Origin of the sequence: Actinoplanes sp. NPDC048988 (assembly GCF_043197815.1) — a bacterium.
Taxonomy (GTDB): Bacteria; Actinomycetota; Actinomycetes; order Mycobacteriales; family Micromonosporaceae; genus Actinoplanes.
In genome coordinates, this window is sequence record NZ_JBICTW010000003.1 from 220,779 (window position 1) to 276,712 (window position 55,934).

Sequence of the window (55,934 nt, forward strand, 5' to 3'; positions counted from 1 at the left end):
CTGGTGCATCTGTCACCGGAAAGACGCTACTCCCACGGTGTGACAAGTTCATGTGACGAAGATCCAGTCATCAGGTACGCCGGCTCCCCGCACCGCCGAATCCGGGCCCACCCGCGGCCCGGGCGCGACCGCCGGGTGGGTCACGGCCATAGGGCGACTCTCGCGTGGGGCGGTGGGTGACGCCAAAAAGCCGGACCCATACTTTTGGCTCTGGCGCCCCCCGCAGGCCCACCGGGAAGCTTGCCCCCATGACGGAAATCGAACGGTGGGTGGCCTTCAGCGACGACCCGAAAGGCGGCAACCCCGCGGGAGTGGTGCTCGACGCCGCGGCCCTGGACGACGCCGCGATGCTGAGCATCGCGGCCGAGATCGGCTATTCGGAGACGGCGTTCGTGACGTCCGACCTGGGCGCCGGCCGAAAACGCGTGCGCTACTTCAGCCCCTTGGCCGAGGTCCCGTTCTGCGGCCACGCGACGGTCGCGACAGCGGTGGCCCTGGGCCCCGGCGAGCACCTCTTCGTGACGAACGCCGGCGAGGTCCCCGTCACGGTCACCGACGGCGTGGCCACCCTGACCAGCGTGGCCACGTCGGTGACCCCGCTGGAGCCGGAGGACGTCGAGGCGCTGCTGGCCGCCCTGGGCTGGTCGATCGACGAGCTGGACACCCTGCTCCCGCCGAAGCTCGCCTACGCCGGCGCCTATCACCCGATCGTGGCCGCCGCGACCCGCCGCCGCCTGGCCGAGCTCGACTACGACGTGCCCACCCTCAAGGCCCTGATGGAGTCCAAGGGCTGGACCACCATCCAGCTGATCCACCGCACCGCCCCCAACGCCTTCGACGTCCGCAACCCGTTCCCGATCGGCGGCGTCTACGAGGACCCGGCCACAGGCGCCGCCGCGGCAGCCTTGGGCGGCTACCTACGAGCCCAGGGCCTGGCCCACGACGGCGCCACCATCGCCCTGAGCCAGGGCGACGACATGGGCCGCCCCAGCCGCCTCACCGTCGAACTGCACGCGGGCGAGCCCGGAGTCCGCGTCCGCGGAACAGCAGTCCCCCTGACCCCCTGACCCCCTGACCCCACCACCCGGCCGCCCTGTGCTGCCGGCACGGCCCGGCCTCGCCCACCGACGACGGCGGACAGCTTCTGATCCACAGCGTTCGCGCACTCGGCGGATGGATGGCCGCGCTCCCTCGCTTGCTGTCAACCCGGGCGGACCCGAGGGGCTCGGGGATCCCGGCGCCTACTTCTCATGCGCCGGGATCCCGAGCCAGTGGCCGGGGTTCGTACCGACGCGGCGGCCCTCGTCGACGCCGTGCCCGAAACCCGGCCTTGGGTTAGGCGGCCGGACATCAGGGGGCCAATACCGGGCACTGGGCCCCACGGGCAGTCACACACCAGCGGCGCAGGCCGTCGGGGTCGGTGCGTGCCGCCTCGTCGAGCGCTGGAACGGCGTGGACGGGAACGGCGCGAGCGGAAAGCGAGCTCGGCGCGGTTAACGAGCTGTCAAACGGCGAGTCGGTGAAACGGCGCGAGCGGTCAGCGGGCGCAGGCCCGAAACGAGCACGGCGGCGAAGCGGACGCGGCGCGGTCAACGAGCTGTCAAACGGCGAGGCGGTGAAACGGCGCAAGCGGGAAGCGGGCGCGAGCGCAAAACCGAGCGTGAGCGCAAACAAGTGCGGGCGCGAAGCGAGCACGGCGGCGAAGCGGGCGCGGCGCGGTCGACTAGCTGTCAGACGGTTGAGCCGTAGAAGGACCGCGCCCACACCGATGGCCCCCGGGTACTTCGCAGGGAATGGTCGGGATTGCCCTGCCGGGCGTTGTTGTGAGGACGCGAAACGGGCGCGGCGAGGAGCGGTCGGAGCGTGGGCGGCGGAGCGGCGCGGCGGGGAGCGGTCCGAGCGTGAGCGGCGGAGCGGCGCGGCGAGGAGCGGTCCGAGCGCGGGGCAGCGGAGCGGCGCGGCGTCAGCGCGGGGCAGCGGAGCGGCGCGGCGTGAGCGCGGGCGGAGGACGGTGGGGGCGGTCGCAGGGTGCGGGCTGCGGAAGCGGGCGGGCGTGCGGTGGCGGGAAGGGTGGAAGGGCGGTGGTGCGGATAAGCGGTTGTGGGGAGCCATAGGATCTGGGGCGAGATGAGTGCCACGATGATTGCCCGCGAGCTTGCCGCGGGGCACGGTGACCGGAACCTGTTCAGTGGGCTTGACCTTGTGGTCGCGCCCGGCGATGTGATCGGGCTGGTGGGGGTCAACGGGGCGGGGAAGACGACGCTGCTGCGGACGCTGGCGGGGATTCTGCCGGTGGAAAGCGGAACGGTGTCCCTCAGCCCGCCGAGCGCCAACGTCGGCTACCTGCCGCAGGAAAGGGAGCGGCGCTCCGGGGAGAACGTTCGGGACTTTCTGGCCCGGCGTACGGGGGTCGGGCCGGCCCAGGTGGCCCTGGATGAGGCGACCGAGGCGCTCACCGAGGGGCGGCCCGGTGCCGACGACGCCTACTCGGTGGCGTTGGAGCGGTGGCTCGATCTTGGGGGTGCCGACCTGGACGAGCGGGCGGTGCAGGTGGCGGCCGATCTGGGGCTTGACGTGGCGCTCGACCATCCCATGACGGCGCTCTCCGGTGGGCAGGCGGCTCGCGCGGGCATGGCTTCACTGCTCTTGAGCCGGTACGACATCTTTCTGCTGGACGAGCCGACCAACGACCTCGACCTGGACGGGCTGCGGCGGCTCGAGGAGTTCGTGACCGGGCTTCGGGCCGGGACGCTGCTCGTCAGTCACGATCGGGAGTTCCTGGCCCGTACGGTGACCAAGGTCTTGGAACTCGACCTGGCCCAGCAGAAGGTCAACCTGTTCGGGGGTGGGTACACCGCCTACCTCGAGGAGCGGGAGCGGGCGCGGGCGCATGCCCGGGAGCAGTACGAGGAGTACGCCGACAAGAAGGACGACCTGCTCGAGCGGGCGCGCATGCAGCGGGCCTGGATGGAGAAGGGCGTCAAGAACGCGCACCGCAAGGCGCCCGACAACGACAAGATCGGGAAGAAGTACCGGGCCGAGTCGAGCGAGAAGCAGGCGGCCAAGGCGCGGCAGACCGAAAAGCTCATCGAGCGGCTCGAGGTGGTCGAGGAGCCCCGCAAGGAGTGGGACCTGCGGATGGAGATCGCCGTGGCGCCGCGGGCCGGCGCGGTCGTGGCGACCCTGCGCGACGCCGTGGTGCGGCGGGGCGGGTTCACGCTGGGGCCGGTGACGCTCCAGATCGACTGGGCCGACCGGGTGGCGATCACCGGAGCGAACGGGTCGGGCAAGTCCACGCTGCTCGCGGCGATGCTGGGGCGGCTTCCGCTCGACGAGGGCAGCGCGGCGCTCGGGCCGGGCGTGGTGGTCGGCGAGATCGATCAGGCGCGGGGGCTGTTCCTGGGCGACGAGGCCCTGGCCCGGGCGTTCGGCGAGGCGGTGCCCGAGCTCTCCGACGCCGACGTGCGGACGCTGCTGGCGAAATTCGGGCTCAAGGCCGCGCACGTGCTGCGGCCCGCGGCCACGCTGTCGCCGGGTGAGCGCACCCGGGCCGCCCTGGCGCTGCTCCAGGCGCGCGGGGTCAACCTGCTCGTGCTGGACGAGCCGACCAACCACCTCGACCTGGCCGCCATCGAGCAGCTGGAGTCGGCGCTCGGCTCGTACACGGGAACGCTCCTTCTCGTCACCCACGACCGGCGGATGCTGGAGGCGGTCAGCACCACCCGCCACCTCGAGGTCGCCGGCGGCAAGGTCATCGGCTGACGATCACCCGGACGGCGTCGCGGAACAGATCGTCTGCCGTACGGCCGTCGAGCAGGTAGTCGCCGATCGCGGCGACCAGCGTGGGATGGCGTTCGGTGAAGGCGTCCACGTCGAACGGGTCGGCCGGGCGCGGTGACTGCTCGTCCAGGACGTGGCCGATCGTGAACCGCACCATCACCAGCACCGTCAGGCGGGCTTGACGCAGCGGCAGGCCATGCGTGAAAAGCGACCTGATGGCGAGCTCGGACACAGCCGCCAGCGTCTCGGACAGCGGCGCCGCCGAGACGACCCGGGCGCCGTCCGGGTGGGCGATCATCGCGGCCCGCAGCCGCTCGGCCACGCCGACCAGCCAGTCGTCCCACTGCTCCCCCGCGGCCGGCCGGCGCAGGTCGCGGAGGTCGCTCAGGATCGCCTCGGCCAGCGCGGTAATCAGTGCCGCCTTGTCCTTCACATGCCAGTAGAGGGTGGGGGCGCGTACGCCCAGCCGGTCGGCCAGCCGGCGCAGCGTCAGGCCGTCGAGGCCGCCCTCGTCGAGCAGTTCCACCGCGGCGGCGATGACCTTCTCCCTGTCCAGCGCCAACCCTCAAGCTCCTCTCTAACACCGTTCGACTCTCACTCTAACGGTGTTAGATTCAGCTGGTCAGGGCGCCCTTGAGGGTGTCGAAACGGTCCTGCCAGTAGTCGACGACGGCCACCGCCCGGGTCTTGTCGGCGACGGTCGCGGCCGGGTCGGCCAGCAGGGCGCGGTAGCCGGCGATGGCGGCCGACAGGTAGGCGTTGGCGCCCCAGAGCTCGAGCTTCGGGTGCCGGGCGTTCGGGTTGCCGGCCTTGAGGTCGGCGAGGTGGGTCTGCGCGGCGGCCAGCTCGTAGAGGGCGACGTCGCGCTGGGCGAGGGTGGCCGTCGCGGAGACCACCAGCCGCCGGTAGACAGCGGCGGCTTCGGCGACCCGCGCCTGGGACTGGGCGATCTCCGTGGGGGTGGCCTTGTAGGGGGTCTGGGCCGCGGACGGAGCACCGGTTCGCCCGTCGGCCGGAGCCGGGGACGGCCCGGTGGAACGCCCGGCGGAGGGAGTCGCGGTCGGCGCAGTGGAGTGCCCAGCGCCGGGCTTCGAGGACGGACTGGTGGCGCGTCCAGCGCCGGGATTCGAGGACGGAGCGTTGTTCCGTGTGCTGCCCGGGGAAGTGCCGGTCGAGGGGGTGCCGCCCGCGGAGTCTGCTGCGGAGCGGCCGTCCGGATTGGCGCCAGTGAAAGAGGAGCCGGTCGTGGAAGAACCGGCTGGAGGCGGGGTGGCCGGAGCCGCACCGGCCGGGGCAGAGGCGGACGGGATGGCGACGATGGGCGTGATCGAGGCGGCCAGGGACGCCTCCTCGCCAGGGAAGAGCACGCCGACCACGGGCAGGTTGCAGGACGCTTGGGCTGTCCGCGCCCGGCTCTCGATGTTGTCGTCGACGGTGAGGCCGGCCTGGACGGTCTCGGCCGTGACCTCCTGGGCGGCCAGGGTCTGGCGGCGGCGTTCGTCGGCGGCGAGTCCACGGACCGCGTGGCGCAGGTCGCTGTGCAGCCGGAGCAGGCCCGCGTGGCGGGCGAAGTTCGCCTTGACGCTGTCGTAGCCCTCGCCGGCCAGGCCGATTCCGCTGATCTCGTCGCAGGTCGACTGAGTGGCGTACGTGTCGGCCAGGAACACCCCGGCGCCGGACACGCCGAGGGCCACGGCGGCCACCGCCAGTCCGGCTCGCTGCCACGCCGGGCGTGGGCCCCGCGTGAGCGCGCCCGGCGTACGCACCTGATCCCGCCCTGCTGCCATGTGCCCTCCCCCGGTCGGACACTCCCTGTCGGCACCAGGTCCCGGCCACTTGAGAACCCCGGCCGGTCAAGCCGGGGGTTCTCAGAGTCAAGGACGCCGAGGAAGAAGCGGGCGCGAGGTGGGAGGCGCTCGGAGGAAGCGGGAGCGAGGGGGCGGATGCCAGGAGGATGAGGTGGTCAAGCGAGGTGACGCGAAGGAGAGGCGGTCAGGCCGGGATCGTGCGGGCCAGGCGGAAGCCCACGTCGTCGACGCGGAAGGTGGGGTGGCTGCGGCGGCGTACCGAGGCGCGGCAGCTCCAGTGTTCGTCGAACCAGCCGCCGCCGCGGAGCACTCGGTAGGTGCCGTACACCGAGGGGTCGTACAGGTCCCAGCACCAGTTCCAGACATTTCCGATCATGTCGTGCAGGCCCCAGGCGTTCGGGGCGCGCGTGCCCACCTCGCGCGGCCGCCCGCCCGAATTGTCCCGGTACCAGGCGATTTCGTCGAGTTCGCCGTATCGCGGGCCCTCGGTGCCGGCGCGGCACGCGAACTCCCACTCCGCCTCGGTCGGCAACCGGTAGCCGTCGGCCGACCGGTCCCATTCCACCTGGTCACCCCTGATGTCGTACGCCGGGGCCAGCCCCTCGAGCTCGGAACGGCCGTTGCAGTGACGCGCCGCGTCGAACCACGACACCTCCGCCGCCGGCAGCCGCGAGCCGGGGACCGAGCCGTACTCCCCCTCGGTGACCGGCAGCGCCGCGATCGCGAACGGCCCCAGATCGACCTGCCACTGGCGCTGGGTGCGCCGGTCGGCGAGCACCACCCGGCCCGGGGGCACCTCGATCACGGGTCGAGCCGGTTCAGCGGGACGACCGCCCGGTGGGCCGGGATGCCCGCGGCCGGCCACGCCACCAGCAGGTGCAGCGCCTCGGCGCTGGCCACCGCGAACTCCTCGGTGGCGTGGAACGTGCCCGCGCCGCCGCTGTAGCCGCCCTCGTAGGCGCGCAGCGGGAACGCCGTGGCGCCGTGCAGCAGGGCCACCGTGGGACGGACCCGCACGAAGTCGTCGCGGTGCGGCAGTTCGACCTGTTCGAGGCGGCTGGCCGCCTCGCCGCGGGCCAGGCTCTCCACCTCGAGGGCCAGGATCGGGCCGGAGCGGGTCACCCGGGACAGCACGATCACCGCGTCGCGGTCGCGGACCAGCACGCACGGGTCGGCGACGAGCCGGCCGGCCTCGATGCGCGGCGAGCCGGGATCGCCCAGCAGCGGCGGCTCGGGCAGCATCGACGTGTCGCCGGGCGGGGTCGTGCCCGCGGCCAGCGTGGCCACCGGCGGCGCCTCCCACACCGAGAACGTGCCGCGCTGCACGGTGGCCCGGCCCGGCAGGGACAGGCCGATCACCGCTTCCGGGAAGCCGATCTCGGGCCAGGCCAGCACCAGGTCGACGTGGTCGAACACGGGCGGCAGCACGACGGTGGTCCGCACCTCGACGTAGCGCCCGGAGTAGACCGAGGTCGACCCGTAGACCCAGTGGGCCCGGCCCGCCTGGTCGAGGCTGCCCACCCGCAGGTGCATGCCTTCGTCGTACTCGGGCAGCAGCACCCGCGCCGCCGGTTCGACCCCGGCCGGCCCCGGCCGCAACTCGCCCCACTCGTCCAGCCCGGGCGGCACGTCGCCGGGTTCGGCCGGGTGGCGGGCGGCCAGCCGGACCTCCAGGCCGGTCGGCCGGGAGACGATCAGGGACACGCCGACGCTCAACTCGGGACGATCGACCAGCAGGCCGCCGGGGTGGGCGACGACGCCGAGAGTTTCGCTCACCACCATGTCGACCAATCTAGTGGCACAGTACGACGGTGTTCACGCAGCGTCCGGCTTGGGCGGAAGCGCCCGTGTCGCTCCGGCGGACGGTGGCGTCGATCACGGGCGCACGAGTGGTGAGCAGCCGCGATGGGCACGGCGGGATGACGCCGAGGCCGGCGGAGGGTTCGCGCTGATCATGACGCGCGTCGCGGACGGGCCCGCGCCCTCGTGGACAGCCTGCCCACGTTGGAGAGTTGCGGGGGTGGCCGGCGGCCCGGGCCGGGGCGCCGCGGCCGCTGCTGGCGCGGCTCGCCGGGTGACCCCCCACATGGCCGGATGCCCGCGTACGGCCTCGCGGTGCACCCAGGCCGGCGCTACGGCGGGTGCTTGCCTCAATCCCGTACCTCTGAAGTGGCCTGAAGCGGGGTATAAGGGTGCCGGGAGGATTGATGTCGGTGAAGGCGTGGCGGCTGTTCGCGGTCGTGGTCGTGGTGATGCTGGCGGCGTGTTCGTTCCCTTCGCTGGAGGACGAACCGTCCCCGCGGAAGGCGTCCGAATCGGTGACGCGGGCCTTGAAGGATGTCGAGCGATTCTGGGGTGAGCAGTTCCCGAAACTGACCGGCGGGCGGGAGTTCCAGCCCATTCAGGGCGGCTATTTCCCGTACACCGAGAGCGATCCGCCGCCGGCCTGCGGCGGGCAGCAGGCCGGGTATTCGCCGAACGCCTTCTACTGCCCGGACCAGGACTTCATCGCCTGGGACGCGCAGACGCTGATTCCGTCGCTGGAGGCGGATTACGGGCCGGCCCTGGTCGGTGTGGTGATGGCGCACGAATACGGGCACGCCATTCAGCAGCGGATCGGGCCTGATGATCAGCCGACGGTCGTGCTGGAGCAGCAGGCCGACTGCTATGCCGGCGCGTGGCTGGCCGATGTGCTCGCCGGGCGTTCGGAGGCGTTCAAGAAATTGACGCCGGAGCAGTTGGACACGACGGTGGCCGGGCTTCTGCTGCTGCGCGACCAGCCGGGCACGCCGGCCGCGGCCGAGGGGGCGCACGGGAACGCGTTCGACCGGATCCGGGCCCTTCAGGAGGGTGTGGAGGATGGCGCCGGTCAATGCGCCAAGTACCGGGCGAACAATCTGCCGGTGACCGAGGTGCCGTTCAGCACCCGCCAGGAGGCGGCGACCGGCGGCGATCTGCCGTACGACGACGCGGTCCAGGCGCTGGCGGCCGACGCCCAGGGCTATTGGCAGCGTACGTATCCGCAGCTCGCCGGGAATCAGTGGCCGCAGCTGCCGGTGCGGGCGTTCGAGGCGGGCTCGCCGCCGGCCTGCGACAAGCCGGACGCGTCGGCCGGCGGGGCGGCTTTCTACTGCCCGGACGGCGACTTCGCGGCGTTCGACACGACCGAGCTCGGGCCGCAGCTGCACGAGCGGATCGGTGACTACGCGGTCGGCATGCTGCTGGGCGACCTGTTCGCGCGGGCCGCGCAGGACCGGCGCGGCGCCGAGACCCGCGACCGGGCCGGCCAGCTGGCGGTCGACTGCCTGGCCGGTTCGTGGACGAACGACCTGCTCACCCGCCAGGACCAGGACTCGCTGCGGCTGTCGCCGGGCGACCTGGACGAGGCGGTGTCGGCGCTGCTGGCGTTCGGCCGGGCCTCGGACGGCAGCGGGCCGACGGCGTTCGACCGGATCGCCGCCTACCGGTCCGGAGTGCTGAAGGGCCTGTCCGCCTGCCAAGCCTAAGATTCCGGGGTGCCGGAGATCGCCGAACTGCTCGCGTCGCCCGTTCACCGCTTCGAGGGGCGGCCGGGCGACGGTCCGGCGCCGGCACCCCCGGGCGAACTGGTTCCGTTCGTCGAGGTCCGCAAGGGTCTGGGCATCGTCGGCGACCGGTACTACGCCAAGCCGGCCCACCGCGACGCGAGCATCACGGTGATGAGTCAGGAGTGGTTGCCGACGGGCAAAGGCTTGCTTGAGGTACGGCGTAACGTGCTCATCGCGGGCCTGATCGTCGACGACTTGATCGGGCAGGTGCTGACGCTCGACTCGGGTGACGGGCCGGTGCGGCTGAAGGTCAACCGGAGGGCGCATCCGTGCGCGTGGATGGACGTGACCGTCGGGCCGGGCGCGTGGAAGGCGCTGCGCGGCAAGGGCGGCATCCGCTGCGAGCCCTTGGACGACGGGATCCTGCGGGTCGGCCCGGTGACCGTCAGCTGATCGCCTTGACGAAGGCGGTCAGCTGCTCCCCCACCACCGCCGGATCACAGTCCCGCCGGATTTCGATCATGACAGCTTGCACCATGTTGTTCCGGCGGTAGTGCTCGAGCGGCACGTAACAGCCCGCGAAAGGCGTGTTGAGCAGCATTCCCGGAAACACCGCCTGCGCGGCGGCGACGATCGCGGTCGGCGTGTGGAAGTCGTCGGTGCCGAGGCAGATCGGCGGACGCGGGCCGTCGCCGTGGAGCTCATACGGGAGTGCTTCCCGCGGATAGGAATGCACGTCGACGACGATCGCCCGGCCGGCCGCCGCCAGGCGCTCCCCGACGAGATCGGTCATTCCCCGGGCGTACGGCCGGAAATGCTCCTCGATGAGCCGGCGATCCCGATCCGGATCACTGCTCCGGAGCCGCCGTCCCGCGTACCCGTGCGTATAGACCGCCCCCATCCCGGCCGCGAGCATCTCCTCGCGCTCGTCGGGGAACCGCTCCGGATCCACCACCAGCCGCGACCAGCGGTTCCGGAACTCCCACACCCCCGGCACCCGGGCCGCGATCTCCGCGGTGTGCGCGTCGGTGAGGTTGTCCAGCTCCTCGGCCAGTTCCTCGTCGCCGAGCAGGATCGAGGCCCGGGCCTCCGCCGTCAGCTCCCGCGACGCGTGCGGCACGTGCAGGATCACCGGCGAGGCCGGATCACCGGGCCGGATGTCGAAGATCACCGGCGGCCTCCCCCGTACGCCCGGAAGGCGTGACCACCTCCCGGGCGTAACGCTACGTCAGGCCAGGGCCGAGCAGATCGTGTTGATCAGCAGGCGGGTGACGACGTACGGGTCGCAGTTGGCGTTCGGGCGGCGGTCCTCGATGTAGCCCTTGCCGTCCTTCTCGACCTGCCACGGGATGCGCACCGAGGCGGCCCGGTCCGAGACGCCGTAGCTGTACTCGCTCCACGGGGCGGTCTCGTGCATGCCGGTGAGCCGGTGCTGGATGTCGGCGCCGTAGCCGGCGATGTGCTCGGCGACCTTGCCGTCCTTGCCCAGGGACTCGGCCGCGGTGATGATCGCGTCGTAGTTCTCGCGCATGGCCTTGGTCGAGAAGTTGGTGTGCGCGCCGGCGCCGTTCCAGTCGCCCTTGACCGGCTTCGGGTCGAGGGTGGCGCTGACGTTGAAGTCCTCGGCGATGCGGTAGAGCAGCCAGCGGGCCACCCACAGCTCGTCGGCGACCTGCGGCGCGGCCACCGGGCCGATCTGGAACTCCCACTGCCCGGGCATGACCTCGGCGTTGATGCCGGACAGGTGCAGGCCGGCCTCCAGGCACAGGTCCATGTGCTTCTCGACGATGTCGCGGCCGAAGACCTCGTCGGCGCCGACGCCGCAGTAGTAGCCGCCCTGCGGGGCGGGGAAGCCGCCGCCGAGGGGGAAGCCGAGCGGGCGGCCGTCCTGGAAGAAGGTGTACTCCTGCTCGATACCGAAGATCGGCTCCTGGCCGGCGTACTTCTCGGCGATCTCGGCGCACTCGGCGCGGGTGTTCGTCGGGTGCGGCTTGCCGTCGATCAGCAGGACCTCGCACAGGACCAGCTTGTTGTCGCCGCCGCGGATCGGGTCGGGACACACGAAGACCGGCTTGAGCACGCAGTCCGACTTGTCGCCGGGCGCCTGGTTGGTGCTGGAGCCGTCGAAGCCCCAGATCGGCAGCTCGGCGCCGTCCTCGACGATCTTCGTCTTCGACCGGAGCTTGGCGGTCGGCTCGGTGCCGTCGATCCAGATGTACTCAGCCTTGAACGGCATGCAATCGCTCCTTGGAACATGAAGGGGAACGACGGGCGATGCTACCGAGCGGTGATCACCTTGAGTGCATCCCGACGGTGAGAGGATCAACACCGTCCGCGTTAACAGCACGGAAATAACGGTGCGTATCGCGGCGACGTGCCGGTTGCTGGGGTTTTGGCGAATTTCGCCCCACTTAGTGAGTGTGGATCTACGGTTGTTCCGTCGGTCCTGCTCCGAGGGGGAAGTGCGATGCCCGATCGCGGTGGATTCGCGACCACGATTGACCGCAAGCCGCTCACGGCGTATTTCGCCGACCGCAGCATGCTGGCCAAGACCATCGCCGCCGCCGTCTGCATGGCGGTCGTGGCGATCGCGGTCACCGTGATCTCGATTAACCGGATGGCCACCCTCGGTGACGACCTGAAGGTGATGAAATCCCAGCACGTCGACAGCCTCCAACAGGTCGCGAACGTGCGCGGCGGCCTGGCCGAGATGTTCCGCGGCATGATCCAGGTCTCCAGCGCCAAGACCGACGCCGCGAAGGCCGCTGGCCGGGAGACGATCAGGTCCGGGGACGCCAACACCGACGACGCCCTGACCGCCTACACGTCGATCACCAGCGGCTCGGCCACCCGCACGAAGGTGCTGACCGAGTTCACCGACGCGCTCGGGAACTACCGGGCGCTGCGTGACTACGCCTTCTTCGGCGAGGCGATCCCGTCGAAGTACGAGACTCCGGCCCCCGCCGACATCCTCTCCGCGTTCTCGGACACCGAGAAGACGATGACCGCGGACATCAAGAAGCTCCAGGAGGTCGAGGACACCGAGGCCGACGCCATGGCCGCGGCCGGTGAGGCCGCGTACAAGAAGGCGCGCGGGGTGACCCTGACCGGCCTGGGCATCGGACTGGTGCTCGCCCTGCTGGTCTGCGTCGGCGTCATCCGGCTGATCCGGCCGCAGCTGGCCACGGTCTCCAAGGCCCTGGACGCGGTGGCCGAGGGTGACCTGACGGTCCCGGCCGAGGTGCGCTCGCGCGACGAGCTCGGCGCCATGGCGTACGCGGTGAACCGCGCCCGCGACGGCCTGCGCCAGACCGTCGACGCACTCAACCACGGCGCGACCACCCTGGGTGAGGGCACCCAGCGGCTCGCGAGCATCAGCACCCGCCTCGCCGAGGGCGCGCGCGAGGCCGCCGAGCAGGCGAACGTCGTGGCCAACGGCGCCGGCGACGTGTCCACCAGCGTGCAGTCGGTGGCCGCCGGCAGCGACGAGATGGGTGTCTCGATCCGCGAGATCGCCGAGAACGCCAACAACGCGGCCCAGGTCGCCTCGCGGGCGGTCGGCGTCGCCCAGAGCACGAACGACACCGTGGCCAAACTCGGCACCTCGTCCGAGGAGATCGGCAACGTGGTCAAGGTGATCACCCAGATCGCCGAGCAGACCAACCTGCTCGCCCTCAACGCGACGATCGAGGCGGCCCGCGCGGGCGAGTCCGGCAAGGGCTTCGCGGTGGTGGCGACCGAGGTCAAGGATCTGGCCCAGGAGACCGCGAAGGCCACCGAGGACATCTCGCGCCGGGTCGAGGCCATCCAGGACGACACCTCCCGCGCGGTCGACGCGATCGGTGAGATCTCCCGGATCATCTCCGAGATCAACGACTACCAGGTGACCATCGCCTCGGCCGTCGAGGAGCAGACGGCCACCACCAACGAGATGAGCCGCAGCATCGGCGACGCGGCGAGCGGCAGCTCGAACATCGCCGGCAACATCAATGTGGTCGCCGAGGCCGTGCAGGCCCAGACCAGCGCCCTGACCGAGGCCGACGCCTCGGTGAACGAGCTGTCCCGGGTCTCCGACGAGCTCCGGTCGGCGGTCGCCCGCTTCCGCGTCTGAGAGGTAGTCGATACGCATGCTCGGCAACATCAAGATCGGGATGCGGCTGGGCGGCGCGTTCACCGGCGTCTGCGTCTGCATGATCATCGCTCTCGGGATCGGCCTGTGGGGCCAGAACACCGCCGAGAACGCGACCGAGAGGCTGGCCACCGCGGCCGGCATGCGCGCGGACGCGCTCACCGCGAAGTTCCGGACCGCCGACTTCAACGGCTGGCAGACCGGGTACGCCTTCGACGCGCTGCGCGGGGTCGCGAACGCCACCTCCGACTCGGCCGGTCAGCGCAAGAACTTCCTGGCCTCGACCGCGGCCTTCCAGCAGGACCTGGAGAAATTGCGAGCGGACGACCTGCCGCCCGCCGAGGCGTCGGCGGTGTCCGCCGCCGACAAGGCGTTCACCGAGTTCATCGCCGTGGACGACCGGGTCGTCGCGCTCTACCGGACCGGGACGGCGACCGCGACCAGACAGGCCAACGCCCTCGTGGCCGGTTCCGCGCTCGAACTGATGGACACGATCATCGCCGCCATCGACCAGGTCACCGCGTCGACCACCGCCCGGTCCGAGGCCGCGAAGACCGAGGCCGGCGACGCCGCCGCCACCGCCCGTACCTTCATGATCGTGGCCGGGATCCTGGCCCTGGCCCTGGCCGCGCTGCTCGCCGCGCTGGTCACCCGCAGCATCACCCGCCCGCTCAGCGCCACCGTCGACACGCTGCGCTCGGTCGCCGGCAAGGACCTGACGGTACGGGCGCCGGAGAGCGGCCGCGACGAGCTGGCCACCATGGGCCGGGCGGTGAACAGCACCCTCGAGGTGCTGGCGGCCGCGTTCCACCGGATCAGCGACCACAGCCGTACCCTGGCCGGCGCCTCGCACGAGCTCACCGCGGCCTCGGGCCGGATCGCCGACGCCGCCGCCGGCGCGTCCGAGCAGTCGGGCCGGGTCGCCACGGCCGCCGAGGAGGTCTCGACGAGCGTGCAGACCGTGGCCGCCGGCACCGAGCAGATGAACGCGGCCATCCGCGAGATCTCCGGCAGCGCCAGCCAGGCCGCCGGGGTGGCGGCCAGCGGCGTCGACAGCGCCCGCGAGGCCGGCGAGACCATCGGGCAGCTCGGCCGCTCCAGCGCCGAGATCGGCGAGGTGGTCAAGCTGATCACCTCGATCGCCGAGCAGACCAACCTGCTCGCGCTCAACGCGACGATCGAGGCGGCCCGGGCCGGCGAGTCCGGCAAGGGTTTCGCCGTGGTCGCCTCCGAGGTCAAGGACCTGGCCCAGGAGACCGCGAAGGCCACCGAGTCGATCGCGGCCCGGGTGACGGCCATCCAGCACGACACCACCGCCGCGATCGGCGCCATCGACCGCATCACCGGCATCATCGCCCAGGTCAACGAGCATTCGACGACGATCGCGGCCGCGGTCGAGCAGCAGACGGCGACGACCGCCGAGATGGGCCGCAACATCACCGAGGCCGCGACCGGCTCGGGCGAGATCGCCGAGGGCGTCTCCGGGGTGGCCACCTCGGCCCAGGTGACCAAGGACGGCGTGGCCGAGGCCCAGGAGACGGCCGAGAACCTCGAGCTGATGTCCCGCGAGCTGCAGGAGATCGTGGACCAGTTCCAGCTCGCCCGCAAATAGCTCGCCCGGAAATAGCGGGCCGCCGCCGCGGGTTGGTCAGCGACGTGAAGAAGAAGATCGGTTTCCTGTCCTTCGGGCACTGGCGTGACGCCGCCGGGTCGCAGACCCGCACCGGAGCCGACGCCCTGCTGCAGACCATCGAGCTGGCCGAGGCGGCCGAGGAACTGGGCGTCGACGGCGCGTTCGTCCGGGTGCACCACTTCGAGCGTCAGCTCGCCTCGCCGTTCCCGCTGCTGGCCGCGATCGGCGCCCGCACGAAGCGCATCGAGATCGGCACCGGCGTCATCGACATGCGCTACGAGAACCCGCTCTACATGGCCGAGGAGGCGGCGGCGGCCGACCTGATCAGCGGCGGGCGCCTGCAGCTGGGCGTCTCGCGCGGATCCCCCGAGACCGCGCTGAACGGCGCCCACCAGTTCGGCTACATCCCGCCCGAGGGCACGACCGCGGCCGACCTGGCCCGCTCGAAGACCGAGATCTTCCTGTCCGCCATCTCGGGCGAGGCGGTGGCCCGCACGGACCCGGCCCGCACCGGCGGCGTCAGCGCCGGCCTGGCCATCCAGCCCCAGGCCCCCGGCCTGCGCGACCGCGTCTGGTGGGGCGCCGGCACGAGGGCGACGGCCCAGTGGGCGGCCGAGCTCGGCGTGAACCTGCAGAGCTCGACGCTGCTGTCCGAGGACACCGGCGTGCCCTTCGACGAGCTGCAGGCGGAGCAGATCGCCCTTTACCGCGACGCGTGGAAGCAAGCCGGCCACTCCCGGACCCCGCGCGTGTCGATCTCCCGCAGCGTCCTGCCGATCACCGAGGAGATCGACCGGATCTACTTCGGCAACCAGGGCCAGGACGACCAGGTGGGGCTTCTCGAGGGGGTGCGGTCGCGCTTCGGCCGTACGTACGCCGGTGAGCCCGACCGCATCGCCCAGGAGCTCGCCGCGGACGCCGCCGTGCAGTCGGCCGACACGATCCTGTTCACGGTGCCGAACCAGCTGGGCGTCGCCTACAACGCCCGCATCCTGGAGACGATCACCAAGCACATCGCCCCGGCGATCGGCTGGACCGCCGCCTGATTACATAATTACCTTGCAACACCAGTCTACGGTGGACGCATGACCGTCGAGTACATCCGGTACCGCGTTCCCGGCGACCCTGACGAGTTCGAGCAGGCGTACGCCCGTGCGGCGCGCTTCCTGGCAAGCGCGCCGCAGTGCCTCGACTACGAGTTGAGCCGCTGCACCGACGAGCCCGCCGTCTACATTCTGCGGATCACGTGGACGTCGCCCACCGACCATCTCGAGGGTTTCCGGGGCGGCGACCTGTTCCCCGGGTTCCTGGCCGAGATCCGCCCGTACATCGAGGCCATCGACGAGATGCGCCACTACGAGCCGACGGCGGTCCGCGGTTCCGGCGGCGCCGTCCCGAGTCTGTACGACTGGGCCGGCGGCACCGGGGCGCTCGAGCGCCTGACCATCCGCTTCTACCAGTTGGTGGCCGAGGACGACCTGATCGGCCCGCTGTTCGCCCACATGGACGCCGACCATCCGCGGTACGTGGCGATGTGGCTGTCCGAGGTTTTCGGCGGCCCCGCCCGCTACACCGCCGACCGCGGCGGCTACCCCCACATGCTGGCCCACCACGTCGGCAAGGCCATCACCGAGCCGCAGCGCCGCCGCTGGGTGAGCCTGCTGGCGGACGCCGCCGACGAGGTCGGCCTGCCCGGCGATCCCGAGTTCCGGTCGGCGTTCACGGCCTACATCGAGTGGGGCACCCGCCTGGCCGTGGCCAACTCCCAGCCCGGCGCGACCCCACCCGGCCGGGCCCCGGTCCCGCACTGGGGCTGGGGCGTGGCGCCGCCGTACCAGGGCTAGCTAGGCCCTGCCCCACAGGTCGTAGGGTCTCCGGCCCGGCCGGAACCCGTAGGCCTCGGCCATCCGGGCCGCCTCGGCGAACCCGTGCCCGACAAGCTCGGGCAGGTGGGCGTCGCTGCCGAAGCTGACCGCGTCCCCGCCCACGTCGTGCCACCAGCGCAGAATCGTGGCGTGCAGCGGAATCCGGGTATTGATCTCCAACGCCCGCCCCGACTCGGCGGTGGCCCACAGGGCGTACCGGAACTCCTCCTCGAAGTCGGCCGGCTCGAAACGCCCCGGCCACGACCGAACCGGATAGTCGATGTGCGCCAGCACGGCGAACGGCGAGTCACTGCCGACCATGACCGCGACCGCCGCCAGGTACTCCCGCATCACCTCGGCCGGTTCCCGATGCGGATAGATCCCCCACGGCTCGGCGTAGACCCCGTCGTCGGGGAGCGCGTGCAGCGACCCGAGCAGCCGATCGAACGGCCCCGCCGCGAGAACCCGCCGGCAGGCCTCGGCGTGCCAGTGCGGCTCCCCCATCTCCAGCCCACTGAGGATCCGCAGTCGCGGGAACCGCTCCCGGCACCGCTCGACCGCCGCCAGATACCCCACGGCGTCGAACCGCGGCGGCGTCAGCATCCGGTCCGCCCCCGCCCGCGAGGTCAGAACGTCCAGCGCGTACGGTCCCTCAACCTCGATCCGCCACACGGTGTGATCCAGATGCTCGGTGAAGGACACGGCCGGCAGCCCGACCTCGACGGCCCGGGCACAGGTCGCCTCCATGTCCCCGCCGGACGCGTCCCACGACCATTCGCTGTGGACGTGGGAGTCCCCCGGAAGCCCGCTCACAGCTGCCTCAGAACCGCGACGACACGGCCCAGCACAACCACGTCCCCCCTGCCGGCGACCTGATCGACAACGCGCACCGTAGCCTCACCGTCAACGAGAGCGGCAACGATCTCACCGGCCTCGGCCCCGGCCTGCCGCCGCACGACCACCAGGTCACCGGCCCGAATCTCCGCGCCGGCCATGACATCGTCGCGGACCCGCAGCATGAAATGCTCCCCGTCCCCGACGACGGCCCGCGGCAGGGCCAGCCGCCCATCCCGAGCCGCCGCCCCGATCACCCCCACCGCGGGAACCTGGCCAGGAAGCCCGGCGGCTCCCGCTCCCCCGGCCCACGGGTTCCCCTGACGCGCGGCGTTCCCGGCCTCGCTCACACCACCCCCGCCGGCGCGCCTTTCAGCACCCCCGCGGTCGCGGCCCGTCCGCCTTTCAGCACCCCCGCCAGCCCGGCCCGCGCGCCTTCCGGCAACGCCGTCGCCCGCGCTCGCCCGCCTTTCAGCACCCCCGCCAGCCCGGCCCGCGCGCCTTCCGGCAACGCCGTCGCCCGCGCTCGCGCGCCTTTCGACAACGCCGTCGCCCGCGCTCGCCCGGCCGGCGCCCGCTCCACCGGTGCTGCTCTCGCCCGCATCGGATCGTCCAGCGGTCGCTTCCCGCACGCCGCTGTCGCCCGCACTCGACTCGCCGACGCGCGCGCCGCCCCCGCCGGACCGGCTGAAGCCCTTCTCCCCCGAACTCCCGCCGCCCTCGCCGGACCGGCTGAAGCCCTTTTCTCGCGAACTCCCGCCGGACCGGCCGAAGCCCTCTCCACCCGAACCCCCGCCGCCCATGTCGGACCGGCCGAAGCGTTCCTCCCCCGAACTCCCGCCGCCCCCGTTGGACCGGTCGGCGCGCGCTCCTCCCCCTTCGCTGCCGCCCGCAATCGTCCGGCCGGCGGGCGGTCGAGCCGCGTCTGTCCCGCCGGAACCCGGCTGTGCCGATCGGATGGCCGAGGCGGGCCGCTCGGCCGGGCCACCGTCGGACGGCCGCCCAGCCAGGCCACCATGGGACGGCCGCTCCGCCCAGCCACCGTCGGACGGCCGCTCCGCCTGGCCACCATGGGACGGCCGCCCAGCCAGGCCACCGTCGGACGGCCGCTCCGCCCAGCCACCGTCGGACGGCCGCCCGGCCCGGCCACCGTGGGACGGCCGCTCGGCCTGGCCACCGTCGGACGGCCGTTCGGCGGAATGCCGGGCGGGGGATGGTTCGCTGGGCGGGTGTGGGCGGTCGGTGAGAAGGGCTCGGCCGGCGCGGCGGCGCAGGTGGCCTTTGCGTTCGAGCTGGGTCAGCTGGTAGGCGACGCTCGAGGACGAGGTCAGGCCGACCGCGTCGCCGATCTCGCGGATCGTGGGCGGGTAGCCGCGACGGCCGGTCCAGTCGGCGAGGAAGGAAAGGATGTGGCGCTGGCGGGCGGACAAGTCGTCGTGCTGTGCGGACCGCATCAGGTGGTGGTCACCTCCCGGCGGGCTTCGGCGGCGGCGATCGCGGCGCGCAGGGCCGCCTGCTCGCCGGGTTTCCAGGGGCCGGAGCTGGTCAACGGGATCTCGGTCAGGAAACGGCGCTCCGGCTCGGGAATGCGGGCGACCAGCACGTCGGGCCGCGTGGCGGCGGTCTCGTAGAGGGCCGGACCGTCCGCGTAGAAGAGGTCGGCCACCACCGGACGTCCGTCGGCGGCGCGCATGACGTTTGACGGATTCGTGTCGAGCGGGCCGCACCACGGCAGCTCGAGCCGCGCCCGCTCGTGGACCCGACAAACGCGGACCAGCTCGGCGACCTCCGGCGCCCCGGCCGCGATCGCCCGGTGAAACGCGTCGGCCTCGTCCGCCGGCACCGGCTGGAGCCACTCCATGACCTGGAGGTCGCCGCCACCGGTCAGCCGCCGATGCTCGACGAGCACCGGCACCTGCCGGGTGTGGGCGGCTTCCCGGTAGAGCGCCGCCGTGTACGGTCCGGCCGGGTCGAAGGGGCTGATCCGGGCCGCCATGGCGCCGTCGGGTGACCGCAGCGCGATCGCCCAGTCGCCGGCGCCGCACGGCGTCCACCCCGCGGTGACCAGAAGGCGTTTCGCCTCGGTGTGGTCGACCGCCGTACCGAGAACGCCGCCGGACCAGGTCATCGGCCGCCCTCCCGCCGGGAAGCACACGCCGAGGCCGGCCCCGCCCCGAAGGAGGACGAAAGGGAACCGCGCCGTGGTGGGCGCGGCAGTGACCCGGCCCGCGGCGGGCGCGCGGGACGGGACGCGATGCCGGTCTGCGTCATGAGGCGACCCTAGACCGGGGGTATGACACTTTTGGACGGTCGACGACGCGGGCGGCGGGTCAGCCCGGGCGATCAGCACCGAGGGGGCGAACCAACGCCGGCGGTCAGCACCGAGGAGGCGGACCAACGCCGACGGCCGACGACAGGGCCGACGGGTGAGCGCGGGCGGTCAGCGTGGACGGTCCGCGCCGGAGCAGACTGATCAGCACCGGCGGTCAACAGCGGCGCGGCGGAGTACGGGCGGCGGTCAGCGGCGGCGCGACGCCAGGATCAGGGCGACGACCAGGCCGATCACGACGACCAGGCAGACCAACAGGTGCAGGGGCTTGATGGCGAACATCGCGACACCGTACCGAAAAGGGACGAGCCTCGATGACCGGTGGTCATCGAGGCTCGCCGGCGGCCCGGTGTGGGGGTCTTCCCGGGCCGCCCTCCATCACAGGTCGATGAAGATCGGGTTGGTGTAGAACCAGGTGTCGAGCCACGGGTCGCCGTCGCCGGGGGTGTGCGCGACCGGGCCGCGCGGGTCGATCGCCTTGCCGAGCAGGCCGGGGCCGTTGCGGCGGCCGTCGCTGCCGCGCAGGCGCAGGTAGCCGGGTTCGCGTACGGGGTCGATCGGGATCCGCAGCGTGTAGGTGCCCTTGCGGCCGGTGACCCCGATGCTGCGGGTCACCCGCGTCGCCGGGGCGCGCCACGTGCTCCGGTCGGCGGCGGGTCCGCGTACGGCGCCCTGGATGATGTCGACGTGGGCCAGGGACGGCACCACGTTGTGCAGGTTCGGCCTCGAGGCGGTGGTGACCGTGACGAGCAGCGTCAGCTTCTCGCCCCGGCGCGCGCGGAGCCGGCCGCCCAGCGTGGCCGATTTCGATCCGGAGCCGACCAGCCGGACGTCGATCGCGTCCAGCAGCTGGCCGTGGTCGGCCCAGACGCGGCCGGCCCGGAGCCCGTCCATCACCTCGCGGTAGCCGTAGCGGGTCACGCCCACGTGCGTACGGCTGAATTGCCCTGGCCAGAAGTCGCTGCCGGCCTGGGGAGTGGTCGTCGGCACGGGGTCGGGGAGTTTGCCGGTGTTGTCGAAGTTCTGCCCGGCCGGCCAGTCGCCGTTGCGCCACGTGTCGTAAACGGTCCGGTGGTTGTCCGAGTTCGACGTGATGGAGAAGAGCTTGCCCTCCGCGAGCAGCGCGTCCCACATGCCACCGACGGTCGCCGTCATCCAGTCGAAACCGCCATAGGTCACGTACGCCTCGGCGGGGTAGCCGGGCCAGGACTGGGCCGACGGCTTGTTCTCGTATTCGCCGCGGACGCTGGTGGCGCCGCGCCAGCCGGGCAGGGCCGCGCCCTGAGCGCCCGGCGCGCCCTCCATGCCGATCATGATGCGAGGGTCGGCGTCGCGCCATCCGCGCAGCTCGGACGGCGAGTCGATGCCCAGCCGCGAGGGGTGGTTGGCCAGCACGAGCACGTCCGGCACGTCCCCGGCGCGCTTGCGGGCGCCCAGCCACTTGATCGCCTCGACCGCCAGGGCCTCGTTCTCCGGCGTGGAGGTGGTGCGATTGAGGAGCTTTCCGTCGTACGCGAGTTCGAAGTCCCGCAGAATCGTCGCCTCGTTGGCTCCGGGTGCGGTGAACACCGTCGCGTGCTCGGCGCCCGGGATGTACCACTCGAGACCCTGGAACAGCAGCATGCGGGGGTTCTCGGCACGGGCCGCGACCACTTCGGCGTGCTCGGCCAGCGCGCCGCCGGCGTTGGCGTGCCCGATGTTGCTGTGCTCGGTCATGACCATCCAGTCGAGCCCGAACTGGGCCGCCCGCATGGCCTGCTGGCTGAACGTGTACTTGGCGTCGTGGCTGTACACCGTGTGCACGTGGTGGTCGCCCGCCAGATACGCGAAGTCACCGTCTTCCGCGTGTGAGTGCGATCCGTGAGCGGACGCCGGTGACGGAGCGAGGGCACCGGCCGCCGCGAACCCCACCCCGAAGAGCCCCGCGCTCTTGAGAATCCCGCGCCGCGACACGGCTTGCGCGTCCAGCTTCGACTCGGGCACTTCTGGATCGGCCCACTCCGGCAGCGTCTGATCGGTCGCCATGCCACTTCCCCCTCGATGATCTTGAAGCGACGACCACCCTGCTCACCGCAATCGACCACCACGCCAACACCCGGCTAACTCCCGAGGTCATCGCGAGGTCGGATGTACGGCGGTGCGGGCACCCGGCATGGGCTAGGTTGTCGGTCATCATGGCAGCGCATGAAGCAACGACCACGACCGATTTCGATCTCCATGAACGAGCGCAGTGGGCCGGCCGGGCCACCGCGTACCAGGGCAGTTTCGCCGCCCTGTGCGCCCATCCGGCCGGGGCGCTGCTGGACGCCGCGGGCGTCGAGGCCGGCGTCCGCGTGCTCGACGCGGGCACCGGCACGGGCACCGTCGCGGCACTGGCCTGGGCGCGCGGCGCACACGTGGTGGCCGTCGACGCCGAGCCGAGCATGCTGGAGCTGACCAGCCGCCGCGTCCCGGCGGCCGAGGTCCACCGGGCGGTCCTGCCGGAGCTGCCGTTCCCGGACGGCTCCTTCGACGCGGCCGTGGCCAACTTCGTCGTCAACCACGTCGGCGACCCCACGGCCGCGATCCGCGAGCTCCGCCGCGTCGTCCGCCCCGGCGGCCGCGTCGCCGTGACGATCTGGCCGTACCCCGCACCGCCGGCACAGCGACTCTGGTCGACCGTCTTCGACGCGGCCGGCGTCGACCGCCCGGCCGGCCTGCCCCGCCTCGCCCCGGACAAGGACTTCCCGCGTACAGAGGACGGCCTGGCCACCTTGCTCCGCCGCTCCGGCCTCGCCGGCGTCACCAGCGAGACCATCACCTGGACCCACCGCACCGACCCCGAGTCGTGGTGGAGCGGCCCGGCCAACGGCCTGAGCGCCCCCGGCCAGGTGATGCGGCGCCAGGACACGGCCACCCTCGCCCACATCCGCCAGTCGTACGACGAACACACCGCCGCCTTCCTCGACGATGACGGAAGGCTCGCCCTGCCCACAGCCGCCCTGCTGGCCTCCGGAGCCGCCGGCTGAGCGCCGCCGCCCGAACCGCGCCGAGCGAAGCCTCGGAGGCGTTGACTGAGCGACGCGGCGGAAGCGGGGCCGCGCGTCGGGGCGTGAGCGATCAGACTGGGTCGATGACTGAGCACGGAGGCGTCCGGGAGAGGGACCGAGGGCCGGCGGTACGGGCCGGATGGGTCGCGGCACTGGCGGCGACGGTCGGGTTCATGCCGCTGCACGTCGTGTGGGCCGCGGGGGTTCCGCTGTTCGCGGTCGAGGAACGGTTCGACGAGTGGCACGCCGACGGTGGCGCCGTGTACCTGTGGACGCTGAACGCTCTCGCGCTGCTGCCGGCCGTGCTGGCCCTCGCGCTGATCCGGCCCTGGGGGCTGGTCTTTCCGGGCTGGGTGCCGGGCCTCGCGGGCCGGCGGGTGCCACGTGGGCTGCTCCTGGTTCCGGGATACGGGCTGGTCGTGGCCCTCTCCGCGTACCTGGCGTTCGCGACTGTGCTGGCGTTCGTGCAATGGGACGCGCCCGAGGCGATCTTCAGCCCGTGGACCGGCGTCTACGGCATCCTGCATTTCACCGTGTGGATCGTCGCCCTGGCCGTCGCGACGCGCTCCTACGAGCGCCACACCCGCGGCGTCAGCCGGACAGAAGCCGATCCAGCGCGCCCTCGTCGCCGCTGACCGACGCCGCGCCGCTCGCACGGGCGGCGGCGAGCGAGGTCTCCCCGCCGAGCAGGGCGTTCAGGGTGGCGGGGTCGGTGCGAAGGGTCGCCGCGGGGTCGGCCGGCTCGCCGGGTTCGATGTGCAGCCGGCCGTCGGCCGCGGTCACGGTCCAGGCCCGGTCGCCGAGTTCGACGCGGTAGACGCCCGGCGCCTGCGGGGTCCGCGAACCCCGCAGGAACAACAGCACGGAGGCCGCGCTCAAGTGAGCCGGCTCGGGCGGCGCGTAGCGCAGGCCCCAGCCTCCCAGGGCCAGGATGATCGGCTCGAGTTCCCGGCCGGACTCGGTCAGCTCGTAGAGCTGCCGTTTCACCAGGACCCCGCGGGCTTGGAGCTCGCGCAGCCGGTCGGTGAGCATGTTGGAGCTGGCCCCCGGCAGGGCCCGGCGCAGGTCGGAGAAGCGTTGCGGGCCCAGGAGCAACTCGCGGACGACGAGCAGCGCCCACCGCTCCCCCACCACGTCGAGCGCGCGGGCGATGGCGCACGCGTCCCCGTAGCTGCGACTCGTCGGCATGTGGTTGTTTTTAACAACCACGATGGCTAGCGTCAAACGGCATGGGACAGCCAGTGGTGCACTTCGAGATCATCGGATCGGATCCGCGGCAGCTGCGCGGCTACTACGGCCGCCTGTTCGGGTGGACGTTCGACACCAGCGGGCCCGTCGCGGCGTCGGTGTCCGCGACGGGCGAATACGGCTTCGTCGACGGCGGCCTTCCCGGCGGCGTGGGCGGTGGGGCCGGGTACGAGCCACGGGCCCTGTTCTATGTAGGCGTTCCCGACGTCGAGGCCGCGCTCCGGGAGGCTGAACGGCTGGGCGGAAGCCGGGTGTCGGAGCCGGAGCGCGTGCGGGACGGAGCCCTGACCGTCGCTCACTTCAGGGACCCCGAGGGCAATCTCGTCGGGCTCGCCGCGGTCACGTAGACGGCCTCATACCCGCGCAGCACGAAGGTCGGGCGCTGGACCGGCTCCGCGGCCAGTGCCAGCTCCGGGGCGTGGTCGAGCAGGGCGGTCAGGGCCGCCCGCAGTTCCAGGCGGGCCAGCGGGGCGCCCAGGCAGAAGTGCGGGCCCGCGCCGAAACCCAGGTGCGGATTGGGGGTACGGGCGATGTCGAACCGGTCCGGGCCGGCGAAGACCGCGGGGTCGCGGTTGGCCGCGCCGAGCAGGGCCGCCACCTCGGCGCCGGCCGGGATCGTGACGGCGCCCAGGTGGACGTCGGCGGCGGCCGTACGGATGAACATGTGCAGCGGGGAGTCGTAGCGGATCATCTCCTCGGCCGCGCTGTCGATCAGCGTGCGGTCGGCGCGCAGCCGGGCCAGTTCGGCCGGGTGGCGCAGCAGGGCCACCACGCCCCCGCCGAGGGCGTTCACCGAGGCCTCGTGGCCGGCGTTGAGCAGCAGGATCGCCGAGGCCACCACCTCGTCCGGCGTGAGGTCGCCGGCGGCCAGGTGGCTGATCATGTCGTCGCGCGGGTCGGCGGCGCGGCGGGCGGCCAGCGCGCGCAGGTAGTCCGCGAACTCCCGGCAGGCGTCCAGGGCCGCCGCCTCGTCGGCCGGGGTGCGCGTGACCTCGTACATCCGCACGATGGCGGCGGACCACGGCCGCAACCAGCGGCGATCGGCGACGGGAACGCCGAGCAGTTCCGCGATCACCTCGACCGCCAGCGGCTCGGCCACGTCGGCCAGCAGGTCGAAGGACGGTCCGGCGGCCGCGAGCAGAGAGGCCGCCGAGGCCGCGATCGCCGGTTGCAGCCGGGCGACGTGACCACGGTTGAAGGCCGCGGCGACCGACGAACGGAGCCTGGTGTGTACGGGCGGCTCGTTCTCCATCATCTGGTTGCGGTGCAGGAGATTGAACGGCTCGTACGTCGAAGCCGGCTCCCGGTCCGTCCAGAAGCGGCCCAGCCGGCGGTCGCGCAGGACCGCCCCGGCGGTGGCGTGGCTCGCGGCCAGCCACCGCCCGGTCGGCTCGTGCCACAGCACCGGCCCGGCCGCGCGGAGCCGGGCCAGCGCCGGGTACGGATCGCGGATGAACCCCGGATCCCCGAAATCGATCACGGCGAGGGCGGGAACAGGTCGTCGAAGACGGCGCCCCGGTCGAACGTCATCGCGTGCTCGCGGGCGCGCTTGGCCAGGTCCTCCTTGTCGGAGTCGGACATGTCGAGCACGGCCGTGTCGATCGCCTCGGCCAGGGCGTTGATGTCGCCCGCCTCCACGATGATCGCCGTGTCGCCGACCGCCTCGCCCGTGCCGCCGGTCAGCGTCGTGATGATCGGGCCGCCGCCGGCCAGGGCCTTCTCGGCCAGGGCGATGCCGAACGTCTCGACGAAGTCCGGTTCCGGCTTGGTCGGCAGGGCGTACGCGGCGCAGCCGCGCATGAGCAGCGGCTTCTCCTCGTCGTCGACGTCGGTCAGGAAGATGATCTGGTCGTCCTCCTTGGCCATCGCCCGCACGTGCTCCAGCGCCGGGCCGGTGCCCGCCACGACCAGCTTCACCTTGTCGCGGGAGCGCATCTGCCCGTACGCGATGATCAGGTCGTAGATGCCCTTGGCTCGGGCCACCCGGGACAGGAAGAGCACATAGCCACCCCGTTCCAGGCCCCGCTTGGCCAGGGCCGCGTCCACCGCGTCCTCGTCCAGGTCGAGGTACGCGGACGAGTCGATCGGCGGATAGCTGACGGTGACGCGAGCGCGGCACTGGTCGGCGAACGACGTGCCGCACGCCTCGTCCACTTCCCGCGCCGAGGCGATGATCTCGTCGCGGGTGTACTCGGAGACCGCCACCACCTCGTCGTTGGCCAGGAACGTGGTGAACAGGACGGTCGCCGCGCCGAAGCGGCCCTCGCGCAGGCAGGAACGGATCACGTTAGTCACGTCCGAGCCGACCGCCTTGGCCACCGTGCGCACGTCCGGGTCGAAGCCGGCGGCCCGGGCCGAGGTCACGGCGTCCACCACGACCTGCGTGTGCGGCACCAGGTACATCGACAGGCAGACGGTCGGGACCGGGTCGGCCAGCAACTCGACCAGGCGCCCGGTCAGCCCGGCCAGATGACGTCCGTCCGGCACCCGGTAGTCGCCGACGGCCTCCGGGCGTTCGACGGTGATGCCCTCGGTGTACGGCAGGAGGCGGTCCAGTGGCTTGAGCGGCAGCCCGGCCGACTGGAGCACGCCGATGGGCCAGGTCAGCAGTCGTACGTCGGTGAAGCCCCGGGTCAGCGCCACCTCGGCCAGGTTGCGGGCCTCGCCGGAATGGCCGCAGATCACCGGGTCGGCACGGACCACGATGACGAGTCGGCGATCGGGGTGGGTCAACGTTCCTCCGGTGGTGACGGGTCGGACAGGGAGGGCGGGCGGTTCCCGCTTCCCCAGCTCGTCGGCTCCGGGCCCAGCCGCAGGTGCAACCGGCCGCCGCGGTGCACGGTGGCGGCGCTCAGATGCGTGGCGTGCAACGGCTTGCCGTTCAGGGTGGCCGACTGGACGTACTGGGCCGGAAGCTCGCGGTCGAGTCCGTCGCTGCCGATCGGGTTGTCCCGCAGGCCGCTGGTCTCGACGACGAACTCGCCACCCGGCATCTGGATCGCCGCGCGCTCGAAAGCCGGCGCGTTGACGAGGAACAGCTGTTGACCGGCGACCGGGAACAGGCCGAGCGACGCCCACACGTACCAGGAACTCAGCCCGCCCGAGTCGTCGTTGCCGGGCAGGCCACCCGGCCCGGTGCCGAACTGCCAGGTCAAGGCCGACTGCACGACTTCGGCGGTCCGGTCGGGGCGCCCCGCCCAGTGGTAGGCCCACGGCGCTTCCATGTCGGGCTCGTTGTTCAGGCCCTCGAAGCGGTTGAGCGCGTAGCCCGCGGCCATCTCGCCCGGCTGGGGACGCCGGCCGGGCTGGGTGACCGGGCCGGCGCCGTACCCGAAGAACCGGTCGAGTTTGGCCAGGAAGGTGCCGTCGCCGCCGGCCAGCGCGATGCGCGCGGCCATGTCGTGGACCAGGCGGAAGGAGTAGTTCCACTTGCCGCCCTCGTAGAACTCCGAGTCGCGCAGCAGCCCGGTGGCCGGGTCGAACGCGTTCACCCAGCCCTTGGCCTTCTCCTCGAGGTCCCGGGCCAGCCGGCGGTCGCCGAGCGCGCGGGCCACGCGGGCCGTGCACTGATAGGCGTAGGCCAGGTCGAGGGTGTGCGTGATCGGGTGGACGACACCGTGCTCGAAGAAGTCCTCGCCGTACATCCGCCGCAGGTCGTCGACCATGTGGACCAGGGCCCAGGCCCAGTCGATCTCGGCCCGGCCCAGCGCCTGGGCGTCGGCGATGGCGGTGTGCGCGAGCGCGCTGGCCTGCCGGAAGAACCGGTCGGCGCCGCGGGCCATCCGGTAGCCGATCGGGAAGTTGCCCTCCTCCTCACAGACCCGGATGAGCGACTCCAGCAGGTCGGCCGAGCGCTCGGGGGCGATCGCGGCCAGCAGCGGCAGCTGGGTCTTGTAGATGTCCCACATGGTGCAGACGTCGAAGGCGTACGGACCGGAATTAGGCCAGAACGGGCTCTCGTCGTCGGCGAAACACGGCTTGATCAGCGAGTGGTAGAGCGCCGTGGAGAACACGGTGCGCCGCGACGGCGTACCACCGTCGACGCGAACTTTGTCCAGGTGCTCGCGCCAGCGGGACCTGGTCGCCGAACGGACCCGGCCGAACGACGGGCCGTCCTCGCCGCACTCGCGGCGCAGGTTGTCGCGGGCCTGGTCGCAGCCGCGCAGCGAGAAACCGAGCCGGACCTCGACCGTCTGACCGGCGCGGGCGTTGCCGCGGAACAGCATGCCGAACGGGCGCAGGTTGGTGTGCCGGATGCTGTCGAAGTCGAGCCGGGTGCCGCCGTCGATGAGCCGCCGGTCGTACCAGAGCATCTGCCGCCAGCCGGGCGAGTCCACCTCGGCGTAGACACTGAGCGGAACGCCCTCCATGACCACGGTGCCCTGTGCCCGGCCCATCCCCATGCTCTCGACCTGGGCCCGGAGCGGAACCGTGCGGCCGAGCTCGACAGCGAGCCCGCCCATCGACATGTCGATGACCACGCGGCCGCTGCTGCTCTCCGGGAACGTGTACCGGTGCACGGCCACCTTGGCCCCGACGGTGATCTCGCAGCGGATGCCGGTGTCCAGCGTGGCCGCGTAGTAGCCGGGCGAGGCCTCCTCGTCGGTCAGCGCCCACGACTGCCCGAGCTCGTCGAGCGGCTGCACCATCGGGGTGACCCGGACGTAGTTGTAGTACTTGCGGATGGCGCCGGTGCCGGACTGCTGAAAGTGGGTGAACCCGGAGGCCTGCAAGCGGTCGAACATCTCCTCCGGCACCCCCTCGGTGTTCTTGCTGTAGAGGCCGTACCCGGTCGGGTACGCGCCGGAGTAGGCGCACGCGGAGACCATGCCCAGCGGCGAGGTCGCTCCCGGATGGGTGTTGCCCACCTGGGGTTTGGGCCACCACCAGGTGGCGGCCAGGCCGAGAGGCGGCGCCAGGTCGGTCGCCGCGGTGCCGATGAAAGGGTCGACGTTGTCAAGAATGGCGGGACTCTACCTATCTGGAGGTTCGGTGGAGGTTTCCGTCAGGTGAACTCCGCCCGAGAAGTTGATCAAGGCGCCTTGTCGGCCTCGTGATCATTCTGTCGTAAATCCGGCTGGCCGAATCCGGCTGATACCCGATCGGGCAGCGGTGCCGACGGCACGGTTCTGGAAGCATCGGGGCGTGAATTACTCCCTCGGCGTCGACCTGGGCACGACGCAGACCGCGGCGGCGGTACGCGAGAGCGACGGGCGGGTCGACGTCGTCCGTCTCGGCACGCGCCGGGCCGAGATCCCGTCACTGGTGTTCGTGACACCCGAGGGCGGGCTGCTGATCGGTGAGGCGGCCGAGCGGCGGGGCCAGGCCGAACCGGACCGGCTGGCCCGCGAGTTCAAGCGGCGCCTCGGCGACCCGGTGCCGATCCTGGCCGGCGGGGTGCCGTTCTCGGCCCACGCGCTCACCGGAAAACTGCTGCGGCACGTGCTGGACACGGTGGCCCGCGAGCGCGGCGGCCCGCCGGCCACGATCACCATCACCCATCCGGCGAACTGGGGACCGTACAAGAGGGAGCAGTTCGACCAGGCGGTGCGGCTGGCCGACGCCGGAACGGTTTCCTTCCGTACGGAACCGGAAGCGGCCGCCCTGCGGCACGCGACCGCCCGCCAGGTCGGCCCGGGCGAGACGGTGGCGGTCTACGACCTGGGCGGCGGCACGTTCGACGTGGCGGTGCTGCGCCGCGAGGGCCCCGGTTTCGTGCTGCTGGGCGAGGCCGAGGGCATCGAACAGCTCGGCGGCGCCGACTTCGACGAGGCGGTGTTCGCCCACGTCCTGGACGTGCTGGGCGACGCGGCGACCGACCTCGACGGCGACGACCCCGAGGTGGTGACGGCCCTGGCCCGGCTGCGCCGCGACTGCGTGGAGGCGAAGGAGTCCCTGTCCTTCGACACCGAGACGTCGATCCCGGTGGCGCTGCCCGGCCTGCACCGCCGGATCCGCCTGAACCGCTCCGAGTTCGAGGCGATGATCGCCCCGGCCCTGTCCGACACGATCGACGCGACCCGCCGAGCCCTGCGCGGCGCCGGCGTCACCCCCGACCAGCTCACAGCGATCCTGCTGGCCGGCGGCTCCTCCCGGATCCCCCTGGTCGCCCAGACCCTGACCGGCGCCCTGTCCCGCCCGGTAGCCGCCGACCCCCATCCGGAACACAGCGTCGCCCTCGGCGCCGCCCTGTCCACCGCGCCGGCAGGCGTGGTCTCAGCGCCGCCGCCCACTCCGGTACCGCCGCTCGCGACGGCTGACGGGCACGCGTCGGCCTCGCTCGCCGCGGCGCAGAGCTCGGCACGGCCCCCTTCCGCGGCACCGCCGACCTCAGCACCTCGGCAATCGTCCGCGGCGGGTGTGCAATACAAGCGGGGAGCCGCCTCCGTACCGGGCACCGCCTCCGTGCCCGGCGCCGCCTCCGTGCCCGGCGCCGCCTCCGTGCCCGGCGCCGCCTCCGTGCCCGGCGCCGCCTCCACACCGGTCACCGCCTCCACACCGGTCACCGCTTCGCTGCCGAACACTTCGGAAATGTCGGGAAAGTCGCCTGACGGGGTGCCGAATGCTCCGGTGATGCCAGCTGTCGCCCCCGCGGCCACGGCTGACACGGCTGACACACAAGTTTTCGGCTCGCCGCCCGCGACGACAGCGCACACACGAATTCTCGCCGCGCAGCCAAGCCCGCCTGCGGACGGAACACGGCCCTTCGGCACGTCCCCGAGCTCGCAGGCGCCCGGGGACGGCGCATGGGCCGTGACCGCGCCGCCGAATCAGCACGCGCCCAGCGACGGCAGGTGGGCCATGGGCGCGCCCCCAAATCAGCACGCGCCCAGCGACGGCACATGGGCCATGGGCGCGCCCCCAAATCAGCACGCGCCCAGCGACGGCACATGGGCCATGGGCGCGCCCCCAAATCAGCACGCGCCTGGGGACGGCACATGGGCCATGGGCGCGTCGCTGAACCAGTACGCGCCCGGGGACGGCACGTGGGCGGCCGGCGCGCCCGCGGCGGTTGCGGGAGCGGCGGGCGGGCCTGCGGGCCGGGGACGTAAGCGGCTGCTCGCGGTCACTGGCGCCTTCGTCGCGGTGCTGGTCGCGGCCGGGATCGGCACGTACGTCGTCCTGAACCGGGACGACCAGCCGGAGACGAACGACGACGCGCTTCCGAAGAGCACCGTGGCCTACCCCACCGACAAGAAGCTTCTTGTCCGGGTCGACACCGGGGCCGGGACCGGGCCGGAGCGGGTGTCCAAGATTTACGCGTTCCAGCCGGGGGCGGACACCCCGCGTACTCCGCTGAAGGGCACCGAGCCCGGTGACGCTCTGCCCAAGTGGTCGCACGACCGGCAGCGGATTGCTCTCTCGCATGCCGCCGGTCAGGCCGTCGAGATCTACGTGATGAACGCCGACGGCTCCGGGCGCCGCCGGGTCATCGAGGACGCGCCGGGGCGGGTCGCCTGGTCCGCCGATGACAGCAAGCTCGCGTTCGTCAAGAAGGTCGACGGGGTCGGCCAGCTCTTCACCATGCCGGTCGACGGTGGTCCGCAACGGCAGCTCACCTTCTCGCGGGATCCCAAGGACGATCCGTTCTGGGCGGCCGACGGCAAGACCATCGTGTACTGGGTTCAACGCGGCGGCGTCAAGCAGGTCTACGAGCTCGACGTGGCCGCTCCGAAGGAGCCCGGCCGGCCGATCACCACCGCCGCGATGGGGCAGGCCAACGATCCCGCGCTGTCGCCGGACGGTTCCCGGCTGCTGTTCACCCGGGAGGGCGAGGACGACGACTCCGACATCTGGATCGTCGACCGCGACGGCGCGAATCCGCGGCAGCTGACCGACGATCCGACCCGGGAGCAGGATCCGAGCTGGTCACCGGACGGCACGTGGTTCGCCTTCGCCCGCGGTCCCTACGAACAGCCGCGGATCGTGCTGCTCAAGCCCGACGGCACCGGCGAGGCGGTCGTCACCAAGCCGGGTCAGCGCGAGGCTCATCCCTGCTGGTTCTGAGGACCAACAGGCCTTCGCAGGTACGGGTCGCCGCCCGCGCCGCCGTTTTCAGGTCGCGGGCGGAGAGTGGATGTTCGGCGATCCGCTGCCACTTCGCCCGCGCCGCGCGCGCCCGGTCGGCCACTTCCTCGTCGCTCGACTCCGGGGCCAGGCCCAGGCGGCTGTACGGGTCGATGCCGTTCCCGCCGATCAGCCGGTCCAGCTCGGCCAGCTGATCGTCCTTTCCCGGTACGCGGCCCGCCCGCACCAGGCGCAGCAGCCGCAGCTCCGTCAGCTCGTGCGCCCCGGCCCGGATCCGCTCCGCCTCGACCGCGGCCGCCGAGCCCGGCGTGACACATTCGCCGAGCACGGCCAGCGCCGAGCGGGCCTTGAGCACGTCGGCCCGGCCCGCGAACTGCGCGGTCAGCACCTCGCGCAGCCGGCCCAGGCCGCTCTGTTCGGTCAGGGCCGCGGCCAGCCCGGGCGCGTCCCCGACCGACCCGTCCTTGATCAGGCGCACCGACACCCGTACCCCGAAGAGCCCCAACCGGCCCAGGAGCCGCCGCCGCGCTTCGCCGGAGTCGGCGAACCGGTCGGCCGTGAGCAGCAGCTCGATGACGTCGTCCATGGGCCGCGCGGCGACACCGGCCAGCTCGCGGAACTCGTCCTCGCGCAGCGTCGCCCCGGCCACGCCGAGCAGCCCGGCCACCGGCACGATCACCGGGCACAGCCGGCGCAGGCGTTCGTCGGCCGCGTACCGGCCGGCGATCTGGTTCGCCGCCGTCATCGCGTCGAGCCGGCAGCCGCCGATCTCGTCGGCCCGCGACAGCACACCGACCGCGTTGACGGGCGTGCCCTCGCTGACCCCGTCGGCGTGGAACGACTCGAGGAACCGCACGTCGCTGCCGTGCATGTGGCGCAGCAGGTAGAGCACGGCGTCGGTCTGCGCGGCCCGTTCGCCCTCGGCGTCGAGGAACGCCATGGTCCGCAGCGACACGTCGGCCGACAGCGACGCGATGCCGGGCGTGTCGACCAGGGTGTGCTGACGGAGGCGGCCGCTCGGCAGCCGTACCTCAAGCCTCTCGATCTGCTCGGCCGGGCGCCCCAGGGAGATCTCGACGGACCCGCCGCGCCGGGTGAAGGGCAGGGATTCGACAGATCCGTCACTGCCGTACGCGGTCACGGCGTACCGGGGCCCGTCGGCGTACCAGGTGACGATCGTCGTGCACTCCCCGGCGTCGGTCGGCGCCAGTTCCTCGCCGACGAGCGCGTTCAGCAGCGTCGACTTGCCGGCCTTGACCCGCCCGGCGATGGCCACCCGCAGCGGCTCGTCCACCCGCGCCCGCGCCGCCACCAGCCGTGGATTGCCGGTTTCGGCCAGCGCCCGATCGAGCAGCCCCCGCACCTGGTCGAGCAGGGCCGCCCTCACGCGGCGAGCCCGTCGAGCTGGCGGCGCTGGTCGGCCAGGGCCTCCAGGCGGGCCTTCTTGGCGCTGTCCGGCATCTCCGCGGCGCGGTGGGCGGCGGCCCGGGATGCCGTGGCCGCGCGTTCGACGGAACGGGCCCGGTCGGCGAACTCGTCGCGCAACAGGCGCTGGGTGCGGCGTACCGCCTCGCGGCAGTCGCGGCCCAGATGAAAGCCCACGTCGTCGATGTATTTGCGCAGCTCCGACAGCGCCAGCTGGCGGCGCTGGCGCACCTGGCGCTCCTTCTCCATCTTCATCAGCCGCCGGCCCAGCGTCAGGCCGGCGATCAGGCCGAGCGGCGCCGCCCAGGCCACGCTGAACAGGGCGCCCACCGCGCCCAGCAGGTAGAACCCGCCGTACGAGACCCGGGCCGCCGTGAACGCCCCCAGGAACTGCTGCGTGCGGGTCTGGTGGAAGCTGACGTCGAGCTCGGCCGCCTTGGACAGGGCCAGTTCGGGCGCCGGCAGGTCGATCTCCAGCTGGTCGCACTCGAGGCCGAAACGCCGGGCCACCTCGGCCGCCAGCTGTTCGGTCCGGGTGACCAGCAGCATCAGGTTGTCGGCGGCGGCCGCCGCGGCCTCCCGGGCCGCCCACGCCTGGAAGTCCTGCCAGGTGTCGCGGGGGTCGGAGGCGTCAAGGACCTCGGCGCCGTCGCGGATGATCCGCCGGAGCCGTTCGCGCAGGTCGTGGTCGACGTCGGCCGCCAGGTCCTGGATGCCGTCGCCGAGCAGGGTCTGCCACGAGCCGTGGGCCAGGGTCGCGCTGCGGCGCGCCCGTTCCTCGTACCGCTGGACCGCCTGGGGAACACCGCGCAGCGCGGCCCCTTCGGCGTCGACGCGCTCGCGCAGCCGCTCGACCACGAACGACAGTTCGGCCCGGGCCGCCGCGACCCGGTCGGCCATCGCCGCCTCGAGCACGTCGCGGCGCAGCAGGTCGACCAGGCGCGGGTAGCCGGACTCCTGGTTGAGCGCCTGGTCGTCGCGGGCCTGGGCCCGGGCCCGCAGGAACGACGACACCGGCACGACCGGCACGTCGAGCCCGGCCCGTTTCAGGTGCCCCTCGTTGATCCGGGCGATCCGCCGCCATTCCGCGTGCAGGTCGGTCTTGGTGAGCACGCAGTAGGTGCGGGGGCAGCGTTCGGCCGTACGCCGCAGGAAGTCGACCTCGGGAGCCGTCAGTTCCTGGGCGGCGTCGGTGACGAACAGGGCCGCGCCGGCCGAGGGCAGCAGCGCCAGCGTGACGTTGCCCTGGGCCGAGTCGAGACCGCCGACGCCCGGGGTGTCGACGAGGGCCAGGCCCGCGGCGAGCAGCCGCCGGTCGAGCCGCACCTCGATGGGCTGGTCGAGGTGGTCCGGGATGGCGGCGAGGTCGATCGGCGCGCCGTTCGCGGACGCCGCGGGTGGCTGCCCGAAGCGCAGAGTCATCGGCGCCGCGGTGACGATGTCGGCGCCGACCGGGCACACGTCGGTGCGCAGAAGGGCGTTGACCAGGGTGCTCTTGCCCTGTTTGAACTCGCCGACCACGGCCACGGTGACGTCGGCCGCGCGCAGTTGTGCGGTGGCCCGGTCGATCCGGTCGACCAGGTCGGCTTCCCCGCTGCCGGCCGCGAGCGCCCGCGCGCCGGCCAGCTCGCCGAGCACGGTCAACGGCACTCCTCCGCCTCACTCACAGCGACCGACCGCACGACCCTACACAGTGGTGGCCCTCGGTCGAGCCCTCCTCTCGGACGGATTTCCGACAGGCGAGCGGACATCCCGATGTGCGATGTTGTGCGCCGTACCGCCCCCAGGTCCCTCCGCACGCGCGGCCGGAACGGCACCCCGCGGCGCGTGCGGAGCCACTATCGTGTGCGCTCATGGCCGAGACCCAGCGCAAGCCGGTACCGCGTAACGACGACGGGGAGATCGACACCGCGATCGCCTTCCTGGACTTCGCGCGGGAGTCCGTGCTGAAGAAGGCCGAAGGGCTGAGCGACGAGCAGCTGCGTTCCGTGCTGGTGCCCACCGGCACCAATCTGCTCGGGCTGATCGCGCACCTCACCGCCGGTGAGCGCTACTGGTTCGCGTACACGATGGCGGGCGAGACGACCGGCGAGCCCGACTTCGACATGGCGGTGGCGGCCGAGGTGAGCACGGCCGAGGTCGTCGCCGCCTACCGGGCCGCGATCGAGCACAGCAACGCGATCATCCGGGCCGCCGCCGACACCGCCGCGCCGGTGCACCACCCGATCGACGGCCGGTTCCTCAGCCTGCGGTGGGTGCTGGCCCACATGACGAGCGAGACGGCCCGGCACGCGGGTCACGCCGACATCCTCCGCGAGCTGATCGACGGGACCACCGGTCGATAGCGGCGCAAGTTACCTGCGAGTTACATTGCCGGGGTGACGCACGAGGTCTTCAACCAGGCGCCCCCGCTCGTGGACTACGACGTGTCGGCCGACGCGGCGCTGCTGGCCGCCGTCGCCCGCGAGGGCGCGCCGTGGGCGGTGGGCGACCTGCACCGGCTGGGCAAGCTGGCCGGCACGGCCGAGCCGCAGCGCTGGGCCGACGAGGCCAACCGGTACGAGCCGCGGCTGGTCACCCACGACCGCTACGGGCACCGGGTCGACGAGGCCGAGTTCCACCCGTCGTGGCACCGGCTCATGGAGGTCGCGGTCGGCGAGGGCCTCGCCGGCTCGCCGTGGGCCGACCCCCGTCCCGGTGCTCACGTCGCCCGCGCCGCCGGGGTCTTCGTCTGGTCGCAGGTCGAGGCCGGGCACATCTGCCCGGTCTCGATGACGTACGCCGTGGTCCCCGCCCTGCGCCACAATCCCGATCTGTCCGGAGTCTACGAACCGCTCCTCGCGTCCCGCGTCTACGACTTCGGCCTGCGGACACCCACCACCAAGCGCGGGCTGATCGCCGGCATGGGCATGACGGAGAAGCAGGGCGGATCGGACGTCCGCGCGAATACGACAAAGGCCACGAGATCGGCCGACGGCACTTACCGTCTGACCGGCCACAAATGGTTCACGAGCGCGCCCATGTCCGACCTGTTCTTGGTGCTCGCCCAAACCCCGGCCGGTTTGTCCTGTTTCATGGTCCCGCGGGTGCTCCCGGACGGCACGCGGAACGTCTTCCGCATTCAACGGCTCAAGGACAAGCTGGGCAACCGCAGCAACGCCTCCTCCGAGCCGGAGTTCGACGGCACCACGGCCTGGCTGGTCGGCCCCGAGGGCCAGGGCGTCCGCACGATCATCGAGATGGTCGCCATGACCCGGCTCGACTGCGTGACCGGCTCCGCCTCGGGCATGCGGGCCGCCCTCACCCAGGCGATCCACCACACCCGGCACCGCAGCGCCTTCGGCGGCGTGCTCGCCGACAAGCCTGTCATGCGCGCCGTCCTGGCCGACATGGCCGTCGAATCCGAGGCCGCCACCCTGCTCGCCCTGCGCCTGGCCGGCGCCGTCGACCGCGGCGAGCACGCCTTCCAGCGGCTGGCCGTCGCCGTCGGCAAATTCTGGGTGTGCAAGCGCCAGCCCGTCCTGGTCGGCGAGGCCCTCGAATGCCTGGGCGGCAACGGCTACGTCGAGGACTCCGGGATGCCCCGGCTCTACCGCGACGCCCCGCTCAACTCGATCTGGGAGGGCTCCGGCAACGTCCAGGCCCTCGACGTGCTGCGCACGCTGAGCCGCGAGCCCGACGCGCTGGCCGCCTTCCTGGCCGAGGCCGAGACCGCCGCGGGCGCCGACCGGCGGCTCGACGCCGCGATCACCGCCCTGAAGAACGAGCGGCCCGACGAGGCGGACGCCCGCCGGATGGTGGAGCGCCTGGCCCTCGTACTGCAAGGGTCCCTGCTCGTGCGGCACGCCCCGGCCGAGGTCGCCGACGCCTTCTGCGCCACCCGCCTCGGCGGCGACTGGGGGCACACCTTCGGCACCCTCCCCCGCGGCGCCGACACCACCGCCATCGTCGACCGCGCCGCCCCCGCCTGACGCCGCCGGCCCGCTAGGGTGCCCCGGTGGCGCTCGGCTCGGACTTTCGCAGGCTCTGGACGGCGTACGGGATCAGCGAGTTCGGCACGGGCCTCGGCTTCGGCGCGATTCCCCTGGTGGCGGTGCTGATCCTGAAGGTCAGCGAGTGGCAGGTGTCGCTGCTGGCCGCCCTGGCCGGGGTGGCCGCCGCGGCCCTGGCCCTGCCGGCCGGCCCGTGGATCGAGTTCCACCGCAAGCGGCCCGTGATGATCGGGGCCGACCTGGCCCGGTTCGCCGCGCTGATCACCGTCCCGCTCGCCATCGCCGCCGGCACGCTCACGTACGCACAGCTCTGCCTGGTGGCGATCGTCCAGTCGGTGGCCGCGATCGCGTTCGCCTCGGCCAGCGGCGCCCACCTCAAGGCGCTGGTCGGCCCGGCCGGGCGGGCCACCGCCAACGGCCGCTTCGAGGCCACCTTCTGGACGGCGTACAGCGCCGGCCCGGCCCTGGGCGGCGCGCTCACCTCGTGGCTGGGCGCCGCCGTCACCATCGCGGTGGACGCGGTGAGCTTCCTGCTCTCGGCGTTGGGCGTACGGGCCCTGCGCAGCGCCGAGCCCGACCCGCCCGAGCGGGTGGCCGGCACCGGCCGGTGGCGGGAGATCGCCGAGGGCTGGCGCTACATCGCCGGGCACCGCGGCCTGCGCGCCGTCTTCCTGAACCAGCAGATCTTCGCCGGCGCCATGATGGCCGCCTCGCCGCTGCTGGCCGTCCTGATGCTGCGCGACCTCGGCTTCCCGCCCTGGCAGTACGGGATCGGCTGGGGCGCGTCCTGCGTCGGCGGCATCCTGGGCGCGCTGGCGATGCGCCCGCTGACCGACCGTTTCGGCGCCCACCGCGTACTGGTCTGGTCAGGCCTGTTCCGTGCCCTGTGGCTGGCCCCGCTGGCCCTCATCCCGGCGGGCGTGCCGGGACTCGTACTGATGATCGCTCTCGAGGTTTTCGCGCTGTTCGGTTCCGGGGTGTCCAACCCGTCGGTCGCCACCTACCGGATGACCGAGACCGACGACCGCTCCATGTCGCGGGTGATCGCCTGCTGGCAGATCAGCTCCCGCACCGCCCAGCCGGTCTTCATCGCCCTCGGCGGGGCGCTGGCCGCGGCCACCAGCGTGCGGGCCGCCCTGCTCGTCTGCGGTCTCGGCGCGCTGGCCAGCTCGGCGTTACTCCCCTGGCGTGAATCCGTCACGGCCACGCCGATCTGATTCCCGACATGGTGTATCCCCGGCTCCGCCCGCGCCTCATCCTGATCGGACGAGACGTACGACCCCGGGAGGTCACCGTGGACACCACCAGCACGAAAGCGGTCTTCTCGGCCGTGACGAGCGGCATCATCGCTTTCCTGTCGTCGCTGCTCACCGCGTTGCAAGGCGAGAACACCGGCTTCGACACGATCACCGACGGCCAGTGGGTCACCGCCGTTCTGGCCGCCGTCGTGGCCGTCGCCGGCACCGGCGCCGTCACCTACCAGGTGCGCAACAAGGAGAAGGCCCCGGCTTAGGGATTATCGACCGGCCAGGTCGCGGACGCTCGACAACAGCTCCTCCTGCGAGATCGGGCTGACGCGGCCGCCGGTCCGGGCGTCCTGCATCGCCTTGGCCAGCTGCACCCGGCGCAGCACCTCCTTGATGTCGGCGCCGGTCATGCCGTGGCTGGCCGCGGCCAGCGCGGTCAGGTCGAGGTCGTCGGCGAACATCTGGAAGCCCGGCTCCTCATGCGCGGCGATCAGGGCCCGGATCATCTTGCGGAAGATCTCGGCCCGGCTCGCCTCGTCCGGTTTCGGGATGCTCAGCTTCACGTCGAAGCGGCCGGAGCGGATCAGCGAGTCGTCCACCCGGTGCGGGAAGTTCGTCGTGGCCACCACGATGACGTTCGGGTTGGCCTCGATCAGGTCGTTCATCTCCTGCTTGAAGATGCCGGCCACGGCGTTGATGGCCTGGCTGGCCGCGTCGCCGCCCGACCCGGCGTAACTGATGATCGAGTCGAACTCGTCGAACAGCATCAGGGTCGGCACCCGGTAGCGCCGGGCGTCGCGGAAGATCTGCTTGATGTTGCGCTCGGAACCGCCGAGCCACTTGTCGAGGATCTCCGGCGTCCGGATCTCGCGGAAGTCGGCGCCGATCTCGTTGGCCAGGGCCCGGGACAGCATCGTCTTGCCGGTGCCGGGAGGCCCGTACATCAAGATGCCCTGCGGCCTCTGCGCCCCCCACCGCGCCATCGACTCGGGGTGCCGGAAGGACACCGCGATCTCGCGCAGCTCGCCGACCTCCTTGGTCAGCCCGCCGACCATGTCGAGGGTGACGGTCTTGGTGGTGGCCGGCGTGGCCGAGATGTTCTCGCGGCTCACCACGTAGCGCCGGCCGGTCAGCGCGTCCGGCCCGGTCAGCTCGAGCACGGCCTGAAGCGTCAGCCCGACGAAGGCCTGCAGGTGGGCGGGGGTGACCTCGTCCCGGGAAACCTCAGCGCTCAGCCGCACGACGGTGCCGCTCTCGTCGTACGTCACCGTCGCCTGCAGACCCACGACGGCGTCGGCGATGGTGCCGGGCTGGCGACCGGCCGCCGGCTTCTCGGGCCGGTCCAGACCGAGGCGACGGTACGCGGCGGCGGCCGCGGCACCCACACCGTCGACGATCCGCGTCGCGATCGGATCGCCGGCCTCGATCCGCTTGGCCAGCAGCAGCCCCACCGGGTCGTTGCCGAGCACCAGCTTGCGGATGCGCTCCTTGGACAGCGGCTCGTCGGCCGTGCTGATCGCGGCCGCGAACGTGTGCACCGGCCCGCCGTCCCGGTCGGCGCTGGACACGGTCAGATCGACCCGCTGCACGGGCGAGGGCCAGGTCGCCCGCCGCAGCAGCTCGACGGGGTTGACCCGCGCCGCGGCCAGGACCGTGGTGGCGTCGACCAGCTCCACGGTGGCCCCCGCGTACTCGAAAGTCTCTCCACGCGCACGTGCGTCGGACATGCTCAGCTCCCTGGGGATGGACGGCAGTCGCACTCCAACAGTGACACACGCCTGCCGATTCGCTCCCCCGCCAAGTGGTGGTGACAGTCCGGTAGGTTGCAGGGATGATGCTCCGCACGCTCATCGGCCAGGTGCTCCGGCGCACACGCATGGCACAGGGAAAGACCCTCCGCGAGGTGTCCGAACTGGCCGGGGTGTCGATCGGGCACCTGTCCGAGGTCGAGCGGGGCCGCAAGGAGCCGTCCTCGGAACTGCTCGACGCGATCTGCCGCGCCCTCGGCCTGACGCTGTTCGACCTGCTGCTGGCCGTGCTGCGCGAGGCCCAGCCGCAGCCGCGGCGCGCCGACCTGCGCCAGGGCCGTTTCGACCTGGCCGACCGCGCCCCGCGCCCCCAGGCGCCCACCCGCCGCGGCGACTTCCGCCTCGCGGCCTGAGCTCAGTCGTCCAGCCGACCGGACGCCGCCACCAGCACACCCGCCACCAGCACACCCGCCACCATGACGATGATCGGCCCGGCCATCGGCGAACCCCTTCCGTGCCCGCAGCGTACCGCCGCCGGCGGACCACGGCGAGGCCCCGACCACCCGGCCGGAACATCATCGCCTCGATCGCACGCGCGTCAGTTGAAGAGGCGGAGGGCCGCGTCGCGGGCCAGCAGGAAACCGACGATGCCGACGACCCAGGCCAGGGCGTTGCTGCGGGCCAGGCGGTCGCCGACGCGGGTCAGCAGCGGGGTCAGGCGGTCGCCGGCGGCCAGGCGCGCGCCGAGCAGGGCGAGAGCCGGGAGGATCATGACCAGGCAGTACCCGGCCATGACCGCCGCGATGGTGGCGGGCCCCAGGTCGGCCCCGGTGAGCAGGCCGATCGCGGCCAGGTAGGGCAGCATCGTGGTGAGCTCGGCGGCGGCCGCGGCCAGCGCCAGCCCGGCCAGCCCGGAGGTGCTGCCGTCGCTCAGCGCGCGTTCCCGCCACCGGACCAGCCGGCCCCCGCCGCCGGAACCGGTGCTGGGGCGGCGGTCGAGGCGGAAGCTCCAGAAGAACAGGCCCACGCCGAGGATCAGCTGGATCCATGACACGGGGCGGGTGTCGAGCAGGCGGGTTATCTGTGGGAGTAAGGCGTCCGCGCCCAGCGCCACGGCCAGGCCTACCGCGAAGTAGAAGGCCGCCACCGTGCCGAGGAAGACCAGGATGCGGGTGGGCCGGACCGGGCCGGGGTGCATGAGCAGCCAGATCGGGATGAGCAGGGTGCCGAAGCTGGTGGAGTCGATCAGGGCGAGAACGGCCAGCGAGCCGAGGAGCGCGAGGTCCATGGCGAAACCCTCGCGCGGCTCGCTCGCGGGCGCGTCGGCCGAAGGGTGTGCGCGCGCGTACAACTTTGGTCGGACGCCGTGGGGGCGCGCGGCGTGATGGGATAGGCCGGTGCGGACGGCGATCATGCGGCGGTGGCGGGCCAGCCCGTCGTTCCAGGACAGGGTGACCGCGGTCTCGACGTTCGCCGGTGGGCTGGCGCTCAACCTGCTCGGGCTGACCGATGTCTGGGTCGATACCGGCATCGACCGGCTCGAGGGCGCGCCGGCCTGGTGGCACACGGTTCCGCTGGTCGTGGGCTGCGCCGCCATGCTCGGCAAGCGCCGCCACCCACTGCCCGCCCTGGCCGCCGGGGTGGTGGCCACCCTGGCCGATCTGGCGCTGGGCGGCAGCATCGCGATGGTTCTCGTCCTGTTCGATCTGATCTTCTCGGTGGGGCAGTTCGCGTCGGACCGGGCCCGCCGGGCCGTCACCACAGCGGTCTTCGTGGTCATCGGCACCGCCGGCGTGGTCGGGGGCCTGGCCGCGGGCCAGGTTCGCGTCGCCGTGTTCATCGCCCTTCAGCTGACCACGCTTCTGTTCGTGCCGTTGTGGTGGTCGGCCAATGTCCGCCAGCAGCGCCGCCTGGGTGAGCTGGCCGCCCAGGAGGCCGTGCTGGCCGAACGCGCGGCGATGGCCCGAGACCTGCACGACGTGATCGCCGCCCACCTGTCGACGACGGCTCTGCACTCGGGCGCCGCCCTGGCCGCCCCGCCGGACACCACCCGCGACCGGGCCGCCCTGCAGGCGGTCCGGACCAGCAGCCTGGCCGCCCTCGAGGAGATGCGCTCCATGATCATGCTGTTGCGGGACGCTCCGCTGGCCGACGCGACGGTGCCGGGCGGCCTGGATCGTTTGCCCACCCTGGTCGAGGCGGCCGAGGCCGACGGTCTGCGGGTGACCGCCCATCTGCCCGAGATCACCGGCGTTCCGGTGATCGTCGCCCACACCGTCTACCGCATCGTCAACGAGGCCCTGACGAACGCCCGCAAACACGCTCCCGGTTCGGACGTACGCCTGAGCGTGCGCCGGACAGCCGGCGAGGTGACCGTGACGGTGACGAACAGCCTGACCCAGGCGCCCCCACTGCCCCACCAGGCGCTGAGCGCCGGCACCGGCCTGCCGTCCATGCGCGAGCGGGCGGCCCTGCTGGGCGGTTCGGTGGCGGCCGGCCCGGACGGGTCCGGCTGGCGGGTCCACGCCACCCTGCCGGCGGGAGCGATCCGGTGATCCGCGTCCTGCTGGCCGACGACCACGCGGCGATCCGGGCCGGGCTGCGGCTCATCCTCGAGCAGGCGCCCGACATCGAGGTGGTGGGCGAGGCCGCCGACGGCGCGGTCGCCCTGCGCCAGGCCGGCGCCCTGCGGCCCGACGTCGTCCTGATGGACATCCGCATGCCGGGCACCGACGGGATCAGCGCCACCCGGGCCATCACCTCGGCCGGCCTGGCCGACGTGCTGATCCTGACGACCTTCGACCTGGACGAGTACGTGTTCGGCGCCCTCCGCGCCGGGGCGGCCGGCTTCCTGCTCAAGTCGGTCGAGCCGGCCGACCTGGTCACCGCCGTCCGCCACGTCGCGGCCGGCGACGGCGTGATCGCCCCGTCGCTGACCCGCCGCCTGCTGGCCACGTTCGCCACCGACCGGCCCGGCCCGCCACCGGCGCCCGCCGCCCTCGGCGACCTGACCGCCCGGGAACGCGAGATCCTGGCCGCCCTCGGCCGCGGCCTGTCCAACGCCGACCTGGCCGCCGAGCTGTCCATCACCGAGGCCACCGCGAAAACCCACGTCTCCCGCGTCCTGGCCAAGCTCGGCTGCGCGTCCCGGGTCCAGGCCGCCATCCTCGCCAAGGAGAACGGACTGGCATAGCCCGGGCGGGTCAGCGGCGCGGCTCCCAGCGGAACAGGCGGGTGGCCAGGGCGATCGCGACGACGACCCAGGCCAGGGTGGGCGCCAGCAGGATCGGCGGGGCGCTGCCGTTCCAGGCGCCGGCGACCAGTTCGGTGGCCGCGCCGCCGGGCAGCAGCCGCTTGAGCAGGGTCAGCTGTTCGGTGCCGCTGATGCCGACCCAGCTGGCCACCGCGATCACGCCGAGGCTGACCGGCAGCGTGGTCACCTGGGCGTGTTCGGGCGAGTTGGTCAGCCCGGCCGTGGCCAGGCCCAGCCCGGCCATCATGGCCAGGGTGGCCACGACACCCACGCCGACGAGCACGGCGTTGCCGGGCGTGCCGGTGACCGCGCCCAGCACGGTCAGGATGACCGCCACCTGGATCAGGGCCAGGGCGGTCACCGGCAGGAGCAGGCCGGCGATGATGTCCGCGTCGCCGGCCGCCGTCGAGCGCAGGCGCTTGAGGAAGAGGTTCTGCCGGCGCGAGGCCAGCGTGGTGACCGCCGACGTGTACAGGCCGAAGGCGCCCACGGTGAACATGACGATCGCCGCGATGTAGCCCAGGCCGCCGATGGCCGCGAACGTCTCGTGCTGGTAGATGAAGTACGCGCTGACCACCGCCGGCATGATGAGGCTGGTGACCAGCACGAGCCGGTTCCGGAAGATCTGGATGAGCTCGCTGAGCGCGATGGAGAGCATGACGGGTGGCTCCTTTCAGCCGGCGATGGCGCGGAAGACGTCGTCCAGGCCGGTCGCACCGGCCCGCAGGTCGCCCAGCTCGACACCGTGGTCCTGCGCCCAGCCGAGCAGCAGGTGCAGGTCTTTCTGCAGGGTGAAGGTCTCGACGGCATACGCGCCGGAAGCGTCCCGGGACGCGTGAAGCGGCAGCGTGGGTGTGCCGGCGGGCAGCGTGAAGTGGATGACCGAGGGCAGCGTGCGGGTCAGCTCGGCCACCGTGCCCTCGCGGTGGAAGGTGCCCTCGTGCATCAGCCCGATCCGGTCGGCCCGCTCCTGCGCTTCTTCGAGGTAGTGGGTGGTGAGCACGACGGTCGTCCCGCGTTCGCGCAGCCGGTCGACCGCCGCCCACAGGTCGTCGCGGGACTGGATGTCGAGGCCGGTGGTCGGCTCGTCCAGGAAGATCAGCTCGGGTGTCCCCCAGATCGCGGTGGCGAAGTCGAGCCGCCGCTTCTCGCCGCCGGACAGCTGCGCCACCTTGGTGCCGGCCTTGCGGGTCAGGCCCACCACGTCCAGGACCCGGCCCGCGTCGTCCGGGCGCCTGGTCAGCGCCCCGATCAGCCGTACCGACTCGCGGACCGTGAGGTCCGGGGAGAATCCGCTCTCCTGCAGCATGATCCCCATCCGGGGCCGCACCGCCGGCCGGTCGTCCGGGGCGGCCCCGAACACCCGTACGGCGCCGGAAGTGGCCTTTCGATGCCCCTCCACCGTCTCCAGGGTCGAGGTCTTCCCGGCGCCGTTGGTGCCGAGCAGGGCGTAGAGTTCGCCGGCCGCCACATGGAAGGACAGGTCCTTCACGGCGTGGAAGTCGCCGTATCGGACGTTGAGCCGTTCGACTTCGATGACGGGCGTTGTGGTCATGCGTCGATGCAACCGCGATCGCGCCGCCGCGTTCAGTGCCGCCACGTCACGGCCCGATGTGACGTGGTGTCACTGTCCGGCCCTCGATCAAGGCTGAATACTTGGTGGCGTGACCGCGAGACCGTTGCGCATCAGCGTGTCGACGCAGGGCCGTCTGCGCCGGCTCAACCTGATCACCGCGTTCCCGCCGTTGATCCTGGCGGCGGTGATCATCGTCGGCGCCGACACGCACGCCTGGTGGCACCCGGTGGTGCTGGCGCCGGGGGTGGTGGTGGCGCTGGTCGCGGTCGAGCGCTGGACGGCCAACGACCTGTCCCGGGTGTTCGTCCCGTGCCTGGTCGTCGCGGCCGTGGTGTGGCCGGTGGGTGTCCTGATCGGTGGGCCGAACGCGTATTGGGGGGTGTGTGTGGTGGCTTCGCTGGCGATTCCCCGGCTGGCCCACCGTGTGATGGCGGGCGCCGCCACGCTCGCCTTCCTGGCCGTGGTGGGCGCCGTCCGGCTCCTGGCCGACCCCAGCGCCGGGGCGGCCCGATGGGTTCTCGTGCCCGTCGGCGTCACCGGGCTCGCCATCGTCTTCAGCGTCGCCGGTGAGCGGTTCTACGACGTCGTCCAGGAGCTCGAGCAGTCGCGCACACGGGAGGCCGAGCTGGCCGTCGCCCGCGAGCGGGCGCGGTTCGCCGGCGAGCTGCACGACATCCAGGGGCATACGCTGCATGTGGTGAAGCTCAAGACCGCCCTCGCGGCCAAGCTCGTGCACAGCGATCCCACACGGGCCGAAGAGGAGTTGCGGGAGATCCAAGGGCTGGTCGGCGACACCATCAAACAGACGAAGGAATTGGCGTACGCGCAACGGCGGCTCAACCTCAACGCGGAGCTGGAGAACGCGAAGAACCTGTTCGAGGCGGCCGGCATCGCCGTGCGCATCACCCGCTCGGCCGACGCCGGCGCCACCTCGAGCGAGATGCTCGGGCAGGTGCTGCGCGAGACGACCACCAACATCCTGCGGCACGCGCAGGCCACCCGCGTGCGGATCACGCTGACCGCGGCCGGTATCTCGGTGGTCAACGACGGCGCCCGCGGCGACGCGCTCCCGGAGCTGCACGGGCTGTCGGCGCTGCGCCGGCGGGTGGCCGACGACGGCGGCGAGCTGACGGTCGCCCAGAAGGACGGGGAGTTCGTGACGCAGGCGGCGTTCAGATCATGACCAGCGTGGTCCTGGCCGACGACGAGGCCCTGCTGCGCAAGGCGCTGGCCGCCCTGCTGCCGCTGGAGGGCGACATCACGGTGCTGGCCGAGGCGTTCGACGGGGCGTCGGCGATCGAGGCGACGTTGAAGCATCAGCCCGACGTGCTCGTGATCGACCTGGAGATGCCGGGGGTGGACGGACTCGGCGCCGTGGCCGAGATCCGCCGGGCCCGGCCCGGCCAGGTGATCCTGATGCTGACCCGGCACGCCCGTCCCGGCGTACTCCGGAAGGCTTTGAAGCTCGGCGTGCGGGGCTTCGTCAGCAAGTCGGCCGAGCCGGCGCACATCACCTCGGTCATCGCCACCCTGCACGAGGGCAAGCGGTGGATCGACCCGGACGTGTCCGCGGTGGCCGTGATGGACGACTGCCCGCTGACCGACCGCGAGCTCGACGTGCTGCGCGTGACCGGCGAGGGCTACTCGGTCGCCGACATCGCGGCCCGGCTCCACCTCGCCCAGGGAACCGTGCGCAACTACCTGTCGAACGCGATGCAGAAGACCCAGACGTCGACCCGGCACGAGGCCGCCCGCTACGCCCGCGAGCACGACTGGCTGTAATTCGGATGCTTCGCGCGGCGCCGGAAGGCAGACTTCCGGCGTGCACTCGGCGATCACCGTCACCCCCGCTCAGCTGCCCGGCCTGCTGCTTCACGTGGCGGTCGTGCGGCCCGTCTTCGTGTGGGGCGCGCCCGGGATCGGCAAGAGCTCGCTGGTGCGCGCGTTCGCGGCGTCCCTCGGGCTCGACTGCGTCACCCTGGTCGGCACCCAGCTGGCGGCCGAGGACCTGATCGGCGTCCCGGAGCTCAAGGACGGGCGCAGCCGCTTCGCGCCGCCCGCGATGATCGCCCGCGACGAGCCGTACTGCCTGTTCCTCGACGAGCTCAACGCGTCCGGCCCGGACGTGCAGAAGGCGTTCTACTCGCTGATCCTCGACCGGCGCATCGGCGACTACGAGCTGCCGGCCGGGTCGATCGTGATCGGCGCCGGCAACCGGTCGAGCGACCAGGCCCTGGCCCGGCCGATGGCCTCGGCGCTGGTCAACCGGCTCGTCCACGTGCACCTGCGGGCCTCGCACGCGGACTGGAGCGCGTGGGCGCGGGAGGCCGGCCTGCACCCGTGGGTGACCGACTACCTGGCCGAGCGCCCCGACCACCTGTGGTCGGCGCCGCCCAAGACCGAGGAGACCTTCTCGACGCCGCGCAGCTGGCACATGCTCTCCGACGCCCTGAAGTCCTACGGCGACGGCGCCGACGAGGAGGTCGTACGGCTGCTGGCCGCCGGCACGCTCAGCCCGGCCCACGCGACCGCGTTCGGCGGGTACGTGAAGATCGTGCGGCACCGGTACGGACTCGACGCGATCCTGCGCGGCGACGCCGGCTGGCCGGCCCACCCCACCGACCGCGACCTGCTGTACTTCCTGGCCGAGACGTTCCGGGCGCGACTGGTCAAGGAGCTGCCGGCCGACAAGGACCGGGCGCCGGCGAGCGTGCGCCACTTCGCCCACCGGGCCAAGGCGATGCTGGTCGAGCTGGCCGAGCTGTCGCTCGAGTGCGGGCGCCTGGTCATCGCGGCCGGCGAGGACGGCGCGCCGGTACTGCCGGCCTGGTTCCTGGTCGAGGTGAGCCGCGACCTGCCCCGCCTGGTCGCGGCCCGCACCTGAGCGGCGGTCGCGTGAGCCGCAAGAAGGCCGTCGAGCCCGATCCGAACACGGCCGCCTTTCTCGCCGCGTGGAAGGCGCTCGCCCGGCATCCGATGTTCGCGCCCCTCGCCGACGGGTGGCCGCTGGCCAGCGCCTCGGCCAAGCTGGTCGACGAGCCCGGCATCGGGTACGCCGTGGTCGGCCCGGGCGGCCACATCCGCGCCAACCGCGCCCGCAAGCTCGACGAGGACGGCTGGACCTGGGTGCTCGCCCACTGCCTGCTGCATCTGGGCTTCGGGCATCACGCGCGCGAGTGGGACGACGTGGCCTGCCTCGTGGTGACCCGCTTCCAGCGCTCGCTGAAACTGGGCCGCGAACCGGTCGTCCTGCCCGACACGCTGCCCGCGGCCGACGAGGACCAGCTGCGCCGCAACGGCCTGGCCCCCGAGTTCGCCGGCTGCGGCGCCGGGGCGCCCGATCTGTCGTACGAGCCGCTGGGCCGCCACCAGGACGACCCGCGGTGGCCCGAGCGGTTCGCCCTCGGCCTGTCCGCCGCCGCCACCGCCGCGGTCGACGTGGCCGGCGGCGCCCGGCCGGGATCCCGCCGCTCGCCGTGGCGGCGCGCGCTGAGCTGGTTCATCGGCTCGTACCCGCTGCTCGGGGCCGTCGCGGCCCGGTTCGAGCTGGTCGCCGACGCGGCCCTCGCCCGCGACTGGGACATCTCGATCGCCGCGGTGTCGCCCGAGGCCGGCGAGATCTACGTGAACCCGCTGCGGCAGCTCGGCGAGGACGAGTGGCGTTTCGTGCTCGCCCACGAGATGCTGCACGCCGCCCTGCGCCACGGCGACCGGGCGGGCTGGCGCGACGCGTACCTCTGGAACGTCGCCTGTGACTACGTGATCAACGGCTGGCTGGTCGAGATGGCCGTCGGCACGCTTCCGGACGGCACTCTGTACGACCCTCAGTTCGCCGGCCTGTCCGCCGAGGACGTCTACGACCGGATCGCCGGCGATCTGCGCCGCGTGCGCAAGCTGGCCACGCTGCGCGGCGCCGGCCGGGGCGACATCCTGGGCGATCCCGGCCGGCGCCCCCGGGCGGTCGACCTCGACGAGTACTGCCGGCGCGCGCTGCTCAGCGGCTACGCGTACCACCTGAGCAGCGGCCGGGGCGTGCTCCCGGCGGGCCTGATGGCCGAGATCCGGGTGCTGGAGCAGCCGCCGCTGCCGTGGGACGTGCGGCTGGCCCGCTGGTTCGACGAGTACGTGCCGTTGCCGGAGTGGCAGCGCACGTACAGCCGGCCGTCACGCCGTCAGGCGTCCACACCGGACATTCCGCGCCCGGGCCGTCATCTGCCGCTCGAAGCCGTCCGCAAGTGCACCTTCGGCGTCGTGGTCGACACGTCCGGCTCGATGAACCACGAGCTGATGGGCAAGGCGCTGGGGGCGATCGCCTCGTACGCCACCGCCCGGGACGTGCCCGCCGCGCGGGTGGTGTTCTGCGACGCGGCCGCGTACGACGCCGGTTATCTGCCGGTCGAGGACATCGCCGGGCGGGTACGGGTGCGCGGGCGCGGCGGCACCGTCCTTCAGCCCGCGATCGACCTGCTGGAACGGGCCGAGGACTTCCCGGCGACCGGCCCGATCCTGGTCATCACCGACGGCTGGTGCGACGTTCTCCGCGTACGCCGTCCGCACGCCTATCTGATGCCGGTCGGCGCCCGTCTGCCCTTCACGCCGAAGGGCGAGGTCTTCGCCCTCACTCCTTGAGGTTCGCCGGGTCGAGGGTGGTCTCCTCGTGCCGGACGTTGCGGTTGTAGAGGTACGTGACCAGCCACAGGAGCACGCCGATGACCAGCAGGATGCCGGCCACGCGGTAGTCGGCGCCGGCCCGGCCGGACAGCGGGCTGGCCAGGTACGCGCAGGTGATGGCGCCGATCACCGGGATGACCGTCGGCGCCTTGAAGTGCTCGTGGTCGACGTGGTCGCGGCGCAGCACCAGCACGGCGATGTTGACGACCGTGAAGACACAGAGCAGCAGCAGCGACGTCGTCCCGCCCAGGGCGGCCAGATCGGCGAACCAGATGAGGCCGAAGGCGATCACCGTGGTGAAGACGATTCCCACCCAGGGGGTACGCCTCGTCCGGTGCACCCGCCCGAGGATCCGCGGCAGCACGCGCTCGTTCGCCATTCCGTACAGCAATCGACTGGCCATCAGCATGTTGATCAGAGCCGAGTTGGCCACCGCGAACATCGTGATGAAGGCGAAGATCCACAGCGGGAACCCGGACGCGCCCGCCTGCACGACCTTGAGCAGCGGCGCGTCGCCCTCGCCGAGCTCCTCCGGCGCGACCAGCGCCACCGACGAGATGGAGACCAGGATGTAGATGACGCCGGTGACGCACAGGCCGGTGAGCATGACCTTCGGGAAGATCCGGACCGGGTCCTTGGTCTCCTCGGCCATGTTCACCGAGTCCTCGAAGCCGACCATGGCGAAGAAGGCGAGCGCGGTGGCCGCGGTGACCGAGAAGAAGGCGCTCTCCCCCTCGGCCGGCGTGAAGTCGGTCAGCCGGGACAGGTCGCCGTCGCCGCCGCCGAGCGCCCAGGCGCCGATCCCGATGACGATGAGCAGCCCGGAGAGCTCCACGCAGGTCAGCAGCACGTTGAGTTTGACGCTCTCGCCGACGCCCCGGAAGTTGATCAGGCCGACCAGCACGATGAAGCCGAGCGCGACGGCGGTCAGCGCCGCGCCCTCGGACCAGGACAGGTCGAACGCCTCGACGAAGTTCGAGGCGAACGCCTTCGACGCGCTGGACGCGCTCGTGAGCCCCGAGCACATCACGGCGAAGGTGACGATGAACGTCAGGAAATGGATGCCGAACGCCTTGTGCGTGTACAGCGCCGCGCCGGCCGCCCGCGGATATTTCGTCACGAGTTCGAGGTAGCTGAACGCGGTGAGCACCGCGACGATGAACGCGACGAGGAACGGCAGCCACACCGCCCCGCCGACCTCGGACGCGACCCGCCCGGTGAGCGCGTAGACGCCGGTACCGAGGATGTCACCGACCACGAAGAGCAGAAGAAGGCCGGGCCCCATGACCCGCTTGAGGGAGGGCTGTTCCGTCGTTACCGCATCCGCCATCCACCGAGCGTCATACATCTCGCACGTTCTGTCGAGTCGTGACTATCGACGCGTCGCGATTGTTGGGTAGCGTCGGGCCATGCGCATCGTGGTAGCCGCGAAACCCGAAGCCGACACTCCCTGGGTCGCCGACGCCGTGATCGGCCTGGCCAAGCAGACCGGCGCCACGGTGGCCGTGGTCGCGGCGGACGAGGTCGAGCTGGAACGCCTGGCCGCCGTGCCCCGAAGCGTGTTCGCCGACAAGGCCTACCAGTCCGCGTCGGCGATGGCCGCCCGCCTGGCCGAGGCCGGCATCGAGGCCAGCGTGACGGTGGTGCCGGGCCGCCCGGTCCCGGCCGTCCTCGAGTTCGCCGATCAGCAACAGGCCGACCTGATCGTCGCCGGCTCGAGCAGCCGCCCCACGGTGGCCGAGCGCCTGCTCGGCAGCGTCCCCCTCGACCTGATCAAACGCTCGTCCCGCCCGGTCCTGCTGGTCACCCACCCCCAGCATCAGCCCTGAGGACGGCGGTCAGGAGCGGAAGAGGTTGCGGGGTACCGGGCGGGCCGGTACCCCGGTTCGGGGAGCGGCGTCCGGCTTGCGGGGGTTGCCGTGCAGCGACGAGGCCGGGTTGTCGGAGGTCCAGCGGCGGCCCGGCTGAGCGGCCGACGACGCGGAGCGGCGCTGGCGGCGCGGCTTGGGGACCACTTCGACGCGCGGCTCGAGGTGCGGCTCGAGGTGCGGGTTGAGCTGTTCGGCCGAGGACACCACGACGACGCCGGCCAGGCCCTCGTCGAGCATGCGGGCGGCCGCGGCCCAGTCGCCCTGGATCAGGCCGACCACGTTGTACCGGCGGGCGGCGCAGTGCTCGAGACAACGGCTCGCGCTCACGCCGTAGTTCTCCGGTCGCACGTATATCACCGCGTTCACCACTGACCGACCCCTTCGTCTCCCCGCACCCCTCGAGCGAGATCCACTCAATCGCGCCGGTCACGTTCTGCATATCGTCTGTTATGGATAGGTGACCGGACTGATCCACCCGCATCGACCGCGATCGGTCCCAACCGCACCGGCCGGACGGGCAAATTCGCGGTTTACTATTGCCTTCAAGCATCTATCCCGGAAGACTGCCCCGCCCCGCTTCCGGGCCCCTCGGACGGCCCTCCGAGGGGCTGTCGGGTTCCCGACTCGAGGGTCTGCTTGATCTCGGCGAGGCCCCGCTCCACGACCCCGCGCACGACCGCGGCCATCGCGTGCGGCAGCACATCGGTCACCCAGACCAGCCGCCCGCGGCCCTCCTCGTCGAACACCTGGAACGACGCGTGGTGATAGGTCAGCGGCATCCGCTGGCCGTCGGCCACCGCGTACGCCAGTCGCCTCAGACCGTGGTCCACCGCCACGATCACCTCACGCACCTGCCAACCGTCCGGCATGGTCAGGATCCGCGCGTCGCCCTCGATCCGCGCGTCTCGCACCCGCCCCGGCAGCAGCCGCCGGTGAACCGCCCCGACATCGGCCACGGCCTCCCACACCTGTTCGGGCGGCAGATCGACAACCACTTCCGCACGCACTGTCGCCATCCAGCTCCGGCCCTCCGCGTCGAACGTCCACCGGCCGTCGGAGCCCACCGCGACAGCGCCGTCGACCACCGCGATCACGCACGCCGGACTCCCGATACCCGCGGCCCATCGTTCCACCGCGCCATGGCGCCCTCCAAGCCCGCGGCCGCTTGGCGAGGAGGTCGATCAGCGGCCGGTGGATGATCGCGCGGCGGATGCCGGCGAGGGCTTTACGCGAAGCGGTAGCGGGTCTGGGAGTAGGGCTCGCCCTTGCCGAAGGCCAGCACCTTGGCCGGGATGACGGCGAAGACCAGGGCCTCGTTGCCCTCGTCGCCGGTGAACGCGCCGTCGGCCGGGTGGAGGTCCCAGTTGTGGCGGGATTTCCAGAGGGCGGCCAAGGTGGTCGGACGATCGGGGTCGGTCACCCGGGTCGCCGTGCCCTCGACCACCACGTCGAGGCCCGCGTCGGCGTCGGCGGTGCCCGTCGTGATGGCGCAGTTCGGGTTGCGCTACAGGTTTTTCGCCTTCTGTTCGCCGGCTCCGGGGCAGAAGTGGAGGGCGCCCGCGTCCCAGACTGTGGGTAGTGGTGTCACATGTGGACGGCCGTCGGGACGTACCGACACCTCGGTTCACGGGCGCGCGGTGGCGCCCGGGGAGCTGAACTGGGGGTGGAGCCCGGCGACCGGCTGCTGGCTCAAGACGCGCATGGTAACCGCCGGTGCCGCGGGAGGGCGGTGGTCTCGGCAACGACCCGGCCCGTCCACCCGCGGCACGCTCGAGGGCCGGCGGGCGATGCCAAATCTACGCCGCCGAACGCGGTGGAACCAGGATGCCCGCCCCGTGTTACAAACAGCGCCATGACCTTCTCGATCGTTGCCCGCTCGGCCGACGGCACGGCCCTCGGCGTGGCCGTGGCCAGCAAGTTCCTCGGGGTGGGGGCGGCCGTGCCGGCCGCGCTGGCCGACGTGGGCGCGGTGGCCACCCAGTCGTACGCCAATCTGGCCTACCGGCCGCAGGCCCTGGCCCTGATGGGCACGGGCGTAGGCGCGGCCGACACCGTCAAGGCCCTGATCGCCGGCGACGCCGGACCGGTCGCGCACCGGCAGGTCGGCGTGGTCGGGCCGGACGGGCCGGGCGCGACCTTCACCGGCGACCAGTGCCATCCGTGGGCGGGTGGCGCGGCCGGCGACGGCTACGCGATCCAGGGCAACATGCTCGCCGGTCCGCAGGTGGTGGCCGGCATCGAAGCGACGTGGCTCGACGCGGCCGGGGAGAAGTTCCAGTACCGCCTGCTGCACGCGCTCAAGGCGGGCGACGACGCCGGGGGTGACCGGCGCGGACGGCAGAGCGCCGCCCTGTACGTCGTGGCCAAGGGCATGGGCTACGGCGGCACCAGCGACGTCCTCGTCGACCTGCGGGTCGACGACCACCCGGATCCGGTCGGCGAGCTGGCCCGGCTGCTCGAGCTGCACACGCTGTACTTCGAGCGGCCCGACCCGGCCACGCTGATCCCGCTGACCGGTGCGGTCGCGGACGAGGTGCGGGCGCTGCTCACGAAGGCCGGCTACGACGACCTGGACAGCTGGGCGGGGGTCGAGAACCTGGAGGAACGCCTGGTCGAGGGCAGCATCGACCCGCTGGTGCTGGAGATCCTACGAAAAGGATAGGGCGGGTACGGTGCACAGCGCCGCCAGCGAACCGGCGAGCGCGGCCGGATCGGCGTTGGCGGCCAGGTGGCGTACGGCCGAAGGGTCCAGGGGCGGCACCGACACGTGGGAGATCAGCGGGTGGTCGGTCCGCCGGTCCTCCTCGCCCGCGCCGAACAGCACCTCGCCCATCTTCTCGCCCGGGCGCAGCCCGGTGTACACGATGTCGACCGGCGCCGGGGCCAGCTCGACCATCTGCCGGGCCACGTCGGCGATGCGCACCGGCTCGCCCATCTGGAGCACCAGCGCCTCGCCGCCGTGCCCGATCGCGGCGGCCTGGATGACCAGGTGCACCGCCTCCTGGATGGTCATGAAGTAGCGGGTCACGTCGGGGTGGGTGACGGTGATCGGGCCGCCGTCGGCGATCTGCGCGGTGAACCGGTCGAACACCGAGCCGCGGCTGCCGAGCACGTTGCCGAACCGGACGCTGAGGAACGTCCCGGGCCGGTGGGCCGCGGTGTGCGCGGTGAGCCGTTCGGTGATCCGCTTGGAGTATCCGAGGACGCTCGACGGGTCGGCCGCCTTGTCGGTCGAGATGTTGACGAAGCGCTCGACCGACGACGCCGCCTCCAGCACGGCCAGGGTGCCCCAGATGTTGGTCTTCACCGCCTCGCCCGGGTAGCGCTCGAGCAGCGGCAGGTGTTTGAGCGCGGCCGCGTGGAAGACCACCTCCGGCCGCCGGTCCCGGAAGATCGCCCGGATCCGGTCGACGTCACGCAGCGAAGCCAGGATCACCGCCGGGTCACTGAGCGTGGCCCGCGGGTCGAGGGAGAGCTGCACGGCCTGCAGGGCGCTCTCGTCGCGGTCGAGCATCATCAGCTCGGCCGGGGAGAACCGGTTGATCTGCCGGCACAGCTCGGAACCGATCGACCCGCCGGCCCCGGTCACCAGCACCCGTTTGCCGGTCAGGTAGCCGGCGATGGCGTCCAGGTCGGTCTCGATCTGCACCCGGCCCAGCAGGTCGGTCACCCGCACCTCGCGCAGGTCGCGGACGCCGATCTCGTGGTCCAGCAGTTCGCTCATGGCCGGCACGACCAGGAAGCGGACGCCGGCGGCGTCGGCCAGGGCGCGGATCTCCCGGACGAGCGGGGCGCCGGCGTTCGAGACGGCGAAGACCACCGTGGTGGCCCCGGTGCGCGCGACCGCCGAGGCCAGGGCGGTGCGATCGCCCAGGACGGGCACCCCCGCCACCCGCGTGCGCCGTTTGCGGGGGTCGTCGTCGAGGACGCCGACCGGCACG

The 55,934-nt window shown here is 72.4% G+C and carries 51 protein-coding genes and 1 pseudogene (2 of these 52 cut by a window edge); 25 read left to right on the forward strand and 27 right to left on the reverse strand.

Annotated features, from left to right (window positions below):
* On the reverse strand, nt 1-16 hold the 5' portion of the coding sequence (locus tag ACGFJ7_RS11875) for a sigma 54-interacting transcriptional regulator (protein WP_392642167.1). 1,409 nt of this gene lie to the left of the window's left edge; the window shows 16 of its 1,425 coding nt (coding positions 1-16); the start codon lies at nt 14-16; its stop codon lies off the left edge, out of view.
* A 232-nt stretch (nt 17-248) separates the two neighbouring features.
* On the opposite strand from ACGFJ7_RS11875, the gene ACGFJ7_RS11880 reads away from it, so the two are divergent.
* Together ACGFJ7_RS11880 and ACGFJ7_RS11885 are read left to right on the forward strand one after the other, a co-directional pair.
* Nucleotides 249-1,067, forward strand: a complete 819-nt coding sequence (locus ACGFJ7_RS11880) for a PhzF family phenazine biosynthesis protein (protein WP_392642168.1) — start codon at nt 249-251, stop codon at nt 1,065-1,067.
* 1,060 nt (nt 1,068-2,127) lie between these two features.
* Nucleotides 2,128-3,762 (forward strand): ABC-F family ATP-binding cassette domain-containing protein, encoded by a 1,635-nt coding sequence (locus tag ACGFJ7_RS11885; RefSeq protein WP_392642169.1) that lies wholly within the window; start codon nt 2,128-2,130, stop codon nt 3,760-3,762.
* On the opposite strand, the gene ACGFJ7_RS11890 is transcribed toward ACGFJ7_RS11885, so the two are convergent.
* The 4 genes from ACGFJ7_RS11890 to ACGFJ7_RS11905 form a co-directional block, all read right to left on the reverse strand.
* A complete protein-coding gene (locus tag ACGFJ7_RS11890; RefSeq protein ID WP_392642170.1) occupies nt 3,752-4,342 on the reverse strand; it encodes a TetR/AcrR family transcriptional regulator C-terminal domain-containing protein in 591 nt (196 codons plus the stop codon). The genes ACGFJ7_RS11885 and ACGFJ7_RS11890 overlap by 11 nt on opposite strands.
* A gap of 52 nt (nt 4,343-4,394) precedes the next feature.
* On the reverse strand, nt 4,395-5,567 hold the full coding sequence (locus ACGFJ7_RS11895; protein WP_392642171.1) for a hypothetical protein: 1,173 nt from the start codon (nt 5,565-5,567) through the stop codon (nt 4,395-4,397).
* Nucleotides 5,568-5,772: 205 nt separating this feature from the next.
* Complete coding sequence (locus tag ACGFJ7_RS11900) at nt 5,773-6,393, reverse strand: formylglycine-generating enzyme family protein (protein WP_392642172.1); 621 nt, start codon at nt 6,391-6,393, stop codon at nt 5,773-5,775.
* Nucleotides 6,390-7,370, reverse strand: a complete 981-nt coding sequence (locus ACGFJ7_RS11905; protein ID WP_360249068.1) for a hypothetical protein — start codon at nt 7,368-7,370, stop codon at nt 6,390-6,392. Before ACGFJ7_RS11905 ends, ACGFJ7_RS11900 begins: the two co-directional genes overlap by 4 nt.
* Nucleotides 7,371-7,795: 425 nt before the next feature.
* Here ACGFJ7_RS11905 and ACGFJ7_RS11910 point away from each other — a divergent pair, with 425 nt between their 5' ends.
* The gene (locus tag ACGFJ7_RS11910; RefSeq protein ID WP_392642173.1) at nt 7,796-9,094 is read left to right on the forward strand and encodes a neutral zinc metallopeptidase; all 1,299 of its coding nucleotides are present in this window, start codon (nt 7,796-7,798) and stop codon (nt 9,092-9,094) included.
* 9 nt (nt 9,095-9,103) lie between these two features.
* Nucleotides 9,104-9,568: a molybdenum cofactor biosysynthesis protein gene (locus ACGFJ7_RS11915; protein WP_360249062.1), complete on the forward strand. Its 465-nt coding sequence runs from the start codon at nt 9,104-9,106 to the stop codon at nt 9,566-9,568.
* Here ACGFJ7_RS11915 and ACGFJ7_RS11920 read toward each other — a convergent pair.
* Nucleotides 9,561-10,286, reverse strand: a complete 726-nt coding sequence (locus ACGFJ7_RS11920; RefSeq protein ID WP_392642174.1) for an N-formylglutamate amidohydrolase — start codon at nt 10,284-10,286, stop codon at nt 9,561-9,563. The genes ACGFJ7_RS11915 and ACGFJ7_RS11920 overlap by 8 nt on opposite strands.
* A 57-nt stretch (nt 10,287-10,343) precedes the next feature.
* Nucleotides 10,344-11,351: a glutamine synthetase gene (gene glnII, locus ACGFJ7_RS11925; RefSeq protein WP_360249056.1), complete on the reverse strand. Its 1,008-nt coding sequence runs from the start codon at nt 11,349-11,351 to the stop codon at nt 10,344-10,346.
* Between the two features lie 231 nt (nt 11,352-11,582).
* On the opposite strand from glnII, the gene ACGFJ7_RS11930 reads away from it, so the two are divergent.
* The 4 genes from ACGFJ7_RS11930 to ACGFJ7_RS11945 are packed head-to-tail and all read left to right on the forward strand — an operon-like array spanning nt 11,583 to nt 16,721.
* Nucleotides 11,583-13,226, forward strand: coding sequence for a methyl-accepting chemotaxis protein (locus tag ACGFJ7_RS11930; protein ID WP_360249053.1), 1,644 nt, complete (start codon nt 11,583-11,585; stop codon nt 13,224-13,226).
* Between the two features lie 16 nt (nt 13,227-13,242).
* On the forward strand, nt 13,243-14,856 hold the full coding sequence (locus ACGFJ7_RS11935; RefSeq protein ID WP_360249050.1) for a methyl-accepting chemotaxis protein: 1,614 nt from the start codon (nt 13,243-13,245) through the stop codon (nt 14,854-14,856).
* A 44-nt stretch (nt 14,857-14,900) separates the two neighbouring features.
* Nucleotides 14,901-15,923 (forward strand): LLM class flavin-dependent oxidoreductase, encoded by a 1,023-nt coding sequence (locus ACGFJ7_RS11940; protein ID WP_360249047.1) that lies wholly within the window; start codon nt 14,901-14,903, stop codon nt 15,921-15,923.
* Nucleotides 15,924-15,962: 39 nt separating this feature from the next.
* The gene (locus ACGFJ7_RS11945) at nt 15,963-16,721 is read left to right on the forward strand and encodes an antibiotic biosynthesis monooxygenase (RefSeq protein WP_360249044.1); all 759 of its coding nucleotides are present in this window, start codon (nt 15,963-15,965) and stop codon (nt 16,719-16,721) included.
* Here ACGFJ7_RS11945 and ACGFJ7_RS11950 read toward each other — a convergent pair whose 3' ends face one another.
* The 5 genes and pseudogenes from ACGFJ7_RS11950 to ACGFJ7_RS11970 all read right to left on the reverse strand — a co-directional run bounded on the left by ACGFJ7_RS11950 (nt 16,722) and on the right by ACGFJ7_RS11970 (nt 21,930).
* Nucleotides 16,722-17,555 (reverse strand): PHP domain-containing protein, encoded by an 834-nt coding sequence (locus ACGFJ7_RS11950; protein WP_392642175.1) that lies wholly within the window; start codon nt 17,553-17,555, stop codon nt 16,722-16,724. It abuts the gene before it with no gap.
* Nucleotides 17,552-17,839 carry a S24 family peptidase gene (locus ACGFJ7_RS11955; RefSeq protein ID WP_360250004.1) on the reverse strand — a complete coding sequence of 96 codons (288 nt, stop codon included), beginning with the start codon at nt 17,837-17,839 and terminating at the stop codon, nt 17,552-17,554. The genes ACGFJ7_RS11950 and ACGFJ7_RS11955 overlap by 4 nt, the downstream gene beginning before the upstream one ends.
* 1,047 nt (nt 17,840-18,886) lie before the next feature.
* Nucleotides 18,887-19,030 (reverse strand): annotated as a pseudogene (locus ACGFJ7_RS11960) (repressor LexA); the annotation flags it as partial.
* Nucleotides 19,030-19,704 carry a hypothetical protein gene (locus ACGFJ7_RS11965; protein WP_392642176.1) on the reverse strand — a complete coding sequence of 225 codons (675 nt, stop codon included), beginning with the start codon at nt 19,702-19,704 and terminating at the stop codon, nt 19,030-19,032. The pseudogene ACGFJ7_RS11960 and the gene ACGFJ7_RS11965, both read right to left, overlap by 1 nt.
* A 579-nt stretch (nt 19,705-20,283) precedes the next feature.
* Nucleotides 20,284-21,930: a histidinol-phosphatase gene (locus ACGFJ7_RS11970; RefSeq protein ID WP_392642177.1), complete on the reverse strand. Its 1,647-nt coding sequence runs from the start codon at nt 21,928-21,930 to the stop codon at nt 20,284-20,286.
* Between the two features lie 149 nt (nt 21,931-22,079).
* Between ACGFJ7_RS11970 and ACGFJ7_RS11975 the strand changes: the two genes are divergently transcribed.
* Nucleotides 22,080-22,913 carry a class I SAM-dependent methyltransferase gene (locus tag ACGFJ7_RS11975; protein ID WP_360249032.1) on the forward strand — a complete coding sequence of 278 codons (834 nt, stop codon included), beginning with the start codon at nt 22,080-22,082 and terminating at the stop codon, nt 22,911-22,913.
* A 104-nt stretch (nt 22,914-23,017) separates the two neighbouring features.
* On the forward strand, nt 23,018-23,569 hold the full coding sequence (locus ACGFJ7_RS11980; protein WP_360249029.1) for a hypothetical protein: 552 nt from the start codon (nt 23,018-23,020) through the stop codon (nt 23,567-23,569).
* Here ACGFJ7_RS11980 and ACGFJ7_RS11985 read toward each other — a convergent pair.
* Nucleotides 23,526-24,122: a winged helix-turn-helix transcriptional regulator gene (locus tag ACGFJ7_RS11985; RefSeq protein ID WP_360249026.1), complete on the reverse strand. Its 597-nt coding sequence runs from the start codon at nt 24,120-24,122 to the stop codon at nt 23,526-23,528. The two genes, ACGFJ7_RS11980 and ACGFJ7_RS11985, sit on opposite strands and share 44 nt — an antisense overlap.
* Nucleotides 24,123-24,163: 41 nt before the next feature.
* On the opposite strand from ACGFJ7_RS11985, the gene ACGFJ7_RS11990 reads away from it, so the two are divergent.
* A complete protein-coding gene (locus ACGFJ7_RS11990; RefSeq protein WP_360249023.1) occupies nt 24,164-24,529 on the forward strand; it encodes a VOC family protein in 366 nt (121 codons plus the stop codon).
* On the opposite strand, the gene ACGFJ7_RS11995 is transcribed toward ACGFJ7_RS11990, so the two are convergent.
* Genes ACGFJ7_RS11995 through ACGFJ7_RS12005 form a run of 3 tightly spaced genes read right to left on the reverse strand, consistent with a single transcriptional unit; the run spans nt 24,478 to nt 29,146 of the window.
* Nucleotides 24,478-25,662, reverse strand: coding sequence for a cytochrome P450 (locus ACGFJ7_RS11995; RefSeq protein ID WP_360249020.1), 1,185 nt, complete (start codon nt 25,660-25,662; stop codon nt 24,478-24,480). The genes ACGFJ7_RS11990 and ACGFJ7_RS11995 overlap by 52 nt on opposite strands.
* The gene (locus ACGFJ7_RS12000; RefSeq protein ID WP_360249017.1) at nt 25,659-26,915 is read right to left on the reverse strand and encodes a glycosyltransferase; all 1,257 of its coding nucleotides are present in this window, start codon (nt 26,913-26,915) and stop codon (nt 25,659-25,661) included. Before ACGFJ7_RS12000 ends, ACGFJ7_RS11995 begins: the two co-directional genes overlap by 4 nt.
* Entirely contained in the window at nt 26,912-29,146 is a 2,235-nt protein-coding gene (locus ACGFJ7_RS12005; protein WP_392642417.1) for a GH92 family glycosyl hydrolase, read from the reverse strand. Before ACGFJ7_RS12005 ends, ACGFJ7_RS12000 begins: the two co-directional genes overlap by 4 nt.
* Before the next feature lie 181 nt (nt 29,147-29,327).
* Between ACGFJ7_RS12005 and ACGFJ7_RS12010 the strand changes: the two genes are divergently transcribed.
* Nucleotides 29,328-32,189: an Hsp70 family protein gene (locus ACGFJ7_RS12010; RefSeq protein WP_392642178.1), complete on the forward strand. Its 2,862-nt coding sequence runs from the start codon at nt 29,328-29,330 to the stop codon at nt 32,187-32,189.
* Here the strand turns inward: ACGFJ7_RS12010 and ACGFJ7_RS12015 are convergent.
* Both ACGFJ7_RS12015 and ACGFJ7_RS12020 read right to left on the reverse strand, forming a co-directional pair.
* Nucleotides 32,146-33,597 (reverse strand): dynamin family protein, encoded by a 1,452-nt coding sequence (locus ACGFJ7_RS12015; protein ID WP_360249011.1) that lies wholly within the window; start codon nt 33,595-33,597, stop codon nt 32,146-32,148. The genes ACGFJ7_RS12010 and ACGFJ7_RS12015 overlap by 44 nt on opposite strands.
* Nucleotides 33,594-35,273, reverse strand: a complete 1,680-nt coding sequence (locus tag ACGFJ7_RS12020) for a dynamin family protein (RefSeq protein ID WP_392642418.1) — start codon at nt 35,271-35,273, stop codon at nt 33,594-33,596. Before ACGFJ7_RS12020 ends, ACGFJ7_RS12015 begins: the two co-directional genes overlap by 4 nt.
* A 215-nt stretch (nt 35,274-35,488) precedes the next feature.
* Between ACGFJ7_RS12020 and ACGFJ7_RS12025 the strand changes: the two genes are divergently transcribed.
* From ACGFJ7_RS12025 to ACGFJ7_RS12040, 4 genes are read left to right on the forward strand one after another with little or no spacing between them, the layout of a single operon-like run.
* Entirely contained in the window at nt 35,489-35,980 is a 492-nt protein-coding gene (locus tag ACGFJ7_RS12025) for a DinB family protein (protein WP_360249008.1), read from the forward strand.
* Between the two features lie 33 nt (nt 35,981-36,013).
* Nucleotides 36,014-37,606: an acyl-CoA dehydrogenase family protein gene (locus ACGFJ7_RS12030; protein WP_392642179.1), complete on the forward strand. Its 1,593-nt coding sequence runs from the start codon at nt 36,014-36,016 to the stop codon at nt 37,604-37,606.
* Between the two features lie 26 nt (nt 37,607-37,632).
* A complete protein-coding gene (locus ACGFJ7_RS12035; protein WP_360249002.1) occupies nt 37,633-38,844 on the forward strand; it encodes an MFS transporter in 1,212 nt (403 codons plus the stop codon).
* Nucleotides 38,845-38,852: 8 nt separating this feature from the next.
* Nucleotides 38,853-39,140 carry a hypothetical protein gene (locus ACGFJ7_RS12040; protein WP_360248999.1) on the forward strand — a complete coding sequence of 96 codons (288 nt, stop codon included), beginning with the start codon at nt 38,853-38,855 and terminating at the stop codon, nt 39,138-39,140.
* Nucleotides 39,141-39,143: 3 nt separating this feature from the next.
* Here the strand turns inward: ACGFJ7_RS12040 and ACGFJ7_RS12045 are convergent, their stop codons facing one another.
* Nucleotides 39,144-40,601 carry an ATP-binding protein gene (locus ACGFJ7_RS12045; RefSeq protein WP_360248996.1) on the reverse strand — a complete coding sequence of 486 codons (1,458 nt, stop codon included), beginning with the start codon at nt 40,599-40,601 and terminating at the stop codon, nt 39,144-39,146.
* A 104-nt stretch (nt 40,602-40,705) separates the two neighbouring features.
* Between ACGFJ7_RS12045 and ACGFJ7_RS12050 the strand changes: the two genes are divergently transcribed.
* Nucleotides 40,706-41,035: a helix-turn-helix transcriptional regulator gene (locus ACGFJ7_RS12050; protein WP_360248992.1), complete on the forward strand. Its 330-nt coding sequence runs from the start codon at nt 40,706-40,708 to the stop codon at nt 41,033-41,035.
* 185 nt (nt 41,036-41,220) lie between these two features.
* Here the strand turns inward: ACGFJ7_RS12050 and ACGFJ7_RS12055 are convergent, their stop codons facing one another.
* Nucleotides 41,221-41,910, reverse strand: a complete 690-nt coding sequence (locus ACGFJ7_RS12055) for a GAP family protein (protein WP_360248989.1) — start codon at nt 41,908-41,910, stop codon at nt 41,221-41,223.
* 109 nt (nt 41,911-42,019) lie between these two features.
* Between ACGFJ7_RS12055 and ACGFJ7_RS12060 the strand changes: the two genes are divergently transcribed.
* On the forward strand, nt 42,020-43,177 hold the full coding sequence (locus ACGFJ7_RS12060; protein WP_392642180.1) for a sensor histidine kinase: 1,158 nt from the start codon (nt 42,020-42,022) through the stop codon (nt 43,175-43,177).
* Nucleotides 43,174-43,815, forward strand: a complete 642-nt coding sequence (locus tag ACGFJ7_RS12065) for a response regulator (RefSeq protein ID WP_392642181.1) — start codon at nt 43,174-43,176, stop codon at nt 43,813-43,815. The genes ACGFJ7_RS12060 and ACGFJ7_RS12065 overlap by 4 nt, the downstream gene beginning before the upstream one ends.
* A gap of 10 nt (nt 43,816-43,825) precedes the next feature.
* On the opposite strand, the gene ACGFJ7_RS12070 is transcribed toward ACGFJ7_RS12065, so the two are convergent.
* Nucleotides 43,826-44,533, reverse strand: coding sequence for an ABC transporter permease (locus ACGFJ7_RS12070; RefSeq protein ID WP_360248979.1), 708 nt, complete (start codon nt 44,531-44,533; stop codon nt 43,826-43,828).
* Between the two features lie 15 nt (nt 44,534-44,548).
* Nucleotides 44,549-45,430, reverse strand: coding sequence for an ABC transporter ATP-binding protein (locus tag ACGFJ7_RS12075; RefSeq protein ID WP_360248976.1), 882 nt, complete (start codon nt 45,428-45,430; stop codon nt 44,549-44,551).
* 109 nt (nt 45,431-45,539) lie between these two features.
* Here ACGFJ7_RS12075 and ACGFJ7_RS12080 point away from each other — a divergent pair, with 109 nt between their 5' ends.
* From ACGFJ7_RS12080 to ACGFJ7_RS12095, 4 genes are read left to right on the forward strand one after another with little or no spacing between them, the layout of a single operon-like run.
* On the forward strand, nt 45,540-46,634 hold the full coding sequence (locus ACGFJ7_RS12080) for a histidine kinase (RefSeq protein ID WP_360248973.1): 1,095 nt from the start codon (nt 45,540-45,542) through the stop codon (nt 46,632-46,634).
* Nucleotides 46,631-47,233 carry a DNA-binding response regulator gene (locus tag ACGFJ7_RS12085; protein WP_392642182.1) on the forward strand — a complete coding sequence of 201 codons (603 nt, stop codon included), beginning with the start codon at nt 46,631-46,633 and terminating at the stop codon, nt 47,231-47,233. The genes ACGFJ7_RS12080 and ACGFJ7_RS12085 overlap by 4 nt, the downstream gene beginning before the upstream one ends.
* Before the next feature lie 40 nt (nt 47,234-47,273).
* Nucleotides 47,274-48,335, forward strand: coding sequence for a MoxR family ATPase (locus ACGFJ7_RS12090; protein WP_360248967.1), 1,062 nt, complete (start codon nt 47,274-47,276; stop codon nt 48,333-48,335).
* 11 nt (nt 48,336-48,346) lie between these two features.
* Nucleotides 48,347-50,080 (forward strand): hypothetical protein, encoded by a 1,734-nt coding sequence (locus ACGFJ7_RS12095; protein WP_392642183.1) that lies wholly within the window; start codon nt 48,347-48,349, stop codon nt 50,078-50,080.
* Here the strand turns inward: ACGFJ7_RS12095 and ACGFJ7_RS12100 are convergent.
* Entirely contained in the window at nt 50,070-51,452 is a 1,383-nt protein-coding gene (locus tag ACGFJ7_RS12100) for an APC family permease (RefSeq protein ID WP_392642184.1), read from the reverse strand. The two genes, ACGFJ7_RS12095 and ACGFJ7_RS12100, sit on opposite strands and share 11 nt — an antisense overlap.
* 79 nt (nt 51,453-51,531) lie before the next feature.
* Between ACGFJ7_RS12100 and ACGFJ7_RS12105 the strand changes: the two genes are divergently transcribed.
* Nucleotides 51,532-51,951, forward strand: coding sequence for a universal stress protein (locus tag ACGFJ7_RS12105; protein WP_392642185.1), 420 nt, complete (start codon nt 51,532-51,534; stop codon nt 51,949-51,951).
* A 9-nt stretch (nt 51,952-51,960) separates the two neighbouring features.
* Here ACGFJ7_RS12105 and ACGFJ7_RS12110 read toward each other — a convergent pair whose 3' ends face one another.
* The 3 genes from ACGFJ7_RS12110 to ACGFJ7_RS12120 all read right to left on the reverse strand — a co-directional run bounded on the left by ACGFJ7_RS12110 (nt 51,961) and on the right by ACGFJ7_RS12120 (nt 53,440).
* A complete protein-coding gene (locus tag ACGFJ7_RS12110) occupies nt 51,961-52,350 on the reverse strand; it encodes a hypothetical protein (RefSeq protein ID WP_392642186.1) in 390 nt (129 codons plus the stop codon).
* A gap of 185 nt (nt 52,351-52,535) precedes the next feature.
* Nucleotides 52,536-53,087, reverse strand: coding sequence for an SRPBCC family protein (locus ACGFJ7_RS12115; protein WP_392642187.1), 552 nt, complete (start codon nt 53,085-53,087; stop codon nt 52,536-52,538).
* A gap of 131 nt (nt 53,088-53,218) precedes the next feature.
* On the reverse strand, nt 53,219-53,440 hold the full coding sequence (locus tag ACGFJ7_RS12120; RefSeq protein WP_392642188.1) for a hypothetical protein: 222 nt from the start codon (nt 53,438-53,440) through the stop codon (nt 53,219-53,221).
* A gap of 405 nt (nt 53,441-53,845) precedes the next feature.
* Here ACGFJ7_RS12120 and ACGFJ7_RS12125 point away from each other — a divergent pair, with 405 nt between their 5' ends.
* Nucleotides 53,846-54,655, forward strand: coding sequence for a DUF1028 domain-containing protein (locus tag ACGFJ7_RS12125; RefSeq protein ID WP_360248946.1), 810 nt, complete (start codon nt 53,846-53,848; stop codon nt 54,653-54,655).
* Here the strand turns inward: ACGFJ7_RS12125 and ACGFJ7_RS12130 are convergent.
* Nucleotides 54,641-55,934, reverse strand: the 3' portion of a protein-coding gene (locus ACGFJ7_RS12130; protein WP_392642189.1) for a polysaccharide biosynthesis protein. The gene runs 161 nt beyond the window's last position; the window shows 1,294 of its 1,455 coding nt (coding positions 162-1,455); its start codon lies beyond the right edge, outside the window; it ends in the stop codon at nt 54,641-54,643. The two genes, ACGFJ7_RS12125 and ACGFJ7_RS12130, sit on opposite strands and share 15 nt — an antisense overlap.

What these genes read in the sequence shown, in the direction of transcription:
- ACGFJ7_RS12085 (WP_392642182.1), top strand. Translation starts at nt 46,631, where the DNA reads ATGACCAGCGTGGTCCTGGCCGACGACGAGGCCCTGCTGCGCAAGGCG.
- ACGFJ7_RS11990 (WP_360249023.1), top strand. Translation starts at nt 24,164, where the DNA reads ATGGGACAGCCAGTGGTGCACTTCGAGATCATCGGATCGGATCCGCGG.
- ACGFJ7_RS11970 (WP_392642177.1), bottom strand. Translation starts at nt 21,930, where the DNA reads ATGGCGACCGATCAGACGCTGCCGGAGTGGGCCGATCCAGAAGTGCCC.
- ACGFJ7_RS11905 (WP_360249068.1), bottom strand. Translation starts at nt 7,370, where the DNA reads ATGGTGGTGAGCGAAACTCTCGGCGTCGTCGCCCACCCCGGCGGCCTG.
- ACGFJ7_RS11980 (WP_360249029.1), top strand. Translation starts at nt 23,018, where the DNA reads ATGACTGAGCACGGAGGCGTCCGGGAGAGGGACCGAGGGCCGGCGGTA.
- ACGFJ7_RS12100 (WP_392642184.1), bottom strand. Translation starts at nt 51,452, where the DNA reads ATGGCGGATGCGGTAACGACGGAACAGCCCTCCCTCAAGCGGGTCATG.
- ACGFJ7_RS12075 (WP_360248976.1), bottom strand. Translation starts at nt 45,430, where the DNA reads ATGACCACAACGCCCGTCATCGAAGTCGAACGGCTCAACGTCCGATAC.
- ACGFJ7_RS11945 (WP_360249044.1), top strand. Translation starts at nt 15,963, where the DNA reads ATGACCGTCGAGTACATCCGGTACCGCGTTCCCGGCGACCCTGACGAG.
- ACGFJ7_RS11910 (WP_392642173.1), top strand. Translation starts at nt 7,796, where the DNA reads ATGTCGGTGAAGGCGTGGCGGCTGTTCGCGGTCGTGGTCGTGGTGATG.
- ACGFJ7_RS12025 (WP_360249008.1), top strand. Translation starts at nt 35,489, where the DNA reads ATGGCCGAGACCCAGCGCAAGCCGGTACCGCGTAACGACGACGGGGAG.
- ACGFJ7_RS12070 (WP_360248979.1), bottom strand. Translation starts at nt 44,533, where the DNA reads ATGCTCTCCATCGCGCTCAGCGAGCTCATCCAGATCTTCCGGAACCGG.
- ACGFJ7_RS11965 (WP_392642176.1), bottom strand. Translation starts at nt 19,704, where the DNA reads ATGACCTGGTCCGGCGGCGTTCTCGGTACGGCGGTCGACCACACCGAG.
- ACGFJ7_RS12055 (WP_360248989.1), bottom strand. Translation starts at nt 41,910, where the DNA reads ATGGACCTCGCGCTCCTCGGCTCGCTGGCCGTTCTCGCCCTGATCGAC.
- ACGFJ7_RS11895 (WP_392642171.1), bottom strand. Translation starts at nt 5,567, where the DNA reads ATGGCAGCAGGGCGGGATCAGGTGCGTACGCCGGGCGCGCTCACGCGG.
- ACGFJ7_RS11930 (WP_360249053.1), top strand. Translation starts at nt 11,583, where the DNA reads ATGCCCGATCGCGGTGGATTCGCGACCACGATTGACCGCAAGCCGCTC.
- ACGFJ7_RS12040 (WP_360248999.1), top strand. Translation starts at nt 38,853, where the DNA reads ATGGTGTATCCCCGGCTCCGCCCGCGCCTCATCCTGATCGGACGAGAC.
- glnII (WP_360249056.1), bottom strand. Translation starts at nt 11,351, where the DNA reads ATGCCGTTCAAGGCTGAGTACATCTGGATCGACGGCACCGAGCCGACC.
- ACGFJ7_RS12045 (WP_360248996.1), bottom strand. Translation starts at nt 40,601, where the DNA reads ATGTCCGACGCACGTGCGCGTGGAGAGACTTTCGAGTACGCGGGGGCC.
- ACGFJ7_RS11935 (WP_360249050.1), top strand. Translation starts at nt 13,243, where the DNA reads ATGCTCGGCAACATCAAGATCGGGATGCGGCTGGGCGGCGCGTTCACC.
- ACGFJ7_RS11975 (WP_360249032.1), top strand. Translation starts at nt 22,080, where the DNA reads ATGGCAGCGCATGAAGCAACGACCACGACCGATTTCGATCTCCATGAA.
- ACGFJ7_RS12125 (WP_360248946.1), top strand. Translation starts at nt 53,846, where the DNA reads ATGACCTTCTCGATCGTTGCCCGCTCGGCCGACGGCACGGCCCTCGGC.
- ACGFJ7_RS11985 (WP_360249026.1), bottom strand. Translation starts at nt 24,122, where the DNA reads ATGCCGACGAGTCGCAGCTACGGGGACGCGTGCGCCATCGCCCGCGCG.
- ACGFJ7_RS12050 (WP_360248992.1), top strand. Translation starts at nt 40,706, where the DNA reads ATGATGCTCCGCACGCTCATCGGCCAGGTGCTCCGGCGCACACGCATG.
- ACGFJ7_RS11885 (WP_392642169.1), top strand. Translation starts at nt 2,128, where the DNA reads ATGAGTGCCACGATGATTGCCCGCGAGCTTGCCGCGGGGCACGGTGAC.
- ACGFJ7_RS12105 (WP_392642185.1), top strand. Translation starts at nt 51,532, where the DNA reads ATGCGCATCGTGGTAGCCGCGAAACCCGAAGCCGACACTCCCTGGGTC.
- ACGFJ7_RS11880 (WP_392642168.1), top strand. Translation starts at nt 249, where the DNA reads ATGACGGAAATCGAACGGTGGGTGGCCTTCAGCGACGACCCGAAAGGC.